The sequence below is a fragment of the Azospirillum palustre genome, from assembly GCF_002573965.1.
In the GTDB taxonomy this organism is placed as follows: Bacteria; Pseudomonadota; Alphaproteobacteria; order Azospirillales; family Azospirillaceae; genus Azospirillum; species Azospirillum palustre.
Window position 1 is genome coordinate 1,338,213 of the sequence record NZ_PDKW01000043.1, and the last position, 54,186, is coordinate 1,392,398.

Sequence of the window (54,186 nt, forward strand, 5' to 3'; positions counted from 1 at the left end):
CGTCCAGGTCGCTCGCCACGGTGGGGAGCAGGCCGACGATCACGAACTCCGTCGTCCCGATCGCATAGGCGCTGATCGCCAGCGCCAGCAGTGCAAGTGGCATTTCCAAGGTCTCCATTCCAAGAATGTCTGTGCTGGGGAGACGATGTGCGCCATAAGGTCAGGAACGGGAATACCAGCCCAGTTCGCATGATTTTGTCATTCAAGGACAAGGTAAGGATGGAGAGACCGGGATGAGCGATCCGCGCGCCTGGGAAATGCGGGTTTTCCTGCGGGTTGCCGCTCAGGGCAGCTTCAGCGCCGCCGGGCGAGATGTCGGCATGACACCGTCATCAACGGCGAAGCTGGTCGGTCGGCTGGAGGACCGGTTGGGTGTGCGGCTGGTCGAACGCTCCACCAGGAAGCTGCGCCTGACCGCCGAGGGAGAGCTTTATCGGGAACGGGCACAGACGCTGCTGGGCGAACTGGACGCGCTGGATGCGGAGATCGCCGGCGGCGCCCGCGCGCCCACCGGCCTGATCCGCGCCAACGCCTCGGTGCCGTTCGGCCAGCATTGCCTGCTGCCGCTGCTGCCTGAGTTCCTGCGTGACCATCCCGGCATCACGATGGACGTGACGATGACAGACGAGGTGGTGGACCTCTATGCTGCCCGTGTCGATGTCGCCTTCCGTGCCGGGCCCTTGAGCGATTCGGCGCTGCTGGCCCAGCGGCTGGGCGTCGTCCGGCGGAGGATCGTCGCCTCCCCCGCTTATCTGGACCGCAAAGGCGTACCGATGACCGCCGCGGATCTGGAGGCCCATGACTGTCTGGGCTTCAATTTCCGCCGTGCCGCCGCAGTCTGGCCGCTGAAGTCCGGCGGACGGCTGGTGGACCGCGAGGTGCCGACCCGCATCCTGGCCAACAATGGCGAGACGGTTCGCCATATGGCGCTGCTGGGGCTGGGCCTGGCGCGGCTCGCCGAATACCACGTCCGCGACGATTTGCGTGAAGGGCGGCTGGTCGCGGTGCTGGACGACACGCTGGTCGATACCGAGGAAATCCACGCCGTCTATACCGGTCGCGACCGTGCGCCACGCCGTGTCCGGGCCTTTCTGGACCATATGGCCCCGCGCCTGCGCACGATGCTGGCGGGTTGACCTGCCGAACTGACTTGCCGGGCACCGAAAAAGAAATCGGCCGGATGACTGGCATCCGGCCGATGGAACGCACCGCTTCGGCGGCTCGCGTCAGAACGGGATCTCGTCGTCGAGATCCTCGTGACGGGGCGGAGCGCCACCGCCACCGCGGTTGCCGCCCGAAGAGCCGCCGCCGCCGTAGTTGCCACCACCACCGCCGCCGCCGCCATAGCCGCCGCTTCCGCCGCCACGCGATTCGTAGCCGCCACCGCCGCCGCCGAAGCTGCCGCCGCCGCCCTCTTCACGGGCACCGCCGGTGAAGTCGATTTCGGCCACACGCACCGACAGGCCGGCGCCGCGGGTGCCGTCACGCTTCTCATACTCGCGCAGGGTCACTTCGCCCGAAACGACGACGCTCTTGCCCTTGGTCAGGTGCTGAGCGAGCGACTCGGCGCGGCGGCCCCAGATCGAGCAATCGACCCATTGAGTCGTCTTGCGCTCGCCAAAGCCGACATCGTTGGCGACGCGGAAACCCAGCACCTTCTCGCCGCTCTGGGTCGTGCGCAATTCGCCGTCCGCGCCCAGGCGTCCCGTAAACGTCCAAACATTCATCGCTTGTTGCTCCTAAGCGCGAGTGTCCCAGCATCCATGCCGACCCGTCAGGATGCCCGGCGGAGGCACCCAGATGCCGAGGGTTCCCATTCGCAGGGCCGGCTGTTCAATGGCGACCATCCCCCCGGTCCCGCGCAACGAAGCACGAGGGACCGACGCCGGTCAACCGCCGTCGGAAATGCCCCGGCGATGTTCGGACCGGCGCACTCGCCCCGCCGCTCCAAACCAGAACACTCCATGAACAAATATAGCAGAGGAACATGCGTGGGAAAACCGAATCCTTCGGTTTGGTGCTGAAAACCCGTCAATCGGCGCGGGGATCAGCGCAGGCGGCGCGCCGCCAGATCCAGAGCGATCTTCAGCTGTGCATGCGAAAAGGGCCTGTGCACCACACCCAACGGATAGGTTTCGGTGATGCGCGCCATGGTGCCATGGTCGCTGTTGCCCGACAGGAAGATGGACCGCAGTCCGTGGTCCAGGTTCAACCGGCGCGCCACCGCGATGCCGTCTCCGCCGCCGAGATGCGCATCGGTCATAGCCAGGTCCGGACGTTCACGCAGTGCCAGATCGACCGCCTCGCACTCTGTCCGGGCAATGCCGCAGACGGTGTGCCCCAGATCCGCCATCGCCACCGACAGGGCGTCGGCAATACCGGGGTCATGCTCCACCAGGAGGACGCGCAACGGCTGCCCTGGCGTACGGGTGCGGTGGGGCAGATGCTGCTTGGCGATGGCGTCGATCCGGAGCATGCGACCGACCTCGGACGTTGCAACTGTTGCGCGGTATGCGGCGAATCTTGGTAAAATTTCATTTACCGATACGCCGTTTGTACTAGAACCTCCCCAAATTTGCAAGCTCAATCGTTCAGAATCTGACCTTTTGCGTCGGGCGCAAAAGGGGGCGGGCGCCGCAAGTCGCAGCGTTTTTGACACCTGCCCAAATCCTGTTTTGCCGATGTCAGCGTCCGGCCGGCCCCAGCCAGTCGATTCCACCCTTGGGTCTTTGGCCAACGCCGGCGGTGGCCCGTGCCGTCGCCGCGCGGGATGGCGGCGGCGGTGGCGCCGGCTCGCCGGCAAGCCATGACGCCTGCCCTTCAGCGGTTCGGGCAGGTGCCGGAGCCGATGATGGATAGGCTGGGCTGGATGGATTTACCGCCGCACCCTGCGACAGGGCCGGTGCCAGCGGGTGGGGAGATGGAGAATCTTGCGAAGCCGGCGGCGCCAGAGCCGGCCGGGACGGCCGGACCGGCAAGTCGGCAGGACGCGGCGGCGCGCTGTCGGCCTGACGCGGGTCGTCGTTCCGCTCCAGCGCCTCGTCACCGCCCCAGCCGTCGGACATGCCGTCATCGTCCGGCGCGCCCCAGGCCATTACGGCAGGCTGCCGCAGGCGGGGAGCGTCGGCGGCTCCCAGCCAGGACGGACGCTCGTCATCCGACAGCGGGCCGGTCTGGGTGTTCAACTGCCGGGCCTGTTCGCGAATTTCCAGCAGGGTGGTTACCGCCAGTTGGAGCAGCGGCGCCAGCACCATGGGATCGGCCATTTCCTCGGCGGTGAGCGCGGCAAAACGGTCGCGCACCGTCTCCACGGCCTGCTCCACGCCATCACGCAGAGCGCCGGCCTCATGGGCCAACCGCTCCAGATCCTCGCGCAATGCGGAGATTTCACATGCTTGCCGCAACTCGTGAAAGCCGATGCCCGCCCCCGGCATGGGGGCGGATCGCCGGTCGCGTGACGAACCAAAATCGTGAGGCATCCTGGCCTTACCCCGGTTCCAAGCCCAGCCCGATGTGGACGTCCAACCCGTCGGAAACGGCGGCGCCCACCCTTATGGCAACCCGCGCAACCGACAGGCGGTTCCAAAAGCCAACGTCATGGGCGCCATTTGCCGGAGCGTCGGCGAAGTTGCCCAGCGTCACGGATGGCTTCCCGATCGGGCAACACTGTTTAGCGCCGTTGATGTCGTTTGGAAACCGTTTGCGCGTGATGGCCGCTTGTACTATTTTTTCGGCCCCAGGGGAATGGATTCCTTGCGATCCAACATCCAGGCGCTTCCCCGTCGCCATTTCATCTTGCCGGAATCCCATACGGTGTCGATCGACCGCTCGGAACTTGAACGGCTCCTTGCCGATCGCCCGGCTGGCAACCGCAGCGCCATGCAGGCGGTGCGCGAAAGCTATGCCGATATCGGGCTGATGCGCGAGCGCGGCCTGTCCTGGGCCGAGATCTCCGATCTGCTGGCCAAGCTGGGGGTGGCTGCCCGCGACAACCAGCCGATCTCGCCCGTTACCCTGCGCTCCGCCTTCTTCCTGGTCGGAAACGAAGGGCGTGGCGAGGCCACCGGCGACCATGGCGCCGCAGCCCTTCCTGCCGAGACCCTGGCAGCCGTCCATGAAGCCGCCCTGTCCGCCGGCCTGAAGGAAGAGGCCGAGGATGCGGATGAGGACGGCCCGGACGAGGACGGCCCCCCTAAGGACGACGAGGAGGACGACGAGAGCGACTCCGTTGTCGAGCCCGAGCCGGAAGCTGCCGGCTCCGATGTGGAACCGCTGACCGAGACGGCCGAGCTTGATGACGAGCCTGATGGCGAGGATGCCCGGGCGAACGCCGTCGCGGAAGAGCCGCTGACGCAAGAGCCTGCGCCCGACCAGGGCGAACCGGCCCCGAAGGCCGTCGAGGAATTTTCACAACCCGCCTCCCCTGCCCTGGATCTGCTCGCACCGGCGACCGCCGTTGCCGAAGACCGGCCGGCAGAGGACGAGACCGGAACCGGGGAGGATGAAACGCCTCCCGAACCCGCAATGACCAGGCCGGAATCGCAGCCGGCTTCCCATCGGACGTCCGCGGCGGTTGCGCGGGGCACCGGCTCTCCTGTATTCCCGCCGATGCCTGCCACGATGACCCAAGACGACTCAACAAACGCATACTGGAAAGGCGATCGCATGCTGGGCACGATCTTCGTCCTCAATGACCGCGGCGGCGTCGGCAAGACGCTGCTGTCCCATCACCTGATGGCGACCGCCATGCTGGAAGGCCTGCAGCTGAAGGTCGTCGAGTACGAGGTGAACGAGCGTCTCGCCCGCCTGTTCGGCCCGGACGTGGTCGAACACCGCCGCATCACCCAGGACTTCATGAACATGATGGGGTCGGGTGACGGCTTCTACGAGTTCTGGGACCTGATCGGGCCGGAATTGCAGCGCGGCGGCCGCCTGTACGATTTCGGCGGCAACATCTCGCAGTGGTTCTTCAACTGGGCCGAGGTGTCGGGCTTCGACTATTACGTCGGCGAAGGCGAACGGCTGACCTTCATGGTCCCGGTGACCGTCGACCTCGCCTCGTTGTCCACCGGCATGACGACGCTGGAGCGGGTGGCGACCATCGCCCCGAAGGCCAAGCGCGTCCTGGTGGAAAACGGCTTCTCCGGCCCGTTCTCCCAGCTGGAGGACAGCCAGTATGCCCGCCGCAAGGCGGAGATGGTGGAGCGCGAGGGCCTGCAGGTCATCTCCATGCAGCCCTGCACCGCCCCGGCCTGGGCGCGCCTGACCGGCCACCGGCTGGATCAGGTGGCGACGATGACCCGCGAGGATCTGGTGAAGCTGGGCATGACCCCGCCGGTCGCCTCCCGTTCGCTGATCATCATCCACGAATGGCTGCGCAACATGCGCCAGTCGCTGTCGCCCTACCTGCACGACGCCTTCCGCCAGACCCCGGCCACCGCCAAGGCGCGCTGAAGCCTGGGAGCAGGGTGAGACCGAGCTTTGCGAAAAGCCCTTCTTCCCTGGCGGAAGAGGGGCTTTTCGATCTCTGCCCGGTGCTTTTCTACGCTGCGCTTTGGGCCGCGCTGGCGTTGTAGAGATCTTCCTTCACCGGCGCCACCGACCGCACCTGATAGCCGGGCCGGGCGCTGAAGCGGCGGTTGGCACGTTCGCCGGCCTCGCGGTCCGACTCCGCCCAAACCAGATACTGGCGCCCCCGTGCCCATTCGACGGCCAGAGGGTGGGCGGCATCGATCTCGCCGATCTGCTGGTTCACCACGGTGACCAGCCATTCCTTGTCGCCGGGATTGCGCCGGTCGGTCAGAATCAAAATCTGCGGACGACGCTTCGCCTGCGCTTCGGTCAGGCGCTGTTGCACCTCCGCCTGCTTCTTGCGCAGCTCCACCATCTCCCGGGTCAGTTCCTCGATCTCGGCATGGAGGGTCTCCTCCTCGCGATGCAGGCGGTGGATGGTGGCATCCAGCTTGTCGAGGTTGTTGCGGACGCCGCGGACGCGCTGGCGCGCCTGCGATACCCGCTGCTCGACGCTCATCAGGATGTTGCCGAGCCAGGCACCGATGGCGACGATGGCCAGGACGATGATGAAGTTGATCATCATGTGGCGGCACCCGCCTTCGCCCGGGCGGTGGCGGGCGGCGTCGGCACACCCTTGCCGGCAGCCTTGCCCCCGGCCCGCGCATCGCCGCGCATGAACGTCTTCTGGAAACCCATTTTGAACGGGAAGGCCACATCGCACATCTGCTTGGCCTCGTCGAAGCTGGACGCCCAGACCTCGGCCACGTTCGTGCAGCGCCAGATGGGGTTGACCTGCGCCCGCTCACCGGCAGCGCGGGCAGCGGCAGACGCCTTCTCCTGCGTCACCGTCGCGACGAATTTCATCAGCCCGGCCTGCGGGTCGCCGACCTCATGCACGAACATCGGCGGCTGGTCCGACAGGTCCCGGACCTGCTTTTCCGCCTTGCGGATATCGCTTTCCAACCGGTTGCGGTCGGAAGACTGGCTGTTCCGGCGCTGGACCAGATGGTTGACCCGGTTTTGAAGCTCCTGCGCCTCGGCATGCAGGACGTAGATGCGGTTCTCGACCTGATCCAGGCCGCTGCTCTTCTCCATGATGTTCGGCAGGAAATCCTTCAGCATCATGGCGACCGGGACGGCAGCCAGCATGATGATGACGATGGCGATCAGGAACAGCGTCGTGTTCGACATCCGCCCGCCCGTCCTCCTACCGCAAATCCAACCCGCAAATCCCGCCGAAGCCCGCATCGCCCGACACGGAAGCTGCACCGGCGCAGTGGAAAAGAGAATCAACGAACAATCCGACCCCGTCAACGAATCGTCACAGGTTGGTTCGAAATTCGTCGGAATGAGTCGGTCAACCGCGGGTCAGGACAGCGCCACCCTTCAGGACATGGCCATCTCGGCCACCCGCTTCACAGCGTCCCGAACCGGCCCCGGCCGCCGTTCGTCGCCCAACGTGGTGAACCAATGGTCCGGCGGGTTGCGGCCGGCGGCGCGGTTCCAGGTCAGGGCACGCAGCACCGCCTCCGCCTCCGCCGTCGGCCGCACGGCGGGATCGATGCCGTTTATCACCGCCCAGATCCCGGCCCAGCAACGCCCGACCGACCAGGGGTTATAGCCGCCGCCTCCGACCACCAGCACCCGCGGCGCCAGGGGAAGCAGCGCCGCCACGGCATCCCACAGCGCGCGGTTGGACAGCTCCAGACGGCTCAACGGATCCTCGGCCAAGGCATCGGCGCCGGTCTGGATCACCATCGCCTGCGGACGGAAGGCACGGGCCAGCGGCAGGACCGCCGCCGCCATCACATGCTCCATCTCGCTGTCGTTGAAGCCCGGCGGGACCGGCAGGTTGCGGGCCATGCCGCCGGCGCGCTCCTCCGCCTTGCCGGTGTAGGGCCAGCGCCCATCCTCGTGGATCGACACGGTCAGCACCCGGTCGTCGTCGGCAAAGGCCTCCTCCACCCCGTCGCCATGATGGGCGTCGAGATCGACATAGAGGACCCGCTCCAGCCCATGGTCCAGCAATTCCAGGATGCCGAGAACCGGCGCGTTGAAATAGCAGAAGCCGCTGGCCCGGTCGCGCCGCGCATGATGCGTCCCGGCGGCCGGCGCATAGACAAGACCGGCCGGCCGGTCGCCGAGAATCCGGGCAGCCTGCAACGCCGATCCGCTGCTGTGGGCCGGCCGCCGGTACATCTCGGCGAAGACGGGATTTTCCAGCTTTCCCAGATTGTGGCGGGTTGCGGTCGCCTCGTCGACGCGCTGCTCGGCCTCCGCCCGCTTCAGCGCGGCGATGTAATCGGACGTGTGGAAGCGCGCCAGCTCGCGTTCGCTCGCCACATGGGTGTCGAGATAGACCTTGTCCGGCAGCCAGCCCATGGCACGGCTGAGGTCGATGGCGGTCGACACGCGCGGAATCGCCAGCGGATGCTTCGGCCCATAGGTGGAGCCGCGGTAGATTTCCCCGCCGATGAACAGCGGTGTGCGGAATGGTGTGGTCAGGACGGGCACTCCTCGATGCCCGTCAGAAACTAGGCGCCGCGGCGGTGCGGTCAAGCCGCCCGCTTCCGCATGCCGGAACCTGCATCCGGCAATGCTTGCGGTCACGGATCGTCCGCGCCTATAGTCGCCGCCTTCACTGGGGGGAGCCGATGGGCGGCTGAGAGGTCCTGTTGCGGGACGACCCCTGGAACCTGATCCGGTTCATGCCGGCGTAGGGATCAGTGATGCGGGATCGCACCCTCTCCATCTCCGCCAGTCCACGATGCATGCCCGCGTGCCTGCGATGACGCCGCTTTCGGTGACCATCTCCCGCGCACGGCTGACCTATGGCGGCACGCTGCTGTTCTCCGACCTGACTCTGGAGCTGCCGGCCGGGCGGACCACCTGCCTGCTGGGGCCGAGCGGCGTCGGCAAGACCACGCTCCTGCGTATCCTCGCCGGTCTGGCCGAGCCGGAGCCGCCGACCGAGGTGGTCACCGGCGACCGGCAGCCGCTGGCCGGCCGGATCGCCTACATGGCGCAGCAGGACCTGCTGCTGCCCTGGCTGACCGTTCTCGACAATGTGCTGCTCGGCGACCGGCTGCGCCACCGCCGTCCCGATCCGGCGCGGGTGGAGCAGGCCCGTGCGCTGCTGGACCGTGTCGGCTTGGCCGGGCGCGAGCGCGACCGTCCCGCCGCCCTGTCCGGCGGGCAGAAGCAGCGCGTGGCGCTGGCCCGTACCCTGATGGAGGACAAGCCGCTAGTCTTGATGGACGAGCCCTTCTCGGCGCTCGACGCCATCACCCGGCTGCGCTTGCAGGAAACGGCGGCGGAGACGCTGGCCGGCCGCACCGTCCTGATGGTCACCCATGACCCGCTGGAGGCGCTGCGCATCGGCGACCGCCTGCATGTGATGACCGGCCGGCCGGCCATTATGGGGCCGGCGCTGGAGCCCTCCGGCCCGGTGCCGCGCCGGGTCGACGATCCGGAACTGCTGGCGCATCAGGCCGAACTGTTGCGGAGGCTGGCGGAATGAAGGCGCTGCTGCGCGGCGCGATCACCCTGCTGGTGCTGGTCGCCGGCTGGCAGGCACTGGTCTGGACCACCGGTCTGCCGCGCTACCTTTTGCCCGGTCCGCTGGCGGTGGCGGACGCCATGCAGCGGCAGGCCCCTCTCTTGTTGAGCCATGGCCTGACCACGCTGGCTGAGATTCTGATCGGACTGGTGGCCGGCGTGGCGCTGGGCGGCGTCAGCGCTTTGCTGCTCGCGCGGTTCCGCACGGCGCGGCGCTGGCTGATGCCGCTGCTTCTGGTCAGCCAGGCCATCCCGGTCTTCGCGCTGGCGCCGCTGCTGGTGTTGTGGCTCGGCTATGGCATGGCGTCCAAGATCGCCATGGCGGTGCTGGTCATCTATTTCCCGGTGACGACCGCGCTGTTCGACGGGCTGCGGCGCACCGATCCCGGCTGGCTCGACCTTGCCCGCACCATGGGCGCCTCACCCGCCGCGATCCTGTGGAGCATCCGCCTGCCGGCCGCCCTGCCCGCCTTCTGGTCCGGCGTGCGGGTGGCCGCCGCGGTGGCGCCCATCGGGGCGGTGATCGGCGAATGGGTGGGGTCGTCCTCCGGTCTCGGCTACCTGATGCTGCACGCCAATGCCCGCATGCAGATCGACCTTCTGTTCGCCGCCGTGCTGGTGCTGGGGATGTTCGCGGTGACGCTGTACGCCGCCGTCGATGTGCTGGCCCGCCGTGCCCTGCCCTGGCAACCCGATACCCAACCTGCCGAAGACGCCAACCCTTGAAGGGGGGAGAGACACCCGATGAAGCATCTTTTCACCGCCGGCCTGATCGCTGCCGGCCTGATGACCTCGCTTCCAGCACTGGCCCAGGACAAGCTGTCCGTGATGCTGGACTGGTTCGTCAACCCGGACCACGCCCCGCTGGTGGTGGCGCAGGAGAAGGGCTTTTTCAAGGATGCCGGGCTTGAGGTCACGCTGACCGCCCCGGCCGACCCCAACGACCCGCCGAAGCTGGTGGCCGCCGGCGGCACCGACATCGCCGTCTCCTACCAGCCGCAGCTGATCCTGCAGGTGGCGGAGGAACTGCCGCTGGTCCGCATCGGCACGCTGGTGTCCACACCGCTGAACTCGGTCGTCGTGCTGCGCGACGGGCCGGTGAAGACGCTAAAGGATCTGAAGGGCCACAAGGTCGGCTACTCCATCGCCGGCTTCGAGGACGCGCTGCTGGGCGCCATGCTGGAGAAGCAGGGGCTGAGCCTGAAGGACGTCGAGCTGGTGAACGTCAACTTCTCCCTCTCGCCGTCGCTGCTGTCGGGCCAGGTCGATGCGGTGGTCGGCGCCTTCCGCAATTTCGAACTGAACCAGATGGAGATCGAGAAGCGCCCCGGCCGCGCCTTCTATCCGGAGGAAGAGGGCGTTCCGCCCTATGACGAGCTGATTCTGGTCGCCCGCAAGGACAAGGCGAACGATCCGCGCTTCAAGCGCTTCCTGGCGGCGGTGGAGCGGGCGACGCTCTACATCCTGAACCATCCGGAGGAGTCGCAGGCCGCCTTCGTCAAGGGCCGGCCCGAACTGAACGACGAGCTGAACCGCCGCGCCTGGGCCGACACGCTGCCGCGCTTCTCCCACAGCCCGGCCGCCCTGGATGCCGAGCGCTACACCCGCTTCGCCGAGTTCCTGAAGGCCCGCGGCCTGATCAAGGCGGTGGCGCCGGTCGAGCAGTATGCGGTGGTGGTGAAGTAACGGTCTCCCACGGTCCCTGCCATCCACCGACATTGCCATCGACCCCGGCGGAGCGTTACCTAGAGGGAAACCGCTCCGCCGGCTGATGGTGGACCGATCATAATGTTGGGAGACGCGAGGGCATGCCGATCAAGACCATCCTGCTGCATATGGCCAACGACGACGCCCACGCCAGCCGTCTGGCGGTGGCCGCAGCCCTGGCCAAGCGCTTCTCCGCCCATATCCAGGCGCTCTACATCGCCACCCCGGTGTCGATGCCGGCGGGCGCCACCGGCCGCGCCGCGTCCTATGGCTTCATGGCGGAGGCGACCGCAATCGCCCACGAGAATGCCGAGCGGATCGAGCAGGAGGTCCGCAAGTCGCTCGACGGGCTGCCCTACGACTGGACGGTCGAAGAGGGCGACCATGTCGATCTTCTGGCCGAGCGCGCCGCCTATGCCGACCTGATCGTCGTCGCGCAATCCGCGGCGGTGCGGGCGGGTGAGCGTGTGTCGCTGCACCATATCCCCGACCGTTTGCCGCTGGAGACCGCCACGCCGGTCCTGGTCCTGCCGCCGAAGCAGCCGGCTGCGGCGCCCATCGGCCGCCATGTGCTGATCGCCTGGAAGAACACGCGCGAATCCACGCGCGCGGTCCGTGCCGCCATGCCCTTCCTGGAGGCGGCGGAGTCCGTCACCGTGCTGACCGTGGAACCGCTCGGGCAACAGAGCAGGGAAGCCGCCACCCTGGTCGATTGGCTGCACCGCCACGGCATCGCCGCCCGTCCGCAGTCGGTCATCGCGTCAGGTGGCGAGGTCGGCGACATGATCCTGTCCTGCTGCACCGACCAGGGCGCCGACCTGCTGGTGATGGGCGCCTACGGCCATTCCCGCCTGCGCGAGCTGGTGCTGGGTGGGGCGACCCGTACGGTGCTGGACGGGCTGGCCTTGCCGGCTCTGCTGGCGCATTGAAGGGGCGCGGGAGGGCCGTCGCCCGCCCTCCTGCACCCGACACGCACTCAGCCAAACAGTTGTCCATGCAGCGCCTGCCAGCTTTCGCGGTCGGGCGCCAGCAGGATGCTGCCGTTCAGCCGTCCCGGCCGGTAGGGCGTCCCGTCGATCAGTGCCGAATAACCGCCGGCCTCGGCATGCAGCAGAACGCCGGCCGCATGGTCCCACGGCATCAACCGGTGATAGAGCGAGTAATGCGCCCGCCCGTCCAGCAGGCGCAGATACTCCTGGGCGGCGCTCGACAGGCACACGCGTTCCGCCAGCCCGACGCTGCGCTCTTCCAGTTGGCGCCCCATCTCAGCACTGCAAAAGCGCGTGGACAGCGCCCCGACCATCTGCGGCAGCGGCACGGCCGGTGCGACATGGACACGCCGACCGTCGAGCCAGGCACCCTGCCCCTTCACCGCCGTCGCCATCCGGCCATCGACCGGATCGTGGATCCAGCCGGCAACCGTCTCGCCCTTGCAGGCAAGCGCGACGATCACCGCGAACATCGGTCGTCCCTGGGCGAAGTTGATCGTGCCGTCCACCGGGTCGATGATCCAGACCGGATCGTCGCCATGGATGCGGTCGAGCACGCGCTCGTCCTCGGAGGCGGCCTCCTCCCCGACAACGCGGCTGCCCGGCAGCAGCGCCGACAGCGCCGGGGTCAAGGCCCGCTCCGCCGCCTCGTCCGCCAGCGTGACGAGATCAGTCGGACCGGTCTTCTGCCGGATGTCGGCGGCGTCGAGCTTCTGGAAATAGGGCATGATCTCCGTCCGGGCGACGGATCGGATCAGATCGGCGACGCGGTCGATGTCGGGAAGCGGGAAACCCGTCATGGTCGGTTGGCCCTTTTTCGGCTTGAGTTCGGAGAGGGTCAGCGCTTCGCCGCCGGCTTGCTGCCGGGCACGCTGTCCAGCTTCAATACGGGATCGCCGCCCTTCGGGTCGGTCAGCAGCACCTTGCCGTCCAGTCCGCTGTCCTTCAGCGCCTTCGACAGCGCATCGAAGGTGGCGCGGTCGGCTGCGGCTGCCGCGGCTTCCTTGGCTGCATCGGGCGGCGGTGGCGATACCGGCCCACCCTGCGCCGGTTGGCGTGGCGCCTTGGGGTCGGGTGGCGGCGGAGGCGCCGCAGCGGTATCCTTCTCAGGCTCCGGCGGCGGCGGTGGAGGCGGCGGGGGCTGCCACAGGCGGAAGCAGTCGGTGAAGGTCTGCTGCTTGCAGTCCTTCAGCAGACCGGCGGCATCGGGGGCGACGACCTGCGGCTCGTCGGGCGCCACCGACAGCGGCTTCGGCGGCGGAGGAAGCGGGTCTTCGGGTGGGGTCTCCGGTTCTTCCACATAGCCGGGCGGCAGCGGCGTTCCCGGTCGCAGCGGCTCCGCCGCCGCCAGCGGCTGGACCAATGCCAGCAACAGCGGCAGCGCCGGCATCAGACGGCCGGCACCGGTCAGGATGGTTCGGGAAGGGGAACGGAGCAATTCGGGACCGCGGCGATGGCGAACGGCTCATTATGACCTGCCATCGCAGGCGCCGTCATCCCTCAAGCATGAGTCAAATCACCGTCATGCCGCCGCGCGTTGATCGTGGCGAGACTCATGGCGGTGCCCACCGGTAAAGCCGCCATAGCCCCAGGCGGTCAGTTCATGGCAGATCGCCGAAATCTTCGCGGCCTCATCGGCGTTCGGTTCCCGCTCGCCGGCGGCCTCGATCAGATGCATCAGGGTGGCACGGCCTTCCGGCGTGCGCGAAAGCTCCTGCAGACGCAGCAGAGCGGCACCCGGCGGCAGATTCTCCTGACGGGCGACGAGGGCTACCTGATCGGCGAGAAATGCCGTAATCGAGAAGCACGACGGATCGGTTTGCAACCGCATTGGCAGTCCTCCTCAAGGGGGAGCACGACCGCTCCTTTCCCATCATCGGACCCCAACGGGGAAATAACCACGCCGCATTCGTCTTAAGACCGGAGTGGGGTGCAACAGGTCATAGGCCTGTCCACACCCCTTTCCGTTTAGCCAGGGCGCCCGGCTGCACCGCCTAAGGTTGCTGCTCAGGCTGACTGTCGGGTTGGAACCGCTTTTCGAACCGGGCGAGATCGACGGGGTCGATGGAGACATGCAGATGCGCATGTTCCTCGTCGTCGCGCCGGTCCAGCACCTCCCCCCTGGCATAGAGCCAGGCGAGCGCCGCACCGTCGCCAAGGTCGACCGAGAGGTCCACGACCTGCCGGTTGACGTTCATCCGCTGGTCCAGCAGGCGGTCGAGGTCGTCGATCCCCTCGCCGGACAGGGCGGAGACCGCCACCGCACGCGGATTGCGGCCAGTCTGGGCCAGGATCGCCGCACGGCTTTCCTCGTCCAGCGCGTCGATCTTGTTCAGCACCTCGATCACCCGGTCGTCCGCTTCCGGGTCGATGCCCATGTCGGACAGCACCTCATGGACATCCGCCTTCTGGGCGTCGCTGTCGATGTGGGCGATGTCGCGGACATGCAGGATGATGTCGGCGGCGTCCACCTCCTCCAGCGTGGCGCGGAAGGCGGCGACGAGGCCGTGCGGCAGGTCGGAGATGAAGCCGACCGTGTCCGACAGGATCACCTTGCGCCCCGACGGCAGGGTCACCTGCCGCATGGTGGGATCGAGCGTGGCGAACAGCAGATCCTGGGCGAAGACGTCGGCATTCGCCAGCCGGTTGAACAGCGTCGATTTGCCGGCGTTGGTGTAGCCGACCAGAGCCACCACCGGATAAGGCACCTTCGCGCGTGCCTTGCGGTGCAGGCCGCGGGTGCGCCGCACCTCCTCCAACTCTTTCTTGATCTTGATGATCCGGTCGCCGATCAGGCGGCGGTCAAGCTCAAGCTGCGATTCACCGGGGCCGCCGAGGAAGCCGAAGCCGCCGCGCTGCCGTTCCAGGTGGGTCCAGGACCGCACCAGCCGGGATTTCTGGTAGGTCAGGGAAGCCAGCTCGACCTGGAGCATGCCTTCGCGCGTCCGGGCGCGGGCGCCGAAGATCTCCAGGATCAGGCCGGTGCGGTCGATCACCTTCGCCTTCAGCGACCGCTCGAGGTTGCGCTGCTGCACCGGCGACAGGGCGTGATCGAGGATGACGAGCGACGCCTCCGCCTCTTCCACCACCTGTGCCAGATGCTCCACCGTGCCGGAGCCGAGCAGGGTCGACGGTTGCGGCCGGTTCACCTTGGCGCATTCGGCATGGACGACGTCCAGCTGAATGGCCTGGGCAAGACCGACCGCCTCCTCAAGCCGCGATTCGGGAGGGCGCATGTCCCCGTCCGCCTCACTGCGGAGGACGGGGTGGACCACGATGGCCCGCGCGGCGCCGTCAGGGGCCGCGCCGTTACCATTGGTCAAGGGATCAGACGCTTTCACCTTCCTTGGGCGGCTCGAAAAGTTGAATGGGATGGGCCGGCATGACCGTCGAGATTGCGTGCTTGTAGACGAGCTGGGAATGCGCGTCGCGCCGCAGAAGTACCGAGAAGTTGTCGAACCAAGTAATGATGCCCTGGAGTTTCACGCCGTTCACGAGAAAGACGGTTACGGGAGTCTTGTTCTTACGGACGTGATTGAGAAACACGTCCTGCACGTTCTGGCTTTTTTCAGACATTTTTCATGCCCCCTTCTTCAATGTTCTTGGGACCCCTTTGCTAGGCGGTCCGCTCCCCGTTTCACGGTGTAGGTGTGGTGCGCGTTGGTACCGTCTCGACAGCCGTTTGCAGGGATATGGTATCACCATTGCCGTCCACCAAGCCATACAGGACGCGGTGAAGCGCCGTACAGTCGGTGTGGCGATGGGCGGGCGGGAAGCGGTCGAAGCCGCTCCCCTCGCCCAGCCCTATTAGCACCGGAACGAGACCGGCGCCATGGGCGCATTCCATATCGATGTCGGCGTCGCCGAGAAACCAGACATTCCCCCCCGGCACGATCCCCGCCGGCTCCAGCGCCATCCGCACCGGGGCGATGTGCGGCTTGTCGAACTCGGCATCCTGCGCGCCGACCAGCTTGCCGAAATATCGGGTCCAGCCCAGCGCGTCGGCCTCCGCCCGCAGGAACTTGCCGTTCTTGTTGGAGACGACGGCCTGATAGACGCCCCGCTCGTGGAAATGGCGCAGCAGCGTCTCTGCACCCGGCAGAGGCGTCAGACCGTCCAGATGGTGGGCAGCGAAATAGGCGTAGAACAGGTCGCGCGCCTCGGTCCAGCGCTCGCCGAAAATGCGCGGGAAGCTGTCGCGCAGCGATGCCTTGATCCGCTCGCGCGCCTCCTCAGGCCCCCAAGGGGCGAGGCCGAAGGACACCAGCGCATGGTTCAGCGCCTCGCGCACCGTGTCCCAGTTGCTGACCAGGGTGTTGTCCCAGTCATAAATGACGGCGCGCGGCAGGATGATGGGGGAGGGCAAGGAGATTTCTCGAATAGATTGTCACTGCAGAAGCCCCCTTCCCCCGCCGAGCAGGAAAAGGGTTTGGGTGGGGCAAAATCTCCCCCACCGATCACTCCAGGAACATCTTCCCCTTCTCGCTGCCATGGACGCCCAGCGACTTCAGCTTGCGGTGAAGGGCGGAGCGTTCCATGCCGACGAAGGACGCGGTGCGGGAGATGTTGCCGCCGAAGCGGGTGACCTGGGCCAGCAGATATTCGCGCTCGAACACTTCGCGGGCTTCGCGCAGCGGCAGCCCCATGATCTCGCCGCCCTTGTCCCATTTCAGGACCGTCGGCGTGATGGCGCCGATTTCCGGCGGCAGGGTGTCGGCGCGGATCGGTTCCTTGGGGTCGCCATGGGCCATGATCAGCAGCCAGTCCACGACGTTGCGCAGCTGGCGCACGTTGCCCGGCCAGTCATAGGCCTGCAAGGCGGCCATGGCGTCCTCGCCGAACTCGCGGGTCGGCAGGCCGGACGCTTCGGCGGACCGCTGCATGAAATGGCGGGCCAGCACCGGGATGTCCTCGCGCCGCTCGGCCAGCGACGGCACGCGGATCGGCACCACCGACAGGCGATAGAACAGATCCTGGCGGAAGCGTCCCTGCTCGATCTCCGCCTGGAGGTCGCGGTTGGAGGTGGCGATGACGCGCACGTCCACCTCGACCCGCTGTCCGCCGCCGACGCGCTCGAACACCTGCTCCTGAAGGGCGCGGACGATCTTGCCCTGGGTCTCCAGCGGCATGTCGGCGACTTCGTCCAGCAGCAGCGTGCCGCCATGGGCCTGCTCGAAGGTGCCGATCTTGCGGCCGGGACCGTCGACGCCGGCCTCGGTGCCGAACAGCTCCATCTCCAGCCGCTCCGGCCGCATGGTGGCGCAGTTCAGCCCGACGAAGGGACCGCCGGCCCGGCGGGAGCGGGCGTGGATCAGCCGGGCGACCACCTCCTTGCCGGCGCCGGGCGGGCCGGAGATCAGGACGCGGCTGCCGGTAGGCGCCACCTTGTCGATGGACTGGCGCACCTGATTGACCGCCGACGACTTGCCGATCAGCTCCGCGTCGCCGCCGGCGCGCAGCTTCAGCTCCTGGTTCTCGCGCTTCAGCCGCGCCGCCTCGATGGCGCGGTCCACCATCAGCAGCAGGCGGTCGGCCTTGAACGGCTTCTCGATGAAGTCGTAGGCGCCGACCTTGATGGCCTGGACCGCGGTTTCGATGTTGCCGTGGCCGGAGATCATGATGACCGGCAGGTTGGCATGATCCCGCATCAGCTGTTCCAGGATTTGCAGGCCGTCCAGCCTGCTGCCCTGGAGCCAGATGTCGAGCACGACGAGGCTCGGCCGGCGCGCCGCCACCTGGGCGAAGGCCTGATCGGCGTCGGCGGCTTCGCGCGTCTTGATGCCTTCGTCGTTCAGGATGCCGGCAATCAGCATCCGGATATCGGCTTCGTCATCGACGATCAGAATGTCATGCGCCATGGGCTTCGTGCCTCATCTCTCCGCCGGTCTCCGCCGGCCTGTCGTCACGGCCGCCCGCGTCGTTCGCGACCGTAACCGGGTGTGGAATGACCAGGGTCACGCGCGCCCCGGGTCCGCCTTCGCGGTCCTCGAGGGTCAGCACGCCGCCATGGTCCTCCATGATCTTCTTGACGATGGCGAGCCCCAGCCCGGTGCCCTTGGCCCGCGTCGTCACATAGGGTTCGGTCAGCCGGTCGCGCTGTTCGCCGCCGGGCAGGCCCTTGCCGTTGTCCTGAACGGTGACGACGACCTTCTCGCCGTCGTCCTCCACCGCAATCGCCACCTCTCCGGGCGGCAGCTCCGCGCCGTCGGCCGGCGGCGTGCGCCCCTCGATGGCGTCGGCCGCGTTCTGGAGCAGGTTGGTCAGCGCCTGGGAGATCTGCCGGCTGTCGCAGGCCACCGTCAACGGCCCGGACGGCAACCGTGTGTCGAACCGGATCCTGCCTGAATGGGCGCTCGATTGGAGGAAAACCGCCTGCCGGACCAGATCGTTGATGTTGACCGGCTTCATCACCGGCTGCGGCATCCGCGCGAAGGCGGAAAATTCGTCCACCATGCGGCGGATGTCGTCGACCTGCCGGACGATGGTGTCGGTGCACATGGTGAAGACCTCCGTGTCGCTGGAGATCTCCTTCAGATATTTGCGGCGCAGCCGTTCGGCCGAGAGCTGGATCGGCGTCAGCGGGTTCTTGATCTCATGCGCGATGCGGCGCGCCACGTCGGCCCAGGCCGCCTTGCGCTGCGCCGACACCAGTTCGGTGATGTCGTCGAAGGTGACGACATAGCCGCGCACGGTGCCGTCGCGCACCTCCGCCGCGATGCGGACCAGCAGGGTCAGCGTCGTCTTGCCCGGACGCCGGATCTGGATCTGGTCCTGCACCACGCGGCCGGGCTTCTTCGGCGCGTTTTCCAGCAGGTCGCCGATGTCCGGCAGCAGCTCGACCAGCGACATGCCGACCAGCCGGTCCAGATCCTCCTCGCCCAGCAGGCGGGCGGCGGACAGGTTCGGCAGGTTGATGACGCCGTCGGCATCGACACCCAGCACACCGGCCGACACGCCGGACAGCACCGTCTCGGTGAAGCGGCGGCGCTCGTCGAGCAGCCGGTTGGTCGACAGCAGCTCCCGCCGCTGCCCCTCGATCTCGGTGGTCATCCGGTTGAAGGCACGCGACAGCAGGACGAACTCGTCCTCGCCCGGCGGTTCCGACACGCGGACGGTCAGGTCGCCGGCGCGCACCCGCTCGGCGGCGCCGATCAGGGCGCTGATCGGGCGGACCAGCCGGGTCGCGAAGTTCAGCCCGGCCCACACCGCCGCCAGCAGCAGCAGCATCGCCACCACCAGGAAGATCAGCGTGAAGGTGACCTGCAGGCTGCCGCGCTGGTTCTCCAGCGCCGTGTATTCCTTCACCGCCCCCTCGGCCGAGGCCATGTGCTGGAGCACCCGCGGCTCCACCATGCGGCCGACATAGAGGAAGGTATCGGACACCCGGTCCAGGCTGACCAGGGCGCGGACGCGGTCGTCGGATTCCTTGACGATCAGCGCGACCTCGCCGGTGCGGGCCTGCTGGATCTTGTCTTCGGGGATCGGCTCGAATTCCAGGGTGAAGGTATAGCCGGCCCGCGCGACGATGGCGCCGGTGGTGCCGTTGAAGACGATGGCCTCCGACAGCGCGCGCAGCATCGCCTGGGTGGCGACGACCTGCTCGAACCGCTCGGGGTCGCTGGAGAAGCGCGCCTCCTGCGACAGATCGTTGGCCATCGCCAGCGCGTCGGCGCGGATGTTCTGCTGGTGCTCGTGCAGGTAGGCGCTGGCGACGACCAGGGATTCGTTCACCGCCGTGCGGACACGGTCGCTGAACCAGCTCTGCACCCCGACATAGAAGAACAGGGTGGAAAAGACGGTCATGATGATGGCCGGCGCCACCGCCAGCACGCTGAAGACCAGAACCAGGCGGGTGTGCAGCCGTGACCCCGCCAGCCCGCGCCGCCGCCCGATCAGGATGGCGACGATGCGCCGGGCGATCAGCACGCCCAGCGTCAGCAGGATCGCAAGGTCGAGCGTCAGCAGAAGCGTGACGGTTCGCGGGTTGGCCTGTCCGAACGGCGCGCTTTCCGTCATCGCCGCGTAGGTGGCGAACCCGGCGGCCAAGGCCGCCAGCGACAGGGCAAAGGCCAGCCGCTTGCCCAGGCCGACCCGCCTGGACCATTGGAGAATCTTCTGCCAGACCGGTCTTTGGCCGGCTGCTGCGATGTCGGAATTTGGTGGCATGGTCCGGCGCTAATCTGTTGCCGGAAAGATACACCTCTGTTGCGGCCCTGCCAAGCCTCAACGAATCTGCCTTTCGGACAGCACAGTCTACGCCGGAAGGCGTCAGACGAGGTGCAGAAGGCGTTAAGTGGCCAATGGGCGGCGGTTTGGCCGCCGCCCCTGACCGGGCTGTGTCACAATTTTGGCACGGATCGGCCGCTGTGGCGGGCCTTCCGCACGCACTGCCGGATGCGGCTTATTTGATGCCGCGCATCACCTGGATATCGAGGTCGCGGATCTTCTTGCGCAACGTGTTGCGGTTCAGGCCGAGCAGTTGTGCCGCCTTGATCTGGTTGCCACGGGTCGCCGACAGGCTGAGCGAGATCAGCGGCCGTTCGATTTCACGCAGCACCCGGTCATACAGGCCGTTGGACGGCATGCCGTCCTTGTGGGCGGCGAAATAGTCCTTCAGGTGGCGCTCGACGGCCGAGGACAGGCCCTCGCTCTGCGGTTCCTCGACCGGCTGGGCGGCCGGGGTGGCGTCGGCAAGCTCCGCCTCCACCACATCCAGCCCGATGACCTCCTGCGAATAGAGCGCGGCCAGACGGCGGACGAGGTTTTCCAGTTCACGGACGTTGCCGGGCCAGCGATAGCGCTTCAGCCGATCCATCGCCGCCTGGTCGATGCTCTTGGCCGGAAGTCCCTGGCTGATCCCGAGATTCAGGAAATGGCGGACCAGCAGCGGGATGTCTTCCGTCCGCTCGCGCAGCGGCGGCAGACGGATCGGCACCACGCAGAGGCGATAGAACAGATCCTCGCGGAACAGCCCCTGGCGGATCAGGGTGCGCAGGTCGCGGTGGGTCGCCGCGATGATCCGCACGTCGGTCTTGATCGCGGTGCGCCCGCCGACGGTGGTGTATTCGCCCTCCTGCAACACGCGCAGCAGCCGGGTCTGGGCGTCGAGCGGCATGTCGCCGATCTCGTCCAGGAACAGCGTTCCGCCCTGCGCCTGCTCGAACCGTCCGGTCGACCGGTTGGTGGCCCCGGTGAAAGCGCCCTTCTCGTGGCCGAACAGTTCGGATTCGATCAGTTCGCGCGGGATGGCGGCCATGTTGATGGCGACGAAGGCGCCGTTGCGCCGCTTGCCGTAATCGTGCAGCGCGCGGGCCACCAGCTCCTTGCCGGTCCCGGACTCCCCGGTGATCATCACCGTCAGGTCGGTGCCCATCAGACGGGCCAGCACCCGGTAGATTTCCTGCATGGCGGGCGAGCGGCCGATCAGCGGCAGTTGTTCCTCGCCCTCCACGTCGCCGCCCGGCATGGCGGCCGGCGGGGTATTGGTGTTCAGCGCCCGTTCGACGACGGAAACCAGTTCCTTCAGGTCGAAGGGCTTGGGCAGATATTCGAAGGCCCCACGCTCCGCCGCCTTCACCGCGGTGATCAGCGTGTTCTGCGCGCTCATCACGATGACGCGCATTTCTGGCCGCAGCTTCTTGATGCGCGGGATCAGGTCCAGGCCGTTTTCGTCCGGCATCACCACGTCGGTGATGACCAGATCCCCCTGCCCGTCCGCCACCCAGCGCCACAGCGTCGCGGCGTTGCCGGTGGTGCGGACCTCGTGCCCCAGCCGGGCCAGGGCCTGCGTCAGGACGGTGCGGATGGCGCGGTCGTCATCCGCGATGAGAATGGTCGCTGCGCTCATCAACGAGTCCCCCGGCCGCCCTTGGACTGCAAGCCAGCGTCAGAAATCTTCGAGTCCCCGGAAAGCTTCGGTTCATCGTATTTCGAATCATCGTACATCGGCAGCGACACCTTGAAGACGGTCCGGCGAGGCTGGCTGTCGAACTCAATGGTTCCGCCATGGTCGCCTATCAGTTTCGCCACCAATGCAAGACCGAGGCCAGTCCCGTTCACTTTGCTGGTCACGAACGGATCGAACAGGTTGGACTGCAGGTCTTCCGGAATGCCGTCGCCGTTATCCTGAACCGTCACCAGCAGGGGCAGGTGCCGGCGCACGTCCCCGCCGGGCAGCGCCATGCGCACACCATGCTGGTAGGAGGTCGTCAGCGTGATCTCGCCGCCCGATTCCGGTGCAGCCTCTGCCGCATTTTTAACCAGATTCAGGAAAACCTGCACAAGTTGGTCGCGATTGCCGTAAACAGGAGGCAATGACGGGTCATACCGCTCAACAAAGCGTATTTTTCGGGCAAAGCCGCTCTGGGCCACTTTCCGCACATGTTCCAAAACGGTGTGGATGTTCACCGCGGCGCGTTCCAGCGGCCGTTCGTCGGAGAACACCTCCATCCGGTTGACCAGCGCCACGATGCGGTCGGCCTCGTCGCAGATCAGGCGGGTCAGCACCCTGTCCTGGTCGCTGGCGTTCTCCTCCAGCAGCTGGGCGGCGCCGCGGATGCCGGACAGCGGGTTCTTCACCTCGTGCGCCAGCATTGCCGCCATGGCGGTGACGGAGCGCGCGGCATGACGGTGGGTCAGCGAATGGTCGATCTTGCGGGCGAGCGACCGCTCATGGATGGTCAGCACCACATGGTCGGGCGGGTCGCCCATGGTCGCCACCTGCACCGTCACGTGGTGCGGGCCGATGCGGGGCGTGTCGATGATGACACCATCCTGCGACACCCGGCGGCTGCCCCGGCGCACCTGTTCGATCAGGCCCATCACCGGGCTGTCCGGCGGCAGCAGTTCCGGCAGCGGCATGCCTTCCATGGCGTTGGCGGACAGGTCGAAGAACTCCTGCCCTTCCAGATTGACGAAGCGGATGTCGCCGTTGCCGTCCACCACCAGCACCGGATCGGGCAGGCTGTTCAGCACCACCAGCGAGTCCAGCCGCGGCGCCCGGGCGGCACCCGACCGGTTGCGGCCACGCTGGCCCGGAGCGGTCATCGGTACGGGATCCATCAGGCGGCCATCCTTTCGATTGCCGGTTCATAGAAGGCACGGATGCGGTCGCGCACCGCGTTCGGGTCGCTCAGCTGGTTGACCTCCTGCCGGAACTCGTTGGATCCGCGCAGGCCGGTCGAGTACCAGGAGACATGCTTGCGGGCGACCTTGATGCCGCCGTCCGTGCCGTAATGGCTCAGCATGCTGTCGAAATGCTCCAGCAGCGTGTCCATCTGCGCGGGCAGCGGCGGGTCGGGCAGCGTCTCGCCGGTGCGCAGATACTGCATGACCTGCGACGGAAACCAGGGACGCCCATAGCTGCCGCGCCCGATCATCACGCCGTCGGCGCCGGATTCGGCGAGCGCACGGTCCACCGCCTCGAAGCTGGCGATGTCGCCGTTGACGACGATGGGGATCTTCACCGCCTCCTTCACGTGGCGGACATAGGTCCAGTCGGCGGTGCCGGTGTAGAACTGCATGCGGGTGCGGCCGTGGACCGTCACCATCCTGATGCCGCACTGCTCGGCAATGCGGGCGAGGTTGGGAGCGTTCCGGTTGGTCTCGTCCCAGCCCAGCCGCATCTTCAGCGTCACCGGAATACTGACGGCCTTCACCACCGCCTCCAGGATGCGGCCGGCCAGTGCCTCGTCCCGCATCAGGGAAGAGCCGGCATGGCCGTTCACCACCTTCTTGACCGGGCAGCCGAAATTGATGTCGACGACCGCGGCGCCGCGGTCCTGGTTCAGCTTCGCCGCCTCTGCCATCACCTCGGGCTCGCAGCCGGCGAGCTGGACCGCCATCGGAAACTCTTCCGGCTCGGTTTCCACCATGCGCAGGGTCTGGCGGTTCTCGCGGATCATCGCCTGGCTGGCGATCATCTCAGACACGACGAGGCCGCAGCCCGCGCGCTTCACCAGACGGCGGAACGGCAGGTCGGAGACACCCGACATGGGCGCCAGGATCACCGGTCCGGCGAGCGTGATGGGTCCGATTTGTATGGTCATTCTCACCTGCCCGATTGATGGGCAAATCAACAAAGTGCCGTCAATTTGAGCAAGTTATCACGTGGCGACAGTCATGTGCAAGGGCGAAGCCCGGCCGCCGCGTTCAGGCCCTGCCCTAAACCCATGATCTTGCACCGGCTTGCGCCGATTTCCGGCTCAGCTCCAGCTCCACTGCCCGATCAGCACGTTCGAGACGAACTTGACGCCGGGATAGGCAAGCGTCGCCAGCAGGTAGACGATCAGCATGGTTCGCGCCGCCGTCCGTCCGCGCACCCCGGTCCGGTATTCGGCAAGCAGCAGGATGCCGATCACGATGAAGGTCGCGAGCGACAGCAGGCTCTTGTGGTCGGTGCGGAACAGCAGACCCTGCTCGAAATAGAGCACGGCCATGCCGGTGGCGAGACCGGCACCCAGCACCACTTCGGACGCGATCAGCAGGCGCAGTTGGAGCCGCTCGCTTTCCGCCACCGGCGGCAGGAAGCGGCTGAGCGGGGTTGGCCGCTTGGATTTCAGCGCCCGGGTCTGGATCACCGCGGCGAAGGACGACACGGCGCTGAGCGTCAGCAGGGCATAGGTGAAGACCGACACGGCGATGTGCAGGTCGATCCACACGCCCGGCGCATTGCCGCGCAAGATCGGCGCCGGCGCATCCTCGGTCAGGGTCGCCAGCAGGCAGACCACCAGCAGATAGGGCAGCAGCAGCGGCGCCAGCCTCCAGGCGGTGGCATGGAACAGGCTCAGACCGATGAACAGCGCCATGCAGGCGGCCGTCGTCACCCACAGCGCCGTCGAGAAGCCGGTCTGCCACTGGCCGGCAACCTGGAGGATCGCCCACATGCCGGGCCCGGCGGCGGCGAGCAACAACGCGCCCCAGAAAGCCCAGCCGCGTCCCTCCACGCCCTGCCCAGCGATGCGCCGATAGGGGTAGAGGGCGGCAGGCACCAGGGCCACCAGCGCCGTCAGGCTCAAAAGAATGTTCTGCGACATGGACCCGAATGCACTCCCGTCTTCCCGCCATCATGCTGCCGGAGCGTGCCGGCCGGCTCCCTGACATTGTCCGGAGCGTCTCGGCGGCAAGGCTCGGCACTTGGCGGAACCACGGCGACAGGCTAGGCTCCGCGACGTTCCCGTCAAGTGGCTATCATATCTTACGGTTTGCCTTATGCCCACCTGCATCGCCCCCACCTGTATTGCTTTGATCGTGGCCGGAGGGTCCGGACAGCGGTTCGGGGCCGAGCGGCCGAAGCAGTATCTCGACCTCGCCGGCAAGCCGGTACTGCGCCGGACGGTGGAGGCTTTCCTGGGCCATCCGCAGGTCACCGGCGTGCGCGTGGTCATCGACCCGACTTGGCGCGACGCCTATGACGCCGCCCTGTTCGGGCTTGCCCTGCCCGACCCGGTTGCCGGCGGCGCCAGCCGTCAGGACTCGGTCCGCAATGGGCTGGAGGCCTTGGCCGCCGACGGCGCGCCCGACCTCGTCCTGATCCATGACGCCGCCCGCCCCCTGATCGATGCGGACACCATCGCTGCGGTGATCGCGGCACTGGACGGCACGCCGGGCGCCATCGCGGCGGTGCCGGTGGCCGATACGCTGAAACGCGGCAGCGGTGACGCCATCGCCGGCACGGTTGACCGCGACGGGCTGTGGCGGGCGCAGACACCGCAGGGCTTCCGCTTCCCGGCCATTCTCGAAGCCCACCGGGCTGCCGCCGGTCTGTCGCTGACCGACGATGCCGCGGTGGCGGAGCGTGCCGGGCTGAGCGTGGCGCTGGTGCCGTCCAAGGAGGACAATTTCAAGGTGACCACCCCCGACGACCTGACCCGCGCCACCCGCGCGATCGTGAGCAGCCTGTGGGACGTGCGGACCGGCAGCGGTTTCGATGTCCACCGCTTCACCGACGGCGATTTCGTAACGCTCTGCGGCCTGCGCGTCCCCCACAGCCATGGGCTGGAAGGCCACTCCGACGCGGATGTCGGATTGCATGCCTTGACCGACGCCATTCTTGGCGCGCTGGCAGCCGGCGACATCGGCAGCCACTTTCCGCCGACCGATCCGCGTTGGCGCGGGGCCGACAGCGCCAAGTTCCTGCGCCATGCCGCCGATCTGGTGGCGGAGCGCGGCGGCGTCATCGCCCATGCCGACGTGACCATCATCTGCGAGCGGCCGAAGGTCGGCCCCCACCGCGCCGCCATGGCGGACCGCATTGCCCAGATTCTGGGCATCGAGGTCGGGCGGGTCAGCGTGAAGGCGACCACCACCGAGCAGTTGGGCTTCACCGGCCGGCGCGAGGGTATTGCGGCACAGGCTGTGGCGACCGTCCGACTTCCGGGCTAACATCCCGACCGACGATACGAACCGGGAGAGGCCGTCATGTTTCCCGAGATCATCCGCGACCTTGCCGCCCAGACGCTTGCCGAATACGGCCTCGCCGGATTCATGCTGGCGACGGCCGAATCCTGCACCGGCGGCCTGATCGCCGGCGCCCTGACTGACATTGCCGGCTCGTCCAAGGTGGTTGACCGCGGTTTCGTCACCTACACCAACATCGCCAAGACCGAGGTGCTGGCCGTGCCCGCCAGCCTTCTGCATGCACATGGTGCCGTCAGCCCGGAGGTGGCGGTCGCCATGGCGGTCGGCGCGCTGGCAAAATCGCGGGCTGACGTGACGGTGGCGGTGACAGGAATCGCCGGCCCCGGCGGGGCCACGGAAACCAAGCCGGTCGGCAGGGTTTATGTCGCGACGGCCGTGCGCGGCGGATCTGCCAAGGCCAAGGAATATACCTTCCCCGGCGACCGTGACGCCGTGCGGATGGCCACGGTCCAGGCGGCGTTGGAGCGGCTTCGGCTCGCCCGGCCGACCGGAAGCCTGCGCTGAAGAATCGCCGACAAGCTCTTTACCAATAAGGAAAAAGACCCGATGCCGACCATCAACATCCAGCTGTTCGAAGGACGCACCGTCGAACAGAAGCGCGAATACGCCAAGGCGTTGACCGAGGCGACCGTGAAGGTCCTCGGCTGCTCGCCCTCCGCGGTGGACATCATCTTTCAGGACGTGAAGAAGAGCGATTGGGCGAGCGGCGGGGAGCTGTGGTCGGACAAGAGCTGACCGACCACCCGCCCCAATCGTCCGCGGCCGGCGTCAGGCCGGCTGCGTCGCACGGCCCGGCCCGTAAAGCTGGGCCGCGCGCGTTTCGAAGGCCTGCACCATGCGGCGGACAGCCTCGTTGAACAGCAGGCCCATGATCTTCTGCAGCATCTTCGAACGGAACTCGAAATCGACGAAGAAGTCGACACAGCAACCGCCGGGATGCTCGCTGAATATCCAATGATTGTTCAGGTACTGGAAAGGCCCGTCGGTGTACTGCACGTTGATCCGGCAGTCGGGCTCGTGCAACTCCACCCGTGAGGTGAAGCGTTCGCGGACCATCTTGAAACCGATGATCAGGTCCGCGAACATCACATTGTCTTCGCGCTTGCGGATGCGGGCCGCCAGGCACCAGGGCAGAAACTCGGGATACTTCTCCACGTCCGCGACCAGGTCGTACATCTGCTGGGGCGTGTAGGGAAGAACCTTCTTCTCCGCGTGCGTCGGCATGCCCGTACCGTGTCCTTTCTTATTGAACCGCCTGGATCAGACGGTGGCGATCCCCAGCTTGCGCAGCCGGGCTTCGCGCAGCTTCTCGAAATCCGCACCCGCATGGTAGGACGAGCGCGTCAGCGGCGACGAGGCCACCAGCAGGAAGCCCTTGCCGCGGCCAACAGTGGAATAACCGTCGAACTCCTCGGGAGTCACGAAACGATCCACCGCCGCATGCTTGGGCGTGGGCTGGAGATACTGCCCAATCGTCAGAAAGTCCACATCGGCGGAGCGAAGATCGTCCATCACCTGCCCGATCTCCTCCTTCGTCTCGCCCAGGCCGACCATCAGGCCGGACTTGGTGAAGATCGTCGGATCCAGCTCCTTCACCCGCGCCAGCAGTTGCAGCGAGGCGAAGTAGCGCGCGCCGGGACGGATCGTCGGGTAGAGGCGCGGCGCGGTTTCCAGATTGTGGTTGAAGACGTCGGGCTTGGCCTCCACCACCACCTCGACCGCACCCTTCTTCTTCTGGAAGTCGGGGGTGAGGATCTCGATGGTCGTCTCCGGCGAGGCGACACGGATGGCGCGGATGGTGCGGGCGAAATGCTCGGCACCGCCGTCGGCCAGATCGTCGCGGTCGACCGAGGTGATGACGACGTGGGAAAGCTTCAGCTGACCGACGGCCTCCGCGACTTTCTCCGGCTCATGCGGGTCGAGCAGATCCGGACGCCCGGTCTCCACGTTGCAGAAGGCGCAGCCGCGCGTGCAGATGGACCCCAGGATCATGAAGGTGGCGTGCTTCTGCTTCCAGCACTCCCCGATGTTCGGGCAGGCGGCCTCTTCGCACACGGTGTTCAGCTTCAGACCGCGCATCAACTGGCGGGTCTCGTTGTATTCCTGGCTCATCGGCGCCTTGACCCGGATCCAGGCCGGTTTGCGCTGGATGGGGTTGTCGGGCTTATGGGCCTTTTCGGGGTGGCGCAGCTTCTCGGTCTGGTCGACGAGGGTCATGGTCTAAAGCTCCCGATGGCCGACGCGATGCCCCGGCCCCGACAATAGGTGCGATGAGGGTGTCAAACCCGCCATTCCGGCGGAAACAGTTCGGCCGGATAGGCCGGATCGAGCGCCTGGTCAAGCGTGAAAGGCGGCTCGACCGGGAAATGGCCGTCAGGGGTATCCGCCTCGACGGCTGCCCGCAGGCGGGCATCCGCGTATACATCGGCGAAAACGCCGGCGATGTAGGGCCGAAGGCTGGGGCTGTCCTTGACCTCGCGGATCAGCTTCTTGCGCTGCTCCCGGACGGTCAGGCGCCAGCCACGCTCGCGCCGTTCCCGCAGGTCAGGGCAGAACATCCATTTCAGCAAATGGACCAGCAGAACGCCAAGGCGATGATCGATCTCGGACTTCTGGCTGCGGCCCATGCATTCGATCTCCTCGGCGACGTTCTCCCAGTCGACCGGTGCATTGTTCCGCTCGGCGCCGGCACGGCGAAGCTCCTGCGCCTGGGCTTGGGTCCAGGCGTAGAAATCCTCGTCATACGCGGCGCTGCTGCGGTCCATGGCCCCATCCGGCTGGGAAGAACGTCACCTCGGAAACATTAGTTAAAAGTGGATCGCCCGGCCATAGGCATCAAGGACCGACTCATGCATCATTTCCGACAGGGTCGGGTGCGGGAACACCGTGTGCATCAGCTCGGCCTCGGTCAGCTCCGACGACTTGGCGATGCCGTAGCCCTGGATCAGCTCGGTCACTTCCGCGCCGATCATGTGGGCGCCGAGCATCTCGCCGGTCTTGGCGTCGAAGATGGTCTTGATCAGGCCTTCCGGCTCGCCGAGCGCGATGGCCTTGCCGTTGCCGACGAACGGGAAGCGGCCGACCTTGATCTCGTAGCCGGCTTCTTTCGCCTTCTTCTCCGTCAGGCCGACCGACGCGATCTGCGGGTGCGAATAGGTGCAGCCCGGGATGTTGCGGACGTTCAGCGCATGCGGATGCTTGCCGGCGATGTGCTCGGCCACGATCACACCCTCATGGCTGGCCTTGTGGGCAAGCCAGGGGGCGCCGGTCACGTCGCCGATGGCGTACACGCCCGGCTCGTCGGTCTCGCACATGCCGTTGGCCTGGATGTGGCCGCGGTCGGTCTTGACCTTAGTGTTCTCCAGCCCGAGGTTCTCGGTGTTCGGGCTGATGCCGACGGCGACGATGACGCGGTCGACCGTGATGTCCTCGGTCTTGCCGCCGGCCTCGACGGCCACGGTCACGCTGTCGGCGGCCTTGCGCAGGTTGCCGGCCTTGCCGCCGGTGATGATGCGCATGCCCTGCTTTTCGAAGGCTTTCCGGGCCAAGCCCGAGATTTCCTCATCCTCCACCGGAAGGATGCGATCCATCACCTCGACCACGGTGACCTTGGCGCCCAGCGCATTGTAGAAGCTGGCGAACTCGATGCCGATGGCGCCGGAGCCGATGACCAGCAGCGACTTCGGCATGGTATCCGGGGTCATCGCCTTGCGGTAGGTCCAGACCAGCTTGCCGTCATCCTCCAGGCCCGGCAGCGTGCGGGCACGCGCACCGGTGGCGATGATGATGTGCTTGGCGCCGAAGGTGCCGACCGGGGGTTCGCCCTTGGAAACCGCCACCTGCCCCTTGCCGAGCAGCTTGGCGGAGCCTTCGATCACCGCGACCTTGTTCTTCTTCAGCAGGTGCTTGACGCCGCCGTTGAGCTGGCCTGCGACCTTGCGCGAACGGGCGACGACCTTGTCGAGGTCGAAGGACGGGTTCTGGATGACCAGACCATAGTCGGACGCGTGCTTGGCGAGATGCAGCACCTCGGCCGAGCGCAGCAGCGCCTTGGTCGGGATGCAGCCCCAGTTCAGGCAGATGCCGCCCAGGTTTTCACGCTCGATGACCGCAGTGTGCAGGCCCAGCTGAGCGGCGCGGATCGCCGCCACGTAACCGCCCGGTCCGCCGCCGATGACGATGACGTCGTAATTGATGTCGGCCAAGGGTGTTCTCCCCATTCAGGAGCGAGGCGCATCCTCGCGGCCGGCGGCAAAGATGCCTTCCTCGACCCGGCACGCCTCGTCGATGATCGTCTGGTACAGGGTGGCCATGAAGTCCGGATCCAGGCCGTACGCCAAACCCGCCTCGGCCGCCCGCCGTTTGACCGCTTCGACGCGGTCGGGCAGGACGGCCGGCAGGTTCTCCGCCATCTTCACCGCTGCGACGCGGTGGACGACGGACAGGCGCTTGCCCAGCAACGCGACGATCTCGTCGTCGATGGCGTCGATCTCGGCGCGGAGCGGGGCAAGGCTTTTCGACATGGATCCGGTCCTTCAATCCGTCAGAGCAGCATCGAGAGCGGATCTTCGAGCAGCTTCTTCACCGCTCCAAGGAATTCCGCACCGACGGCGCCATCGGCCACGCGGTGATCGAAGGTACCGGTCAGGCTCATCACCGTGGCGATGGCCAGAGCGCCGTCCTTGACCACCGGGCGCTGCTCGCTGGCGCCGACCGCCAGGATGCAGGCCTGCGGCGGGTTGATGATCGCCTGGAACTGCTTGATCCCCATCATGCCAAGGTTGGAGATGGAGATCGTGCCGCCCTGATACTCTTCCGGCTTCAGCGCGTTGTCGCGCGCCTTCTTGGCCAGCACCTTCATCTCGTTGGAGATGTCGGCCAGACCCTTGGTCTCCGCCTTCTTGACGATCGGGGTGATCAGCCCGGTCGGGGTGGCGACGGCGACCGAGATGTCGGCGTGGCTGTACTGCAGCATCGCCTCGTCGGTCCAGGCGGCGTTCAGCGCTGGGACCTTCTTCAACGCCAGCGCCACGGCGCGGATGATGAAGTCGTTCACCGACAGCTTGTAGGCGTCGGACCGGCCGTTCAGCTCGGCGCGGACCTTCATCAGCGCATCGATCTCGACATCCACCGTCAGGAAGTAGTCGGGGACCGTGCGCTTCACCTCGCCCAGACGCTTGGCGATGGTCTTGCGCATGCCGCTGTTCGGCACGGCGGTGTAGGCCATGCCCAGCTTGTCGGCGAGCGCCTTGGCATCGACACCCTCGGCCTTCGCCGGGGCCGGTGCAGCGGCGGGAGCCGGAGCGGCGGCCGGAGCCGGGGCAGCAGTCGGAGCGGCGGCGGCCTTGGCCGGGCCGGCGGCCTTGGCGGCCTCGACGTCGGCCTTGACGATGCGGCCGTGCGGGCCGGTGCCCTTGACGGTCTTCAGGTCGACGCCAACCTGCTCGGCGATGCGGCGGGCCAGCGGGCTGGCGAACACGCGCTCGCCAGCTGCCGCCGGAGCGGCAGCGGCCGGAGCAGGAGCAGCGGCGGCAGCCGGAGCTGCTGTGGGTGCCGGGGCGGCGGCCGGAGCAGCCGCCACCGGGGCCGGAGCGGAACCGGCCGACGCCAGCGCGCTCTCGTCCTCGCCCTCTTCCAGCAGGATGGCGATGGGGGTGTTCACCGCCACGCCCTGGCTGCCGGCCGGGATCAGGATCTTGCCGATGCGGCCTTCATCGACCGCTTCGACTTCCATGGTGGCCTTGTCGGTTTCGATCTCGGCGAGCACGTCGCCGGACTTCACCGTGTCGCCTTCCTTCTTCAACCACTTGGCGAGGTTGCCCTCGGTCATCGTGGGCGAGAGGGCGGGCATCAGAATCTGAACGGTCATCCTATCAGCCCTCCTCTCAGCGGTAGCAGGCTTGCTTGGCGGCCTTGACGATGTGATCGACCTGCGGCAGCGCCAGCTTTTCCAGGTTGGCGGCGTAGGGCATCGGCACATCCAGGCCGGCCACGCGGGCCACCGGCGCGTCGAGATAATCGAACGCCTGCTCCATCATCAGCGCGCACATTTCCGAACCGATGCCGGCGAAGGGCCAGCCCTCCTCGACGGAGACGAGGCGGTTGGTCTTCTTGACGCTGTTGACGATAGTCTCGGTGTCCAGCGGACGGATCGTGCGCAGGTTGATGACCTCCGCGTCGATGCCTTCCTTGGCCAGGATCTCGGCGGCGGCCAGGGCATGGCCGACCATGATCGAGAAGGCGGTGATCGTCACGTCCTTGCCGGCGCGCTCGATCTTGGCCTTGCCGATCGGCAGGACGAAGTCCTCGTCCTCCGGAACCTCGAAGCTCTGGCCGTAGAGGATCTCGTTCTCGAGGAAGACCACCGGGTTCGCGTCGCGGATCGCCGCCTTCAGCAGGCCCTTGGCGTCGGCCGCCGACCAGGGCGACACGACCTTCAGGCCTGGGCAATGGGCGTACCAAGAGGCGTAGCACTGCGAGTGCTGGGCGCCGACGCGGGCAGCGGCGCCGTTGGGGCCGCGGAACACGATCGAGTTGCTCATCTGACCGCCCGACATGTACAGCGTCTTGGCGGCCGAGTTGATGATGTGGTCGATCGCCTGCATGGCGAAGTTGAAGGTCATGAACTCGACGACCGGCTTCAGGCCCTTGAAGGCGGCGCCGACGCCAAGACCGGCGAAACCGATCTCGGTGATCGGCGTGTCGATGACGCGACGCTCGCCGAACTCCTGCAGCAGGCCCTGGGTCACCTTGTAGGCGCCCTGGTACTGCGCGACCTCCTCACCCATGACGAAGACCTTGTCGTCACGGCGCATTTCCTCGGCCATCGCATCGCGCAGCGCTTCGCGGACCGTCTTCTTGACGGTCTTGGCCATGAACCTGTCCTCGTCCGACGCGGGCGCCGCGACCGGAGCCGCCGGCACCGTGGGCGCCGGAGCCGGAGCGGCTTCCGCCACCGGGGCGGGAGCGGGGGCGGCCGGAGCGGCGGCGGTCGGGGCATTGCCGCCCTTGCTCAGCGCGCTCTCGTCCTCGCCTTCTTCCAGCAGGACGGCGATGGGGGTGTTCACGGCGACGTTGTCGGTGCCCTCGGCGATCAGGATTTTGCCGACGCGGCCCTCATCGACCGCCTCGACCTCCATGGTCGCCTTGTCGGTTTCGATCTCGGCGAGCACGTCGCCGGACTTCACCGGGTCACCTTCCTTCTTCAGCCATTTCGCCAGTTTGCCCTCTGTCATCGTGGGCGACAGGGCCGGCATCAGCACTTCGATCGGCATTCCTCAACCTCCGGCGGCGCGGGGAGTCCGGTTTCCCGTCCCACAAGGCGCCGCTCCCGCTTATCGTTGACGTCAGGATCAGACGAGAATGTCGGTCCACAGCTCCGACGGATCGGGCTCCGGGCTCTGCTGGGCGAACTCGGCCGATTCGGTGACGATCGCCTTCACCTCGCGGTCGATCTCCTTCAGCTTGTCCTCGTCGGCGTGGTTGCCGGACAGGATCTTCGCCTTCAGCTGATCGATGGGATCGGATTCCGACCGCATCTTCTCGACCTCTTCCTTCGTCCGGTACTTGGCCGGGTCGGACATCGAGTGGCCGCGGTAGCGGTAGGTCTTCATCTCGAGGATGACGGGGCCGTTGCCCCCGCGGATGTGGGGCACCCACTGGTCCGCCGCGGCCTTGACCTCCAGCACGTCCATGCCGTTGACCTGATAGCCGGGGATGCCGTAGGCCGCGCCGCGCTGGTGCAGCTCGCCGGCAGAGGCGCGCTCCTGCGAGGTGCCCATGGCGTATTTGTTGTTCTCGATGATGAAGAGCACAGGCAGCTTCCACAGCGCCGCCATGTTGAAGCTCTCGTAGACCTGGCCCTGGTTGATCGCGCCGTCACCGCAATACACGGCGGCCACGCCACCGTCGTTGCTGTACTTGTGCGCGAAGGCCAGACCGGTGCCGAGCGGGACCTGCCCGCCGACGATGCCATGGCCGCCGAAGAAGTTCTTCTCCTGGCTGAACATGTGCATCGAGCCGCCCTTGCCCTTGGAGTAGCCTCCAATGCGGCCGGTCAGCTCGGCCATCACGCCCTTGGCTTCCATGCCGCAGGCCAGCATGTGGCCATGGTCGCGGTAGCTGGTGATGACGCTGTCGCCATCCTTCAGGGCGGCCTGCACGCCGACCACAACGGCTTCCTGGCCGATGTAGAGGTGGCAGAAGCCGCCGATCAGACCCATGCCGTACAGCTGGCCCGCCTTCTCTTCGAAGCGGCGGATCAGCAGCATCTCGCGATAATAGTGAAGAAGCTCTTCGGAAGAGACGGCTTGAGCGGGCGCGGTGTCGGTCAGCGCCTTGGTGGAACGGCGTCGGGACGCGGCCATGATTCCTCCCCAGGGTTCAAGCGGCAAAGGTCATTGACAGAACCTTTTGCCGCCGCGCGTTGCGGGCATGCGAGAGCCCGCACCGGAAGCGAATATGGCGCGCACAGTACACGAGCTTCAGGGGGCGCGCAAACGTCTGTTTTTGCAGCGCTATTTCAGATTAACCGCGAAACGGTTAATCGGCTGAAATCCCCTTACTTCTGCTGGCCGGACCCTTCCTGTTCCGCCAGTTTCGGCAGCTTTACGATGACGTCGCGCGGGCTCGCGAAGTTCAGCATCAGGCGCGCCCGCTCCTCCAGCATGTCGCGGTCGAGGCCGTCGCCGCGCAGCAGCTGCGCACGGCGCTCCATATCCTCCCGCTCGGTGCGGAGCTGGTTGAGGACCCCTTCGGCCTGGGCGATCTCTCCCTGGATCTGCTTCATCGCCACCAGCCCGCGGTCGCCGTGGACCGCGTAGTAGGCGAAATAGGCGACCACGCAGGCGCACAGCGCCGGCATGATTGCTTGGCGGATCGCGCTTTTGGCGGCGCGGGCGAGCGTGTCGGTGAGGTCGGCGATCATCGTCATGGTGGCATGATGGAATCACAGCCACTTTCCGCCGGTCAAACGAAAAAGATGGAAAAGCCAAGTCGCAAAAGGTTCGTGTTCTTTGCGCAACCCAGTAATGGGTATCTGTCACACGCAGCCCACAAATCGCGACGATGTTCCCGTAAAGTTCTCATCTTCCGCAGCAAGAATCCGGCGGACGGAAACGTTCATCTGAACAGGCACCCACCCGGCATAGCACCAAGGTGGATGGAATGAAACCGGCAGTGGCGTGTTTGGACGCATACGGTGCCGCCGGGCCCCTGCCGAGTCCGCTTCATACCCGCAAGGCAGGTTCCGTCGATGGCGCCGCCCACTGGCTGAGGAGCAACACTCATGCGCAGCAAGTTTTTGATCGTGGCCCTGCCCGCCCTGCTTCTGGGGCTGGCCGCCTGCGATGACCACAACGCCCAGAATTCAAACGCGGCCAACCAGACCAGCCCGGCCACCAGCAGCGGGTCGAGCAGCGGATCCACCACCGTTCCGCCGCCGTCGACCGGTGTGCCGGTGCAGGGCGGCACCTCCGGCAACTCGATGAACGAGACCACCGGCGCCACCCAAACCGTGCCGGGCGGATCAACCGCCGGCGGGTCGGCCGGCGGCGGCGCCAGCACCGGCGGGTCCGCCACCCCCTCGGGTGGGCAGTAAAGACGGCTGGCAGTAAAGATGGCGGTATGCGGCCCCTCCGCCCTTCAAGGGTGAGGGGCCGCTCCCTACACGTCCACCACGCGCCCGTGCCGGTCCGAGACCGCACCGCCGCTATGCGGTTCGAAGGCGACGCCCTTGACCAGCGCCACCACCTCGCGGCCGGGCATCAGTCCCAACTCGCGCACCGCCGCGCGGGTGATGCGCGCGATCAGAAAGGAACCGCCCACCGCCAGCCGCACGTCGGCGGAGGATGGTCCGGCCTCCGCCAACTCGATCACCGTCGCGGTCAGCGCGTTGCGCAGACTGACGCCGGCCAGCGGCTGCAACGCGACGATCACGTCGCGGGCATGGATGTGCAGCCGGACGGCGGAACCGGGCGGACGGTCGATCTGCGGCACGGTCAGCCGTCCGCCGTCGAAGGCCAGCACCGACAGGCCGTCCTCCGGGATATGGGTCTCGACCGTCAGGTCCAGCACGGCGCCGGCATCCTGCGCGCCGGTCACCGCCGACAGGTCCAGCCGGCCCATCACCGTTCCGACCGGTCCGGACCCACGCACCCTGCCCTCCGCGATCAGCACCATGGTGGTGGCGAGCCGCACCACCTCGTCCAGCGCGTGGCTGACCATGACGATGGGAATGTTCATCTCGTCACGCAGCCGCTCGATATAGGGCATGATCTCCGCCTTGCGGGCAGCGTCGAGCGAGGCCATCGGCTCGTCCATCAGCAGAAGGCGCGGCTGAGCCAGCAGAGCGCGGCCGAAGGCGATGCGCTGCCTCTCGCCGCCGGACAGGCCGCGCGGCCGGCGGTCCAGCAGATGGCCGAGCCCCAGCAGATCCACCACCGGGCCGAAGGCGATGCGCCGCTCCGCGGCCGGCACACGGCGCAGGCCGTATTCAAGGTTGCTGCGGACGGTCATGTGCGGAAACAGCCGCGAATCCTGGAAGACATAGCCGATGCGCCGCTTCTCCACCGGCACGTCGACGTGCCGGGCGCTGTCGAAGAACACGGTGTCGCCGACGCGGATATGCCCCTCGTCCGGCCGGGTCAGCCCGGCAATCGCATTGATGACCGAGGTCTTGCCGGACCCGGACCGGCCGAACAGCGCCGTCACGCCGCGTTCCTCGGCGGTGAATGCGATGTCGAGGGTGAATGCGCCCAGACTCTGGCGGATTTGCAGGTCGAGCATGATCAGACCTGCCCGATCAGGCGGCGAACCCGGTTCGCCAGGAATTCAGACAGCATCAGCGCCAGCAATGCCACGGTGAAGGAGATTGCCGCCAGCCTTGCCGCCACCGCATCGCCGCCGGGTTCCTGCGTCGCGGCATAGATCGCCAGCGGCAGGGTCTGCGTCTTGCCGGGGATGTTGGACACGAAGGTGATCACCGCTCCGAACTCGCCCATCGCCGCGGCGAAGGCCACGATGGCGCCGGACAGCAGTCCGGGCGCCATCAGCGGCAGCAGAATGGTGAAGAAGCGGTCGACCGGCCCGGCGCCCAGCGTGCGCGCCGCCGCCTCCAGCCCGCCGTCGATGGCCTCCACCGACAGGCGGATCGCCCGCACCATCAGCGGGAAGGAGGTCACCGCCACCGCCAGTGAGGCGCCTTCCGCGGTGAAGATCAGCTTGATCCCGAAGGTCTGGTACAGCCAGCCGCCGACCACTCCCTTCGTCCCCATGGTCACCAGCAGGATATAGCCGGTGACCACCGGCGGCAGGACCAGCGGGAGATGGACCAACCCGTCGAACAGCGTCTTGCCCGGAAAGGAATAGCGGCCGAGCACCCAGGCGGCGAGCACGGCGAGCGGCAATCCCAACGCGATGGCGACGCCCGCGACACGCAGGCTGAGCAGCAACGCGGTGGTCTCCATCGGCGTCAGGATTTCCATGCCGCTGAGCTTACGGTGCCTTGGGTGCCGGGACGAAGCCGAATTCCTTCCAGACCGCCATGCCGTCCGGCGACTTCATGTAGTCGAGGAACGACGCGGCAGCCGCAGTCTTCGAGGACGCAACCAGCGCCGCCGGATAGGTGATCGGCGGATAGCTGTCGGGCGGGAAGGCCGCGGCGACCTCCACCCCCGGATCGATGGCGGCGTCGGTGCGATAAACGATGCCGACCGGCACCTCGCCGCGGCTGACCAGAACCAGGGCCGCGCGCACGCTGTCGGCCCGCGCCAGCTTCGGTTCGACCGCCGCCCACTGGTCAAGCTTCTCCAGCGCGGCCTTGGCGTACTTCCCGACCGGAACGTTCGACGGATCGCCGGTGGCGAGCCGTCCGTCGCCCAACTGCTCCGCCAGCTTGCCGCCCTTGGACAGGTCGGGCTTCAGCGTCGATCCCTTCGGCACCACGACCACCAGCTCGTTGCCGAGCAGGTTCACCCGGCTGTCGGTCTTGATCAGGTTGCGCTGCTGGAGATAGTCCATCCAGTCGAGATCGGCCGAGATGAAGATGTCGGCCGGAGCCCCATTCTCGATCTGCTTGGCAAGCGCCGACGACGCGGCGAAAGAGGAGGTCACGGTGGCCCCGGTCTTCGCCTTGAACTGTGTCGCCAGCTTTTCCACCGCATTCTTGGTGGAGGCCGCCGCCAGCACCAGCACATCCTGCGCCATCGCCGCCGGTGCCGCGAGCGTCAGCCCGACACCGAGAATAACCGCCGACATCGCCGACCTGAACCGGCCGCGCCCCAGAGCCCCATGCAACCCAACCATCGCCACCTCCTGCCGGATTTGACATTTCATCTATATTCAAACGGATACAACGCTTCGCAATTGCGGTAAAGCCCAAACGGCCCGGCCGACGCTGGATCCGGAATCTCAGGTGCCGAAGCTGGATGCGCATATCGGGCGTTCACATCATGTCATGACTTGCCTTGCTACACCGTGATAGGAAGTTCGGCTGATCGGACCCGGTCCAAGCCACCTCCCGCACCAGGAAAGCCCCATGCGCGCCGTCAAGATTTCCCCCTCGATTCTCTCCGCCGACTTCGCCCGGCTGGGCGAGGAGGTCCGCGCGGTCGATGCCGCCGGCGCCGACTACATCCACATCGACGTGATGGACGGCCATTTCGTGCCGAACCTGACCATCGGGCCGGGCGTGGTGAAGGCGTTGCGTCCCCATACCGCCAAGGTCTTCGACGTCCACCTGATGATCTCGCCGGTGGATCTCTTCGTTCCGGAATTCGCCAAGGCCGGCGCCGACATCATCACCGTCCATCCGGAAGCCGGTCCGCACCTGCACCGCACCATCCAGCTGATCAAGTCACTGGGCAAGAAGGCCGGCGTATCGCTGAACCCGGCCACGCCGGTGGACGCCATCCAGCATGTGCTGGAGGACATCGACCTCGTCCTGGTGATGACGGTGAATCCCGGCTTCGGCGGCCAGAGCTTCATCAAGAGCCAGCTTCCGAAGATCCGCGACCTGCGCGCCCGCATCGACGCGCTCGGCAAGCAGATCGACCTTGAGGTGGACGGCGGCATCAACCCGGAAACCGCGCGTCTGGCCATCGAGGCCGGCGCCGACGTGCTGGTGGCCGGCACCGCCACCTTCACCGGCGGACCGGAGCAGTACGCCGCCAACATCGGCGCGCTGCGCTGACCCCCGGCCTGAAGGAACGCGGCCGGGAGGATACGGCGTAGGGCCGGGAGGCTCCGCCCTACCGAAAGAGTACCAGTCCAAAAGATCCACCGGCGCTGAGAACCAAATCCCTCCTTGCCCGTTATTGGGCATGGGAAGACGGTCCCGCAACGGAAGGGAAATCACCATGGGCATTCTCTGGACGATCATCATCGGCTTTCTCGCCGGCATCGTCGCCAAGTTCCTGATGCCGGGTCGCGATCCGGGCGGCTTCATCATCACCACCCTGCTGGGCATCGCCGGCGCCTTCGTCGCCACCTATCTGGGTGCCGCCGTCGGTTGGTACCGGCCGGGTGAAGGCGCGGGCTTCATCGGTGCCATCGTCGGCGCCATCGTCATCCTGGCCATCTACCGCATGATCGCCGGCCGCCGCACGACGGTGTAAGGACAGTTCAGAGAAATTGCCGGCCTGCCAGCAGGCCGGACATGAAAAAGGGATCGCCGGTCGTCCGGCGGTCCCTTTTTCAATGCGGTCCCTTTTTCATCGCGTGACGGGCATCAGGCCAGCGCCACCGGCTGCGGCATGAAGATGGCGCGGGAGATGGCAGCCTGGATGCCGGCGTTGGTGAAAGGCTTGCGCACGATCTGCCCCAGATGGCGTGCGTCGCGGGCCAGGATGTCATCGTCGAACGCAGTGACGAAGATGGTGCGCAGGTCGCGCACGCGTTTCAGCCGCCGGGCGATCTCGATCCCGCTGCCGCCATCGGCCAGCCGGACGTCCAGCAGGGCCAATGTCGGCTTTTCGGCATCCAGCAGGGCCAGCGCCTCCGGCTCGTTGCCGGCGGTGCCACAGACGACATGGCCCATTTCCGCGACCAGCGCCCCCAGCTCCATCGCCAGCAGGGCATTGTCCTCGACCACCATGACCCGCTGCACCATGGTGCTGCGCACCCGCGCGCGGGCGGCCTTCAGCCGCGGGATCGCCTCCCCCGTCCTCAATTGCAGGACCTTTGCCGCCTGCGGCAGGGACAGACCCTCCAGTGCGGTCAGCAGATACAGGCGACGGTCGGCCTCCGGCAGTTCAGCCAAAGCGCGCTCGATGGGATGGGGAGAGGGCAACGGGCGGCCGGGCGGCCCGAACTCCTCCGGGGAGCGGTCGAACAGCAGGTTCAGCAGGGCGTACATCGACAGGCGGGCGCCGCCGCCGCCGCGGTCCAGCCCGAAACGGGTGGGCGCCATCACCGCAGCCTCGACACAGCGGGTCACCAGCGCGTCGCCACGGTCGGTTGCGCCGGTCAATGCGCGCGCATAGCGGCGCAGCACCGGAACCACCTCGAAAAGTTCGCATTCGTAAACGAGCATACCCGTGACTCCGCTCCCCAGTGGGAGTTGCCGCTCTGGAATCGCGCCGGCCCTGTCCAATCGGGCCACAGAACCTGCTTGATGTTCGTCCGTCGTCTTTCCCGGATCCTACCACGACAGGCGGAGGGGTCGACTGGGAAATGGGGGTGTGGGCGGTCATCGCCCGGTCCCATGGCTTCCGGTCACTTGGCGCACAGCTTCACTTGGCGTTCTGGCGAATCTGCCTGCTGCGCCACTGCCAGGGCTTTTCCACCTGCCCGGCCCACAGCCCCAGCCGCTTGCTCTGGGCATAGGCCTCGCCCTTCTGATAGGCGGGCGACAGGCTGGCATATTGAAAGGCCCAGCCGCGCGCCACCATCGCAGCACCCAGATCGACGCCGCGCACGCGGCATTCACCCTTCTTCTCGCCGGTGCGGTCCTGTTCGGTAACGGTGCAGGTCACCTCCTCGCCCTTCACCATGTTGGCGAGCACCGCGGTGGCGACCTTGAAGCAGTCCAGTTCGTGGCCGTAGCGGTTCTTGCACTTCTGCCCCGGATCCGGCGCATCGATGCCCATCAGCCGCACCGCCGTCCCGTTGACGGTCAGCAGGTCGCCCTCCACCGCCATGGCGGAGCCCTTGATCGTCTGGTCCGGCGTGTTGGCGATGGGGCCGCGGCTCTTGGCCGACTGGTTGGTCTGCGCCGCGGCGGAGCCGGCCAGAAAAAGCGCCGCAACGACCGTTGCAACCCTGATGGCCGCGGCCAACGGCGTCGCCTCAGAACAGGCTCGGCTGGTCATCGCCCCGCTTGTCCTTCGCTTTCGCCGGCACGGTCTCCTGCGGCGGGTCGAGGCAGGAGCAGTCGTCGTTGCGGACGTTGTTGACCTTCGGCCCCACCGGCACGACGTCCAGCCACTCCTCCGGGGCGGAGCGGATCAGCCCCTCCAGCACCGGCAGCGGGGTGGCCGGGTCCAGCCAGGCGTCCCAATCGGCGGGATCAAGCACCACCGGCATGCGGTCATGCAGGAAGGACAGCGTGGCATTGGTGGCCGTCGTCACCACCGTCGCGGTCTCCAGCGGCAGATCGAGCGGAGCGGCGCCCTTCGGTCCGCGCCAGCGCTCCCACAAGCCGGCGAGCGCGAACAGGCCGCGGTCGCGGCGGCGGATGACGTGGCCCTGCTTGCGCGGCTTCGCCCCCTCCCCCACGCTGGTCCATTCATAGAATCCGTCCAGCGGGACCAGGCAGCGACGCTTGCGGAAGGCATCACGGAAGGCCGGCTTGTCGGCCACCGATTCGCCGCGCGCGTTGATCATGCGGCCGCCGATGGCGGCATCGTCGGCCCAGGGCGGCACCAGCCCCCAGCGGACCATCGCCAGATGGCGGCCGTCCTCCTCCCGCCGGATGACGGGGATGTCCTGGGTCGGGGCGATATTCCACCGCTGCATCAGGTTCGGCCGCTCCGGCACGCCGAACACACGCTCGATCTCGTCGATCGGGGTGGTGAGAAGCATTCGTCCACACATGCCCTGGAATATGGCCCCGGAAGGTCCCGTGCGCCAGCCGCATTCCCCCAACCTCGCTACGTGTCACCGACAATCATTGCAGCGGACAACCGTCACCCATGCCGGCGGCCGGGGTTTCCCTGGCGCTCAAGCCGGCCTATCTTCGCGGGGCACACCAATCGCATCGCACCGGAAGGCGGGAGTTCACCCATGAAGTTCGGCATCGGACAGGCGGTTCCGCGCACCGAAGACGCCCGGTTGCTGACCGGCGGCGGCCGCTATACCGACGACGTGTCTCTTCCCGGACAGGCCTATGCGGCCTTCGTCCGCTCGCCCCATGCCTTCGCCGCCATCGGCGCGGTCGATGCGTCGGAAGCGCTGGCGCAGCCCGGCGTGCTGGCGGTCTACACCGTCGCCGATCTCGATGCCGAGAAGATCGGCATGATCCCCTGCCAGGCGGCGCTGAAGCAGCGCGACGGGTCGGACTATGTCCAGACGCCGCGCCCGGCGCTGGCCCGCGGCTTCGCCCGCCATGTCGGCGATCCGGTCGCCATGGTCGTCGCGGAAACGCTGGAGGCCGCGCGCGAGGCCGCCGAGCTGGTGATGGTCGATTACGAGGACCGCCAGCCCGTCACCGGCACGCTGGAGGCACTGGAGCCCGGCCGCCCCCTGGTGTGGGACGAGGCGCCGAACAACCTCTGTTTCGACTGGGACACCGGCGACGAAGCGGCTGTGGAGGCCGCACTGGCCGGCGCTCACCGCGTGATCGAGCTGGAACTGGTCAACAACCGCGTCGTCGCCAATCCGATGGAGGGCCGCGCCTGTGTCGCCGGTGTCGAATCCGGGGCGGACGGTGCGCCCGGCCGGCTGCTGATCTATGTCACCAGCCAGGGTGTGCATGGCCTGCAGAAGCAGTTCGCCAAAATCCTGAACGAACCGGAACAGCGCATCCGCGTGCTGACCACCGATGTCGGCGGCGGGTTCGGCATGAAGCTGTTCAACTACCCCGAATATGTCGCCTGCCTGTTCGCCGCCCGCCGTCTGAACCGCGCGGTGAAGTGGGCGGCCGACCGGATCGAGGGCTTCATCAGCGACGACCATGGCCGCGATCATGTCAGCAAGGCGCGCCTCGCGGTCGATGCCGACGGGCATTTCCTCGGCCTGCGGGTCGATACCGTCGCCAACCTCGGCGCGTACCTGTCGAACTATGGCCCCTTCATTCCGACCGATGCCGGTTCGGCGATGCTGGTCGGCTCCTACAAGACGCCTGCCGTCTATGTCCGGGTGAAGGGCGTCTTCACCAACACCCAGCCGGTGGACGCCTATCGCGGCGCCGGGCGGCCGGAAGCGGCCTATCTGCTGGAGCGGCTGATCGACCATGCCGGCCGCGTCACCGGCCTCGGTCCGGCGGAAATCCGGCGGCGCAACTTCATTCCGGCCAGCGCCATGCCCTATGCCACGCCGATGGGGCAGGTCTACGACACCGGCGAATTCATCCAAAATCTGGAAGACGGGCTGATCCTCGCCGACATGGCAGGCCTGCCCGCCCGCAAGGCGGAGGCGAAGGCCCGCGGCAAGCTGCGCGGCGCCGGCCTGTCCACCTACATCGAGGCCTGCTCGGGCGGCGGGCCGGAACAGGCGACCGTCCAGGTCAACGGTGACGGCAAGGTGGTGCTGATGATCGGCACCCAGACCAACGGCCAGGGCCACGAAACCGCCTACAAGCAGATCCTCGCCGACCGGCTCGGCGTCCTGCCGGAGGATGTGGAGGTGGTGCAGGGCGACACCGACCGCGTCAGCTGGGGGTCCGGCACCGGCGGCTCCCGCTCGGTCCCGGTCGGCGGCTCGGCGCTGGCGGAGGGGGCGGCCAAGGTGGTGAAGGCTGCCACCCCCATCGCCGCCGACCTGCTGGAAACCGCGGAGGTCGATGTCGAGTTCGCCGACGGCCGCTTCACCATCGTCGGCACCGACCGCTCGGTCTCCCTGAAGGAGGTGGCGGCCAAGGCTGCCGAGAGCGGTGGCAATGGACACAGCGGCATCGCCTTTTCCGAGATGGCGCGCTGGACCCCGCCGGCCAGCACCTTCCCCAACGGCTGCCACATCGCGGAGGTGGAGGTCGATCCCGCCACCGGCATCGTCGAGGTTCTGCGCTACAGCGTCGTCGATGATTTCGGCACGGTCATCAACCCGATGCTGGTGATCGGCCAGATCCATGGCGGCGTCGCCCAGGGGCTGGGCCAGGCGTTGCAGGAGCGCGTGGTGTTCGATCCCGACAGCGGCCAGCTGCTGTCCGGCTCCTTCATGGACTACCAGATGCCGCGCGCGGTCGACATGCCGCCGATCGAGGTGAAGCTGAACAGCGTGCCCAGCACCACCAACATGCTGGGAATGAAAGGCGCCGGCGAGGCCGGGGCCATCGGCGCGCCGCCGGCCATCATCAACGCGGTGGTCGATGCGCTGTCCGACCTCGGCATCACCCACATCGACATGCCGGCGACGCCGGAAACGGTGTGGGCGGCGATCCGCCGCGCCGAAACCCGGATGGCCGCGGAGTAGGCCGTTTAACGAGCCTTGCCGGAACGGTAAGGGAAAGTCCTAGTCGGAAGGTGCGGCACTTGCCACACCTCCGTCAGATGAAATCCATGGCATTGTTCCTTACCTAAAGGTGGCAATCTATTGACTGACAGGGGTAAGGCGATGGCGTTTGGCGACGGCGGGTGTGGCGGACAATGTGCTGACCGTCTCGATCTGGACTTCACGATGGCGTTCCAGCCCATCGTCGACGTTGCCAATGGCGGTGTCTGGGCGCATGAGGCGCTGGTGCGCGGCCTTGAGGGTCAGGGTGCCGGCTGGGTCCTGGGACAGGTGACCGATGCCACCCGCTACGCCTTCGACCAGTCCTGCCGCATCAAGGCCATCGAACTGGCATCGAGCCTGCCGATGAACGGCGCCCGCCTGTCGATCAATTTCCTGCCGAACGCCGTCTACAAGGCGGAGACCTGCATCCGGGCGACGCTCGCCGCCGCCCGCCGCACCGGCTTCCCCACCGACCGCATCATCTTCGAGGTGACGGAAAACGAACGGGTGGTCGACCACGACCACCTGAAAAGCATCTTCACCGAATACAGGCGCCAGGGCTTCCTGACCGCCATCGACGATTTCGGCTCCGGCTATTCCGGCCTGAACCTGCTGGCCGAGTTCCAGCCCGACATCATCAAGCTGGACATGGAGTTGACCCGCAACATCGACACCGAGCGGGCGCGGCGCAGCATCGTCAAGGCCATCCTGTCGGTGTGCGAGGATCTCGCCATCACGCCCATCGCCGAGGGCATCGAGACCGCCGACGAAGCCAAGGCGTTGCGCGATCTGGGCGTCACCCTGATGCAGGGCTACCTGTTCGCCAAGCCGGCCTTCCAGGCCGTGGTGACCGAGCCGGACATGGCGATGCTGGCCGCCTGAGCTTCACTCCTGCACCAGAACCGGCGCCGTCATGTAGCTCATCCCCCCGCCATAGCTGGCCAGCTTGGCCTCCAGCGCCGGTCCGCCCTCCGCATAGGGCATGAAGCCGACCCGGTCCCAATAGCTCCGCGCGCCCGGCGTGGAGGTCAGCGCCAGCCATCGCCAGCCCTCCCGCCCCGCCAGCCCGTGCGCATAGTCCAGCACCGCCGCCCCCAGCCCGGTGCCGCGCGATTCCGGCAGCAGCGCAATGTCGTGAAGATACAGGCAATCCGCATCGGCCGGCAGGCTGCCGAGCGGCGTGTCGAGGGGCGGCGGCACACCGAGCCTGCCGGGATGCATGACGCCGTAGCCGATGGCCTCTCCGTCGCGCTCGGCCACACGGCAGCCGGCGGGGTAGAGCGCCAGCCGTTCCTCGAACACGCCGCGCTCCTCCGGATAGGCCGGATGCACGATGTCCGCGATGGCGAGAATCCGATCCAGATCGGCCGCGGTCATAGCACGCCATAGGGCCGATGCGCCGCGGCGTTCTCCCCGCTCACCGTCCGATTGTAACCCGGCCGTCATCCGCCTTCTCCGTTCCACACCCGTTCAAGAGCTTCCGGCCCGCCATCGGGCACGGTATGCTGACTCTTCATACCATAGGGAGTTCACCCCATGCCCGATGCCGCTGTGGCGCGCCTGCTGCCGACGGTCCGCACCATCGCTCACGAGGCCGGTCAGGTCATCCTGCGCTTCTACAACGACGGCATCGACGTCGCCACCAAGGTCGACGGCAGCCCTGTCACGCAGGCCGACCATGCGGCGGAGGCGGTGATCGTTCCGGCGCTGCACCACCTGCTGCCCGGCGTCCCGGTTGTCGCGGAAGAGGCGATGGCCGCCGGCCACAAGCCCGACATCTCCGGCGGCCGGTTCTGGCTGGTCGATCCGCTCGACGGCACCAAGGAGTTCATCTCCCGCAACGGCGAGTTCACCGTGAACATCGCCCTGATCGAGAATGGCGCCCCGGTGCTGGGCGTCGTCTATGCACCCGCCACCGGCGACCTCTATGCCGCGGCCGGCCCCGGCACCGCCGTCCATTGCGCGGAAGGCCGCCACGACCATGCGATCTCCGTCCGTAACCCGCCGGCCGACGGGCTGACCGTCGTCGCCAGCCGGTCCCACGGCAGCGGGTCGGTGCTGGACGAGTTCCTCGGCAAATACACGGTGAAGGACCGGGTGTCCTGCGGCAGCTCGCTGAAGTTCTGCACCGTGGCGAGCGGCAAGGCCGACCTCTACCCGCGCTTCGGACCGACCAGCGAATGGGACACCGCCGCCGGCCACGCCGTGCTGATCGGCGCCGGCGGCCGGGTGGAACAGCCGGATGGCTCGCCGCTGGTCTATGGCAAGGACGACATCCTGAATCCGAACTTCGTCGCCTACGGCTGGAAATGACCGCTTCCGTATCGTGCCTGGGTGAAGCGGCGACCGGGGTTCTGACCACCGCGGCGCCGCTGGAGAAAGTGCGCCTGACCCGCCTTCACGCCGCCGCATGGCGCGACAATCTGCTGTCGCCCGACGTGCCGGCGCCGCCGCCCGACCGCCCTGCCCGTCCCGACCGGCCGGAGCTGAAGCTCCCCCGCGACATGCCCAAGCGCGGGCGCGGCGGCAGTGCCCAGAACCGCATCGCCCTGCTGCATGCGCTGGCCCACATCGAACTGAACGCCATCGATCTCGCCTGGGACATCGTCGCCCGATTCGCGCCTCTCGGCCTGCCGAAGGGCTTCACCGACGACTGGATCCAGGTGGCCGACGACGAGGCGCGGCATTTCCAGATGCTGGAAACCCGGCTGAACGCGCTCGGGGCCTCCTACGGCGACCTGCCGGCCCATGACGGGTTGTGGCAGGCGGCGACCGAGACCGCCCACGACCTCGCCGCCCGGTTGGCGGTGGTGCCGATGGTGCTGGAGGCGCGGGGACTCGACGTGACGCCGGAGACCGTGCGCCGCCTGCGCGATTTCGGCGACATGGAGAGCGCCGACCTGCTCCAGACCATCCATGACGAGGAGATCGGCCACGTCGCTGCCGGCCGACGCTGGTTCGTCCATCTCTGCGCCGACCGCGGGGCGGAGCCGGTCGCCCTGTGGCAGGAACTGGTCGGCCGCCATTTCCGTGGCGGGCTGAAGCGCCCGTTCAACACCGCCAGCCGCCAATTGGCCGGCTTCGGTCCGGAATATTACGAGCCGATCACTCCCGAAATTGACCGCAAGCCGGAAACCCGGTAAGGCGCTGCACATCATGGCCGTATACACCGAAGTCACCGACGAGGATCTCAGCACCTTCGCTGCCCAGTACGATCTGGGCGCGGTGCTGTCGTGCAAGGGCATCGCGGAGGGGGTGGAGAATTCCAACTTCCTGCTGGTGACCGAGAGCGGACCCTACATCCTGACGCTCTATGAAAAGCGCACGCGGAAGGAGGATTTGCCCTTCTTCCTCGGCCTGATGGAGCATCTGGCGGACAAGGGCATCGCCTGCCCGCTGCCGGTGGCGGCGCGCGACGGCGTGGCTCTGCGCGAGCTGTGCGGCCGCCCGGCGGTGATCGTCACCTTCCTGGCCGGCATGTGGCCGCGCCGGATCACGCCGCAGCATTGCGCCCAGCTGGGCGAGGCGCTGGCGCGGCTGCATCTGGCGGTCGGCGATTTCCGCATGGAGCGGCCGAACGCGCTGGCCCTGCCCGGCTGGAAGGATCTGTTCGCCAAGTCGGCCGAGCGGGCCGACGAGGTCGCCCCCGGCCTTCGCGCAACTTTGGAAGCGGAACTGGCGGCGCTGGAGGCGAACTGGCCGGTCGGCCTGCCTTCGGGCGTCATCCACGCCGACCTGTTCCCGGACAACGTCTTCTTCCGCGGCGACAGCCTGTCCGGCCTGATCGACTTCTATTTCGCCTGCAACGACTTCCTCGTCTATGACGTGGCGATCTGCATCAACGCTTGGTGCTTCGAGATCGACGGCTCGTTCAATGCCACCAAGGCCCGGCTGCTGCTGTCCAACTACCGCAAGGTCCGGCCGCTGTCCCGCGGGGAGCTGGACGCCCTGCCCTGGCTCTGCCGCGGCAGCGCCGTACGCTTCCTGCTGACCCGTCTTTATGACTGGCTGAACCACCCGCCGGGCGCCTTCGTGCGGCCGAAGGACCCGCTCGAATATCTGCGCAAGCTGCGCTTCCACCAGTCGGTCCGCGGTCTGGGCGACTATTTCCTCGACGACTCGGACGCAGGCAGGACCTGACGGCATGACGGACAACATCAACTCGCCCGAAGCCGGCGGTAAGACCGTCGACATTTTCACCGACGGCGCCTGCAGTGGCAATCCCGGCCCCGGCGGCTGGGGCGCCATCCTGCGCTATGGCGAGGTGGAGAAGGAGCTTTACGGCGGGGAGCCGGCGACCACCAACAACCGCATGGAACTGATGGCCGCCATCATGGCGCTGGAGGCCCTCAAGAAGCCGGTAACGGTGCGCCTCTTCACCGACAGCGAATATGTGAAGAACGGCATCACCAAGTGGATCCATGGCTGGAAGGCCAAGGGCTGGATGACCGCCGACAGGAAGCCGGTGAAGAACGTCGATCTGTGGCAGCGCCTGGAAGAGGCGAAGCGGCAGCACGAGATCGAGTTCCACTGGGTGCGCGGACACGCCGGCCATCCCGAAAACGAGCGCGCCGACGAACTGGCGCGCCGGGGCGTGGCCGACGTGCGGGCACGAAGCTGACCCAAGCGCCCTCTCCCCGAAAATTCCCGGAGAGAGGGCGCTTGCGCGATCAGACCGCCTCAAGCACCGCTTCGGCCGACGACACTTCGAACTTGCCGGGGGCCTCGACGGCGACATGGGTGACCTTGCCGTCCTCGGCCACCAGGGCGAAGCGCTGGCCGCGGGTGCCCAGGCCATAGCCGGAGCCGTCCATGGTCAGGCCGAGAGCGGTGGTGAAGGTGGCGTTGCCGTCCGGCAGCATCTTGACCTTGTCGCCGACGCTGCCCTTTTCACCCCAGGCGCGCATCACGAACGGATCGTTGACGGCGAGGCAGATGATGCTGTCCACGCCCTTGGCCTTCAGCGCGTCGGCCTGCTGGACGAAGCCCGGCAGGTGCTTGGCGGAGCAGGTCGGGGTAAAGGCGCCGGGAACGGAGAACAGGACGACCTTCTTGCCCTTGAACAGCTCGTCCGTGGTGACTTCCTGCATGCCGTTGTCGGTCAGCCACTTCAGCGTGACGGACGGGATGGTATCGCCAACCTGGATGCTCATCGTCTCTAACCCTTCCGGTTTTTCGGCTTGGCCCGATTTTGGGTTCGGCCCGTTTTCGGGTCCGGCCGGCCTCCCGTTTGCGGAGCCCGACCCTGCATCCCTTCTATCCCCCGCGGCGAATGGCCGCAAGGCGTGGTTGGCTCCCCAATCCAGTTAGGACCGACAGCCAGGGTCACGCCTTCTTCACGAACTCCGACTTCAGATTCATCGCGCCGATGCCGTCGATCTTGCAGGCGATGTTGTGGCCGTCGGCCCCGTCCACCAGACGGATGTTCTTCACCTTGGTCCCGCCCTTGACCACAAGCGACGATCCCTTGACCTTCAGGTCCTTGATGACGGTGACGCTGTCGCCGTCAACCAACGCATTGCCGTTGGCATCGCGCACGCCCTGCCCGGCTTCGGCATCTACGGCCGCGGCGGCCGTGTCGGGGTTCCACTCATGCCCGCAGTCGGGGCAGTTCCACAGGCTGCCGTCATTGTAGGCGTTTTCGGAGCTGCACTGCGGGCAGTTGATCTGATCGTCCATCATCGTCCTCTTAGCGCGGGAGGCTCTCCCGGAGCCGCCCTGTTACCGCAGAATAGCCGCAACAGCCATAGGCCTTTTCCGGACCCTGCTCAGACCCCCTTGCCTGCTGGCTTACCCGCCGCCTTGCTCAATGCCTCCAGCACCGCGCCCTCGCTCAGCAATTCGGGCAATGCTAGGCCGTCCGGTGCGCCGGGGCCGTAGACGATGTTGAAGGGAATGCCGTAGCGGCCATGGTCGGACAGGAACTTCGCGATCGCCGCGTCCGGGCGGGTCCAGTCGGCGCGCATCGCCACGACGGTCGGATCGTCCATCCGCTGGGCGACTTCGCCGCGATTCAGCACCAGCTTCTTGTTGGCTTGGCAGGTGATGCACCAGTCGGCGGTCACGTCGACGAACACCGTGCGTCCGGCAGCGACATGCTCGCGGATGGTCGCTTCGGCAAAGGGCACCCAGCGCGCCTTGGACTCGGCAAGCACCGGCGCCGCCCCGGCCGACGGACCGACCGCGGCCGGCATGGCGAAGGCAGCGACCGCCAGCACGCCCGCCAACGCCGGCCCGGCGGTCCGCGCGGTACCCCGCGCGCTCCGCCCGACCCACAGCGCCAGCACCAGCGCCGCCATCATCAGCCCGACCGTGGCCGCGGCCACCTCGCCGATCTGCGCGGTCAGCACCGACAGCAGCCAGAGCGCCGTCAGCATCATCGCGAAGCCCAGCACAATCTTCAGCGTCGCCATCCAGCGCCCCGGACGCGGCAGCCAGCCCGCCACCCGCGGCCATGCCGCAACCGCCAGATAGGGCAGAGCCAAGCCGACCCCCAGCGTCGCGAAGATCGCGTAGATTTCCACCGGCCCCTTCGACAGGGCAAATCCCACCGCCGTGCCCAGGAAGGGTGCCGAACAGGGGGTCGCCAGCAGGGTCGCGAACATGCCGGTGGCGAACGGCCCGGCCAGCCCGTCGCCGCCCAGCCGGTCGGCCAGGGCGCGCGGCAGCGGCACCTCGAACAGGCCCCACAAATTGGCTGAGAACAACGTGACCAGCACGACCATGAAGACGAGGAACAGCGGCTGCTGGAACTGGATGCCCCAGCCGACCGCCCCGCCCGCCGCCTTGACGCCGACCAGCACCGAGGCCATCAGCAGGAACGAGGTCAGGATACCGGCGGCACTCGCCAGGAAGCCGGCACGCACCGCGGCAGGCGCCTGCCCGCCATGCTTGACCACCGACATCAGCTTCAGCGACAGCACCGGCAGCACGCAGGGCATCAGGTTCAGGATCAGGCCGCCCAGCAGGGCCACCCCCAGCATCCCCAGCAGCCCGACACCGCCGGGCACCGATGCGGCAGCACCGGCCGACGCGGTTGTCGGTGCTTCGACCGCCTTGTCGCCATCGACCAGGGTCAGCGTCATCGCGCGCCCGGCCAGATCGAGGCCCTGCTGCGGATCTGTCACCGTCAGGGTCAGGCGGACATGGCGGTCATTGTCGGAAAACACTGTCTTCGGCGCGGAGAAGGTCAGCGGCGGATCCGTCTCCACGAACAGATCGGGGGACACGAAGCCATCGGCGGCGGTCGCCTCGACTTCCAGGGCGGCTCCCTTGCCCTGCACGGAGTCGACGCGCAGCAAACCGTTCGGCCCCTTCGGCACCAGCGCCTGTGCGCGCGCCACCTCGTTGGCGGCGTCGCTGGGCTCGGCCGGCCCGGCCGGAAGGGCAAGCGCGAGCTCCAGCGTCTGCGGCACGCAAATTTCCGAGCAGACCAGCAGTTCGGCGGTCAGCGCCAGATCGACCGGCTTGCCGGGCGTCGCCGGCTTGCCCCGGATCGGGAAAAGAACCGCCGTGTCATAGCCCGCCGTTTCGAATCCCAGAACCGAGAAGCGGTGCGGCGCTGGATAGGACAGCGTCGCCTCCGTCAGATTGCCGGAGCGGCTCCAGTCCAGGCGCGGCGCGAATCCGGCATCGCCGGGGGAGCGCCAATAGGTCTTCCACCCCGACTCCAGCCGCAGTTCCAATCCCAAGGGCAGCGCCGCCAGATCGCCGGTGCCGCGCACCGCCGACACCAACCGCGCCTCCACCGGTCCCGCCTTGGTCCAGGCCCCGACCGCATCCTGCGCAAAAACGGGGGCGCCGCCACCGGCCAGCGCGGCCAGACAAAGCAGAAGGGCGAAGGCATGTCTTTTCATCGCGCGCACTGTTCTCTTCCCTGGAAGGGGCGCATCCGCGGCCCCGACACCCTATATGATAGCCCATATAATGGTGACAAAGCTCGGCCGGTGCTGTCACACTCCGGTGAAAGCGTCGCCAGAGCGCCAACCACAACCGCACGTGGGTACGGACGCGGTTTCCCGCACCGGACCGACGACAAGGATAATCGCCCATGCCGCGCCTGACCAAGTCTCCGGACTCCAAGACCACGGAATCGCTGACCGGCCAGCTGCTGATCGCCATGCCCGGAATGGAGGACCCGCGTTTCCAGCGTACGGTCATCTATGTCTGCGCCCATAATGAAGACGGCGCAATGGGGCTGGTGGTCAACCGGCTGTTCGGGTCGATCACGTTCGAGGATCTGCTGGAACAGTTGGACATGGACATCTCGCAGCCGGTTAACAACCTGCCGGTGCATTATGGCGGCCCCGTCGAGTCGGGCCGCGGCTTCGTCCTGCATTCGACCGACTATGTCCGCGACGGCACCCTGGTGGTGAACGACGACGTGGCCCTGACCGCCACCATCGACATCCTGCGCGCCATCTCCGAAGACCGCGGCCCGCGCCGCAACCTGCTGCTGCTCGGCTATGCCGGCTGGGGTCCGGGGCAGCTCGATGCCGAATTCCAGGCCAATGGCTGGCTGAACGTGCCGTGCGACGAGAAGCTGCTGTTCGATACCGACCTGGATGCCAAGTGGGAACGTGCCATCGGCAAGCTGGGCGTCAGCGTCTCCATGCTGTCGGGCGAAGCCGGGCACGCCTGAGGCGTCGATACTTGAGACGATCATAATACGGCGAACAAGAACGACACGGATGTCACGGATTACACGGTTTTTTGATCTCGGCTGCCCCCGCTTTTCGGAGAGGCGATCACAAGCAAATCGATATCCGTGAAATCCGTGTTTAAATCCGTGACATCCGTGTAAATGTTGCCGGCAACGCCATAGCCTCCCGCACAAGAAGGCAATCTGGTTCTACTCCACCCACCGCGCCGCCGCAGCGTTGTCGCTGTCCTTGGCCTCGACCCAGCGCTCACCCTCCGGCGTCGCTTCCAGCTTCCAGAAGGGCGCCTTGGTCTTCAGCCAATCCATCAGGAAACGGCAGGACTCGAAGGCGGCGTCCCGGTGGGCCGACGCGGTGGCGACCATCACGATGCGGTCGCCCGGCTCCAGCCGGCCATGGCGGTGGATCACCAGCACGTCGTCCAGCGGCCAGCGGCGGCGCGCCTCCTCCTCGATAGCCTCCAGCTGCTTCTCGGTCATGCCGGGGTAATGCTCCAGCGTCATGGCGCTGACGGCGGCACCGCCGGCGATGTCGCGCACCAGCCCGACGAACATCGCCACCCCGCCGACGCTGGTGCGGTCGGCGGTGAAGGCGGCATATTCGGCACCGACGTCGAAATCCCCGGCCTGGACGCGGATCGCCATGCCGTCAGCCCCCCGTCACCGGCGGGAACAGCGCCACCTCGTCGGTCGACGAGATCGGGTGATCGTAGGGCACATGCTCCTGGTTCACCGCCACTTTGACCACCTTGC

The 54,186-nt window shown here is 67.1% G+C and carries 59 protein-coding genes and 1 riboswitch (2 of these 60 running past the window's edge); of the genes, 19 read left to right on the forward strand and 40 right to left on the reverse strand.

Features of this window, described 5'->3' with window-relative positions; translation table 11 throughout:
- Positions 1 to 103: the 5' portion of an MFS transporter gene (locus tag CRT60_RS28610; RefSeq protein WP_098739855.1), read on the reverse strand. The gene continues 1,091 nt to the left of window position 1, outside the view; 103 of the gene's 1,194 nt are visible here — the first part of the coding sequence; its start codon is at positions 101 to 103; its stop codon lies off the left edge, out of view.
- A gap of 130 nt (positions 104 to 233) precedes the next feature.
- Here CRT60_RS28610 and CRT60_RS28615 point away from each other — a divergent pair, with 130 nt between their 5' ends.
- Positions 234 to 1,136 carry a LysR family transcriptional regulator gene (locus tag CRT60_RS28615; protein ID WP_098739856.1) on the forward strand — a complete coding sequence of 301 codons (903 nt, stop codon included), beginning with the start codon at positions 234 to 236 and terminating at the stop codon, positions 1,134 to 1,136.
- 90 nt (positions 1,137 to 1,226) lie between these two features.
- Here the strand turns inward: CRT60_RS28615 and CRT60_RS28620 are convergent, their stop codons facing one another.
- From CRT60_RS28620 to CRT60_RS28630, 3 genes are all read right to left on the reverse strand, one after another.
- On the reverse strand, positions 1,227 to 1,727 hold the full coding sequence (locus CRT60_RS28620; protein WP_098739857.1) for a single-stranded DNA-binding protein: 501 nt from the start codon (positions 1,725 to 1,727) through the stop codon (positions 1,227 to 1,229).
- A 320-nt stretch (positions 1,728 to 2,047) separates the two neighbouring features.
- Positions 2,048 to 2,476, reverse strand: coding sequence for a response regulator (locus tag CRT60_RS28625; protein ID WP_098739858.1), 429 nt, complete (start codon positions 2,474 to 2,476; stop codon positions 2,048 to 2,050).
- Between the two features lie 208 nt (positions 2,477 to 2,684).
- On the reverse strand, positions 2,685 to 3,479 hold the full coding sequence (locus tag CRT60_RS28630) for a hypothetical protein (RefSeq protein WP_098739859.1): 795 nt from the start codon (positions 3,477 to 3,479) through the stop codon (positions 2,685 to 2,687).
- A 334-nt stretch (positions 3,480 to 3,813) separates the two neighbouring features.
- Here CRT60_RS28630 and CRT60_RS28635 point away from each other — a divergent pair, with 334 nt between their 5' ends.
- On the forward strand, positions 3,814 to 5,454 hold the full coding sequence (locus CRT60_RS28635; protein WP_098741076.1) for a hypothetical protein: 1,641 nt from the start codon (positions 3,814 to 3,816) through the stop codon (positions 5,452 to 5,454).
- An 88-nt stretch (positions 5,455 to 5,542) separates the two neighbouring features.
- Here the strand turns inward: CRT60_RS28635 and CRT60_RS28640 are convergent, their stop codons facing one another.
- The 3 genes from CRT60_RS28640 to CRT60_RS28650 all read right to left on the reverse strand — a co-directional run bounded on the left by CRT60_RS28640 (position 5,543) and on the right by CRT60_RS28650 (position 8,028).
- On the reverse strand, positions 5,543 to 6,097 hold the full coding sequence (locus CRT60_RS28640; protein WP_098739860.1) for a hypothetical protein: 555 nt from the start codon (positions 6,095 to 6,097) through the stop codon (positions 5,543 to 5,545).
- Positions 6,094 to 6,705 (reverse strand): hypothetical protein, encoded by a 612-nt coding sequence (locus tag CRT60_RS28645; protein WP_098739861.1) that lies wholly within the window; start codon positions 6,703 to 6,705, stop codon positions 6,094 to 6,096. The genes CRT60_RS28640 and CRT60_RS28645 overlap by 4 nt, the downstream gene beginning before the upstream one ends.
- Positions 6,706 to 6,900: 195 nt before the next feature.
- Positions 6,901 to 8,028: an acetoin utilization protein AcuC gene (locus tag CRT60_RS28650; RefSeq protein ID WP_167421831.1), complete on the reverse strand. Its 1,128-nt coding sequence runs from the start codon at positions 8,026 to 8,028 to the stop codon at positions 6,901 to 6,903.
- A gap of 120 nt (positions 8,029 to 8,148) precedes the next feature.
- Positions 8,149 to 8,255: riboswitch (TPP riboswitch) on the forward strand.
- A gap of 47 nt (positions 8,256 to 8,302) precedes the next feature.
- Between CRT60_RS28650 and CRT60_RS28655 the strand changes: the two genes are divergently transcribed.
- The 4 genes from CRT60_RS28655 to CRT60_RS28670 all read left to right on the forward strand — a co-directional run bounded on the left by CRT60_RS28655 (position 8,303) and on the right by CRT60_RS28670 (position 11,708).
- Positions 8,303 to 9,034 (forward strand): ABC transporter ATP-binding protein, encoded by a 732-nt coding sequence (locus tag CRT60_RS28655; RefSeq protein WP_244592821.1) that lies wholly within the window; start codon positions 8,303 to 8,305, stop codon positions 9,032 to 9,034.
- Positions 9,031 to 9,798, forward strand: coding sequence for an ABC transporter permease (locus tag CRT60_RS28660; protein ID WP_098739864.1), 768 nt, complete (start codon positions 9,031 to 9,033; stop codon positions 9,796 to 9,798). Before CRT60_RS28655 ends, CRT60_RS28660 begins: the two co-directional genes overlap by 4 nt.
- 18 nt (positions 9,799 to 9,816) lie before the next feature.
- Complete coding sequence (locus CRT60_RS28665) at positions 9,817 to 10,758, forward strand: ABC transporter substrate-binding protein (protein ID WP_098739865.1); 942 nt, start codon at positions 9,817 to 9,819, stop codon at positions 10,756 to 10,758.
- A 122-nt stretch (positions 10,759 to 10,880) separates the two neighbouring features.
- Positions 10,881 to 11,708, forward strand: coding sequence for a universal stress protein (locus CRT60_RS28670; RefSeq protein ID WP_098739866.1), 828 nt, complete (start codon positions 10,881 to 10,883; stop codon positions 11,706 to 11,708).
- A gap of 47 nt (positions 11,709 to 11,755) precedes the next feature.
- Here the strand turns inward: CRT60_RS28670 and CRT60_RS28675 are convergent, their stop codons facing one another.
- The 12 genes from CRT60_RS28675 to CRT60_RS28730 form a co-directional block, all read right to left on the reverse strand.
- Positions 11,756 to 12,568 carry an inositol monophosphatase family protein gene (locus CRT60_RS28675; protein WP_098739867.1) on the reverse strand — a complete coding sequence of 271 codons (813 nt, stop codon included), beginning with the start codon at positions 12,566 to 12,568 and terminating at the stop codon, positions 11,756 to 11,758.
- Positions 12,569 to 12,606: 38 nt separating this feature from the next.
- Positions 12,607 to 13,206 carry a hypothetical protein gene (locus tag CRT60_RS28680; protein WP_098739868.1) on the reverse strand — a complete coding sequence of 200 codons (600 nt, stop codon included), beginning with the start codon at positions 13,204 to 13,206 and terminating at the stop codon, positions 12,607 to 12,609.
- An 84-nt stretch (positions 13,207 to 13,290) separates the two neighbouring features.
- Positions 13,291 to 13,599: a hypothetical protein gene (locus CRT60_RS28685; RefSeq protein WP_098739869.1), complete on the reverse strand. Its 309-nt coding sequence runs from the start codon at positions 13,597 to 13,599 to the stop codon at positions 13,291 to 13,293.
- Between the two features lie 163 nt (positions 13,600 to 13,762).
- A complete protein-coding gene (hflX, locus tag CRT60_RS28690; protein ID WP_098741077.1) occupies positions 13,763 to 15,043 on the reverse strand; it encodes a GTPase HflX in 1,281 nt (426 codons plus the stop codon).
- 52 nt (positions 15,044 to 15,095) lie between these two features.
- Entirely contained in the window at positions 15,096 to 15,344 is a 249-nt protein-coding gene (gene hfq, locus CRT60_RS28695) for an RNA chaperone Hfq (protein WP_012974114.1), read from the reverse strand.
- 61 nt (positions 15,345 to 15,405) lie between these two features.
- Complete coding sequence (locus tag CRT60_RS28700; RefSeq protein WP_098739870.1) at positions 15,406 to 16,134, reverse strand: HAD family hydrolase; 729 nt, start codon at positions 16,132 to 16,134, stop codon at positions 15,406 to 15,408.
- 91 nt (positions 16,135 to 16,225) lie between these two features.
- Entirely contained in the window at positions 16,226 to 17,626 is a 1,401-nt protein-coding gene (gene ntrX, locus CRT60_RS28705; protein WP_098739871.1) for a nitrogen assimilation response regulator NtrX, read from the reverse strand.
- The gene (locus CRT60_RS28710) at positions 17,616 to 19,934 is read right to left on the reverse strand and encodes a sensor histidine kinase NtrY-like (protein ID WP_098739872.1); all 2,319 of its coding nucleotides are present in this window, start codon (positions 19,932 to 19,934) and stop codon (positions 17,616 to 17,618) included. The genes ntrX and CRT60_RS28710 overlap by 11 nt, the downstream gene beginning before the upstream one ends.
- A gap of 235 nt (positions 19,935 to 20,169) precedes the next feature.
- Positions 20,170 to 21,615, reverse strand: coding sequence for a nitrogen regulation protein NR(I) (gene ntrC, locus CRT60_RS28715; RefSeq protein ID WP_098739873.1), 1,446 nt, complete (start codon positions 21,613 to 21,615; stop codon positions 20,170 to 20,172).
- Entirely contained in the window at positions 21,615 to 22,829 is a 1,215-nt protein-coding gene (locus tag CRT60_RS28720; protein WP_244592823.1) for a two-component system sensor histidine kinase NtrB, read from the reverse strand. The genes ntrC and CRT60_RS28720 overlap by 1 nt, the downstream gene beginning before the upstream one ends.
- A complete protein-coding gene (gene dusB, locus CRT60_RS28725; RefSeq protein ID WP_098739874.1) occupies positions 22,829 to 23,815 on the reverse strand; it encodes a tRNA dihydrouridine synthase DusB in 987 nt (328 codons plus the stop codon). The genes CRT60_RS28720 and dusB overlap by 1 nt, the downstream gene beginning before the upstream one ends.
- 156 nt (positions 23,816 to 23,971) lie before the next feature.
- Positions 23,972 to 24,802 carry a cytochrome C assembly family protein gene (locus CRT60_RS28730; RefSeq protein WP_098739875.1) on the reverse strand — a complete coding sequence of 277 codons (831 nt, stop codon included), beginning with the start codon at positions 24,800 to 24,802 and terminating at the stop codon, positions 23,972 to 23,974.
- A gap of 175 nt (positions 24,803 to 24,977) precedes the next feature.
- Between CRT60_RS28730 and CRT60_RS28735 the strand changes: the two genes are divergently transcribed.
- The 3 genes from CRT60_RS28735 to CRT60_RS28745 are packed head-to-tail and all read left to right on the forward strand — an operon-like array spanning position 24,978 to position 26,921.
- Positions 24,978 to 26,150: a bifunctional 2-C-methyl-D-erythritol 4-phosphate cytidylyltransferase/2-C-methyl-D-erythritol 2,4-cyclodiphosphate synthase gene (locus tag CRT60_RS28735; RefSeq protein WP_098739876.1), complete on the forward strand. Its 1,173-nt coding sequence runs from the start codon at positions 24,978 to 24,980 to the stop codon at positions 26,148 to 26,150.
- Between the two features lie 36 nt (positions 26,151 to 26,186).
- Positions 26,187 to 26,690: a CinA family protein gene (locus tag CRT60_RS28740; RefSeq protein WP_098739877.1), complete on the forward strand. Its 504-nt coding sequence runs from the start codon at positions 26,187 to 26,189 to the stop codon at positions 26,688 to 26,690.
- A 3-nt stretch (positions 26,691 to 26,693) separates the two neighbouring features.
- Positions 26,694 to 26,921 carry a 4-oxalocrotonate tautomerase gene (locus CRT60_RS28745; protein ID WP_342210697.1) on the forward strand — a complete coding sequence of 76 codons (228 nt, stop codon included), beginning with the start codon at positions 26,694 to 26,696 and terminating at the stop codon, positions 26,919 to 26,921.
- A gap of 33 nt (positions 26,922 to 26,954) precedes the next feature.
- Here the strand turns inward: CRT60_RS28745 and CRT60_RS28750 are convergent, their stop codons facing one another.
- From CRT60_RS28750 to CRT60_RS28790, 9 genes are all read right to left on the reverse strand, one after another.
- Complete coding sequence (locus CRT60_RS28750; RefSeq protein ID WP_098739879.1) at positions 26,955 to 27,410, reverse strand: type II toxin-antitoxin system RatA family toxin; 456 nt, start codon at positions 27,408 to 27,410, stop codon at positions 26,955 to 26,957.
- 36 nt (positions 27,411 to 27,446) lie between these two features.
- Positions 27,447 to 28,403, reverse strand: a complete 957-nt coding sequence (gene lipA, locus CRT60_RS28755) for a lipoyl synthase (RefSeq protein WP_098739880.1) — start codon at positions 28,401 to 28,403, stop codon at positions 27,447 to 27,449.
- 62 nt (positions 28,404 to 28,465) lie between these two features.
- Positions 28,466 to 28,951: a DUF29 domain-containing protein gene (locus CRT60_RS28760; protein WP_098739881.1), complete on the reverse strand. Its 486-nt coding sequence runs from the start codon at positions 28,949 to 28,951 to the stop codon at positions 28,466 to 28,468.
- Between the two features lie 42 nt (positions 28,952 to 28,993).
- Positions 28,994 to 30,391, reverse strand: a complete 1,398-nt coding sequence (gene lpdA / locus CRT60_RS28765) for a dihydrolipoyl dehydrogenase (protein WP_098739882.1) — start codon at positions 30,389 to 30,391, stop codon at positions 28,994 to 28,996.
- A 15-nt stretch (positions 30,392 to 30,406) separates the two neighbouring features.
- Positions 30,407 to 30,709, reverse strand: coding sequence for a chorismate mutase (locus CRT60_RS28770; RefSeq protein WP_063634466.1), 303 nt, complete (start codon positions 30,707 to 30,709; stop codon positions 30,407 to 30,409).
- Between the two features lie 20 nt (positions 30,710 to 30,729).
- Positions 30,730 to 32,055 (reverse strand): pyruvate dehydrogenase complex dihydrolipoamide acetyltransferase, encoded by a 1,326-nt coding sequence (locus tag CRT60_RS28775; RefSeq protein WP_098739883.1) that lies wholly within the window; start codon positions 32,053 to 32,055, stop codon positions 30,730 to 30,732.
- A 16-nt stretch (positions 32,056 to 32,071) separates the two neighbouring features.
- Positions 32,072 to 33,460 carry a pyruvate dehydrogenase complex E1 component subunit beta gene (locus CRT60_RS28780; RefSeq protein WP_098739884.1) on the reverse strand — a complete coding sequence of 463 codons (1,389 nt, stop codon included), beginning with the start codon at positions 33,458 to 33,460 and terminating at the stop codon, positions 32,072 to 32,074.
- A 78-nt stretch (positions 33,461 to 33,538) separates the two neighbouring features.
- On the reverse strand, positions 33,539 to 34,552 hold the full coding sequence (gene pdhA, locus CRT60_RS28785) for a pyruvate dehydrogenase (acetyl-transferring) E1 component subunit alpha (protein ID WP_193548464.1): 1,014 nt from the start codon (positions 34,550 to 34,552) through the stop codon (positions 33,539 to 33,541).
- Positions 34,553 to 34,746: 194 nt separating this feature from the next.
- Entirely contained in the window at positions 34,747 to 35,118 is a 372-nt protein-coding gene (locus CRT60_RS28790; protein WP_193548465.1) for an FtsB family cell division protein, read from the reverse strand.
- Between the two features lie 354 nt (positions 35,119 to 35,472).
- Here CRT60_RS28790 and CRT60_RS28795 point away from each other — a divergent pair, with 354 nt between their 5' ends.
- The gene (locus tag CRT60_RS28795) at positions 35,473 to 35,784 is read left to right on the forward strand and encodes a hypothetical protein (protein ID WP_098739885.1); all 312 of its coding nucleotides are present in this window, start codon (positions 35,473 to 35,475) and stop codon (positions 35,782 to 35,784) included.
- 65 nt (positions 35,785 to 35,849) lie between these two features.
- Here the strand turns inward: CRT60_RS28795 and modC are convergent, their stop codons facing one another.
- From modC to modA, 3 genes are read right to left on the reverse strand one after another with little or no spacing between them, the layout of a single operon-like run.
- Entirely contained in the window at positions 35,850 to 36,971 is a 1,122-nt protein-coding gene (gene modC / locus CRT60_RS28800; protein ID WP_098739886.1) for a molybdenum ABC transporter ATP-binding protein, read from the reverse strand.
- Positions 36,972 to 36,973: 2 nt separating this feature from the next.
- On the reverse strand, positions 36,974 to 37,669 hold the full coding sequence (modB, locus tag CRT60_RS28805; RefSeq protein WP_098739887.1) for a molybdate ABC transporter permease subunit: 696 nt from the start codon (positions 37,667 to 37,669) through the stop codon (positions 36,974 to 36,976).
- Positions 37,670 to 37,679: 10 nt separating this feature from the next.
- Positions 37,680 to 38,441, reverse strand: coding sequence for a molybdate ABC transporter substrate-binding protein (gene modA, locus CRT60_RS28810; RefSeq protein ID WP_244592824.1), 762 nt, complete (start codon positions 38,439 to 38,441; stop codon positions 37,680 to 37,682).
- Positions 38,442 to 38,721: 280 nt separating this feature from the next.
- Between modA and rpe the strand changes: the two genes are divergently transcribed.
- A complete protein-coding gene (gene rpe, locus CRT60_RS28815) occupies positions 38,722 to 39,375 on the forward strand; it encodes a ribulose-phosphate 3-epimerase (protein ID WP_098739888.1) in 654 nt (217 codons plus the stop codon).
- A 166-nt stretch (positions 39,376 to 39,541) separates the two neighbouring features.
- Positions 39,542 to 39,799, forward strand: a complete 258-nt coding sequence (locus CRT60_RS28820; protein ID WP_098739889.1) for a GlsB/YeaQ/YmgE family stress response membrane protein — start codon at positions 39,542 to 39,544, stop codon at positions 39,797 to 39,799.
- 113 nt (positions 39,800 to 39,912) lie between these two features.
- Here CRT60_RS28820 and CRT60_RS28825 read toward each other — a convergent pair whose 3' ends face one another.
- From CRT60_RS28825 to CRT60_RS28835, 3 genes are all read right to left on the reverse strand, one after another.
- Positions 39,913 to 40,716 (reverse strand): response regulator, encoded by an 804-nt coding sequence (locus tag CRT60_RS28825; protein ID WP_098739890.1) that lies wholly within the window; start codon positions 40,714 to 40,716, stop codon positions 39,913 to 39,915.
- Positions 40,717 to 40,915: 199 nt separating this feature from the next.
- Positions 40,916 to 41,494 (reverse strand): thermonuclease family protein, encoded by a 579-nt coding sequence (locus CRT60_RS28830; protein ID WP_098739891.1) that lies wholly within the window; start codon positions 41,492 to 41,494, stop codon positions 40,916 to 40,918.
- Positions 41,472 to 42,206: an SOS response-associated peptidase gene (locus CRT60_RS28835; RefSeq protein ID WP_098739892.1), complete on the reverse strand. Its 735-nt coding sequence runs from the start codon at positions 42,204 to 42,206 to the stop codon at positions 41,472 to 41,474. The genes CRT60_RS28830 and CRT60_RS28835 overlap by 23 nt, the downstream gene beginning before the upstream one ends.
- Positions 42,207 to 42,407: 201 nt before the next feature.
- Here CRT60_RS28835 and CRT60_RS28840 point away from each other — a divergent pair, with 201 nt between their 5' ends.
- Both CRT60_RS28840 and CRT60_RS28845 read left to right on the forward strand, forming a co-directional pair.
- A complete protein-coding gene (locus tag CRT60_RS28840; protein ID WP_098739893.1) occupies positions 42,408 to 44,753 on the forward strand; it encodes a xanthine dehydrogenase family protein molybdopterin-binding subunit in 2,346 nt (781 codons plus the stop codon).
- Between the two features lie 204 nt (positions 44,754 to 44,957).
- Positions 44,958 to 45,656 (forward strand): EAL domain-containing protein, encoded by a 699-nt coding sequence (locus tag CRT60_RS28845; RefSeq protein ID WP_244592825.1) that lies wholly within the window; start codon positions 44,958 to 44,960, stop codon positions 45,654 to 45,656.
- A 3-nt stretch (positions 45,657 to 45,659) separates the two neighbouring features.
- Here the strand turns inward: CRT60_RS28845 and CRT60_RS28850 are convergent, their stop codons facing one another.
- On the reverse strand, positions 45,660 to 46,151 hold the full coding sequence (locus CRT60_RS28850) for a GNAT family N-acetyltransferase (RefSeq protein WP_244592826.1): 492 nt from the start codon (positions 46,149 to 46,151) through the stop codon (positions 45,660 to 45,662).
- Positions 46,152 to 46,310: 159 nt separating this feature from the next.
- Between CRT60_RS28850 and cysQ the strand changes: the two genes are divergently transcribed.
- From cysQ to rnhA, 4 genes are read left to right on the forward strand one after another with little or no spacing between them, the layout of a single operon-like run.
- A complete protein-coding gene (gene cysQ, locus CRT60_RS28855; protein ID WP_098739896.1) occupies positions 46,311 to 47,087 on the forward strand; it encodes a 3'(2'),5'-bisphosphate nucleotidase CysQ in 777 nt (258 codons plus the stop codon).
- Positions 47,084 to 47,917, forward strand: a complete 834-nt coding sequence (locus CRT60_RS28860) for a ferritin-like domain-containing protein (protein WP_098739897.1) — start codon at positions 47,084 to 47,086, stop codon at positions 47,915 to 47,917. The genes cysQ and CRT60_RS28860 overlap by 4 nt, the downstream gene beginning before the upstream one ends.
- 13 nt (positions 47,918 to 47,930) lie before the next feature.
- A complete protein-coding gene (locus CRT60_RS28865; protein WP_098739898.1) occupies positions 47,931 to 48,914 on the forward strand; it encodes a homoserine kinase in 984 nt (327 codons plus the stop codon).
- Positions 48,915 to 48,918: 4 nt separating this feature from the next.
- A complete protein-coding gene (rnhA, locus tag CRT60_RS28870) occupies positions 48,919 to 49,395 on the forward strand; it encodes a ribonuclease HI (protein ID WP_098739899.1) in 477 nt (158 codons plus the stop codon).
- A 49-nt stretch (positions 49,396 to 49,444) separates the two neighbouring features.
- On the opposite strand, the gene CRT60_RS28875 is transcribed toward rnhA, so the two are convergent.
- The 3 genes from CRT60_RS28875 to CRT60_RS28885 all read right to left on the reverse strand — a co-directional run bounded on the left by CRT60_RS28875 (position 49,445) and on the right by CRT60_RS28885 (position 52,630).
- On the reverse strand, positions 49,445 to 49,927 hold the full coding sequence (locus CRT60_RS28875) for a peroxiredoxin (protein ID WP_098739900.1): 483 nt from the start codon (positions 49,925 to 49,927) through the stop codon (positions 49,445 to 49,447).
- 172 nt (positions 49,928 to 50,099) lie between these two features.
- The gene (locus CRT60_RS28880) at positions 50,100 to 50,453 is read right to left on the reverse strand and encodes a zinc ribbon domain-containing protein YjdM (protein WP_098741082.1); all 354 of its coding nucleotides are present in this window, start codon (positions 50,451 to 50,453) and stop codon (positions 50,100 to 50,102) included.
- 89 nt (positions 50,454 to 50,542) lie between these two features.
- Positions 50,543 to 52,630 carry a protein-disulfide reductase DsbD family protein gene (locus CRT60_RS28885; RefSeq protein WP_098739901.1) on the reverse strand — a complete coding sequence of 696 codons (2,088 nt, stop codon included), beginning with the start codon at positions 52,628 to 52,630 and terminating at the stop codon, positions 50,543 to 50,545.
- A gap of 194 nt (positions 52,631 to 52,824) precedes the next feature.
- Between CRT60_RS28885 and CRT60_RS28890 the strand changes: the two genes are divergently transcribed.
- Positions 52,825 to 53,415: a YqgE/AlgH family protein gene (locus CRT60_RS28890; protein WP_098739902.1), complete on the forward strand. Its 591-nt coding sequence runs from the start codon at positions 52,825 to 52,827 to the stop codon at positions 53,413 to 53,415.
- A 210-nt stretch (positions 53,416 to 53,625) separates the two neighbouring features.
- Here the strand turns inward: CRT60_RS28890 and moaE are convergent, their stop codons facing one another.
- Both moaE and moaD read right to left on the reverse strand, forming a co-directional pair.
- Positions 53,626 to 54,078 (reverse strand): molybdopterin synthase catalytic subunit MoaE, encoded by a 453-nt coding sequence (gene moaE / locus CRT60_RS28895; protein WP_098739903.1) that lies wholly within the window; start codon positions 54,076 to 54,078, stop codon positions 53,626 to 53,628.
- Positions 54,079 to 54,082: 4 nt separating this feature from the next.
- A protein-coding gene (gene moaD / locus CRT60_RS28900; RefSeq protein ID WP_098739904.1) for a molybdopterin converting factor subunit 1 crosses the window boundary here: on the reverse strand, positions 54,083 to 54,186 show its final stretch. It continues 148 nt past the right edge of the window; only the last 104 of its 252 coding nucleotides appear in the window; its start codon lies off the right edge, out of view; the stop codon is at positions 54,083 to 54,085.

Excerpts from the sequence above, each read along its gene's own strand:
- CRT60_RS28835 (WP_098739892.1), bottom strand. The coding sequence starts at position 42,206 with ATGCTTCTCACCACCCCGATCGACGAGATCGAGCGTGTGTTCGGCGTG.
- CRT60_RS28885 (WP_098739901.1), bottom strand. The coding sequence starts at position 52,630 with ATGAAAAGACATGCCTTCGCCCTTCTGCTTTGTCTGGCCGCGCTGGCC.
- dusB (WP_098739874.1), bottom strand. The coding sequence starts at position 23,815 with ATGACCATACAAATCGGACCCATCACGCTCGCCGGACCGGTGATCCTG.
- CRT60_RS28890 (WP_098739902.1), top strand. The coding sequence starts at position 52,825 with ATGCCGCGCCTGACCAAGTCTCCGGACTCCAAGACCACGGAATCGCTG.
- CRT60_RS28780 (WP_098739884.1), bottom strand. The coding sequence starts at position 33,460 with ATGCCGATCGAAGTGCTGATGCCGGCCCTGTCGCCCACGATGACAGAG.
- CRT60_RS28730 (WP_098739875.1), bottom strand. The coding sequence starts at position 24,802 with ATGTCGCAGAACATTCTTTTGAGCCTGACGGCGCTGGTGGCCCTGGTG.
- CRT60_RS28770 (WP_063634466.1), bottom strand. The coding sequence starts at position 30,709 with ATGTCGAAAAGCCTTGCCCCGCTCCGCGCCGAGATCGACGCCATCGAC.
- CRT60_RS28840 (WP_098739893.1), top strand. The coding sequence starts at position 42,408 with ATGAAGTTCGGCATCGGACAGGCGGTTCCGCGCACCGAAGACGCCCGG.
- CRT60_RS28860 (WP_098739897.1), top strand. The coding sequence starts at position 47,084 with ATGACCGCTTCCGTATCGTGCCTGGGTGAAGCGGCGACCGGGGTTCTG.
- CRT60_RS28655 (WP_244592821.1), top strand. The coding sequence starts at position 8,303 with ATGACGCCGCTTTCGGTGACCATCTCCCGCGCACGGCTGACCTATGGC.
- moaE (WP_098739903.1), bottom strand. The coding sequence starts at position 54,078 with ATGGCGATCCGCGTCCAGGCCGGGGATTTCGACGTCGGTGCCGAATAT.
- CRT60_RS28850 (WP_244592826.1), bottom strand. The coding sequence starts at position 46,151 with ATGACCGCGGCCGATCTGGATCGGATTCTCGCCATCGCGGACATCGTG.
- CRT60_RS28630 (WP_098739859.1), bottom strand. The coding sequence starts at position 3,479 with ATGCCTCACGATTTTGGTTCGTCACGCGACCGGCGATCCGCCCCCATG.
- CRT60_RS28875 (WP_098739900.1), bottom strand. The coding sequence starts at position 49,927 with ATGAGCATCCAGGTTGGCGATACCATCCCGTCCGTCACGCTGAAGTGG.
- CRT60_RS28685 (WP_098739869.1), bottom strand. The coding sequence starts at position 13,599 with ATGCGGTTGCAAACCGATCCGTCGTGCTTCTCGATTACGGCATTTCTC.
- CRT60_RS28750 (WP_098739879.1), bottom strand. The coding sequence starts at position 27,410 with ATGCCGACGCACGCGGAGAAGAAGGTTCTTCCCTACACGCCCCAGCAG.
- CRT60_RS28735 (WP_098739876.1), top strand. The coding sequence starts at position 24,978 with ATGCCCACCTGCATCGCCCCCACCTGTATTGCTTTGATCGTGGCCGGA.
- cysQ (WP_098739896.1), top strand. The coding sequence starts at position 46,311 with ATGCCCGATGCCGCTGTGGCGCGCCTGCTGCCGACGGTCCGCACCATC.
- CRT60_RS28880 (WP_098741082.1), bottom strand. The coding sequence starts at position 50,453 with ATGGACGATCAGATCAACTGCCCGCAGTGCAGCTCCGAAAACGCCTAC.
- CRT60_RS28670 (WP_098739866.1), top strand. The coding sequence starts at position 10,881 with ATGCCGATCAAGACCATCCTGCTGCATATGGCCAACGACGACGCCCAC.
- CRT60_RS28820 (WP_098739889.1), top strand. The coding sequence starts at position 39,542 with ATGGGCATTCTCTGGACGATCATCATCGGCTTTCTCGCCGGCATCGTC.
- CRT60_RS28825 (WP_098739890.1), bottom strand. The coding sequence starts at position 40,716 with ATGCTCGTTTACGAATGCGAACTTTTCGAGGTGGTTCCGGTGCTGCGC.
- CRT60_RS28660 (WP_098739864.1), top strand. The coding sequence starts at position 9,031 with ATGAAGGCGCTGCTGCGCGGCGCGATCACCCTGCTGGTGCTGGTCGCC.
- CRT60_RS28675 (WP_098739867.1), bottom strand. The coding sequence starts at position 12,568 with ATGACGGGTTTCCCGCTTCCCGACATCGACCGCGTCGCCGATCTGATC.
- pdhA (WP_193548464.1), bottom strand. The coding sequence starts at position 34,552 with ATGGCCGCGTCCCGACGCCGTTCCACCAAGGCGCTGACCGACACCGCG.
- CRT60_RS28790 (WP_193548465.1), bottom strand. The coding sequence starts at position 35,118 with ATGACGATGATCGCCGACCTCACCGACACGCTCGCCCGCGCCGCCAAA.
- CRT60_RS28830 (WP_098739891.1), bottom strand. The coding sequence starts at position 41,494 with ATGACCAGCCGAGCCTGTTCTGAGGCGACGCCGTTGGCCGCGGCCATC.
- CRT60_RS28620 (WP_098739857.1), bottom strand. The coding sequence starts at position 1,727 with ATGAATGTTTGGACGTTTACGGGACGCCTGGGCGCGGACGGCGAATTG.
- CRT60_RS28795 (WP_098739885.1), top strand. The coding sequence starts at position 35,473 with ATGCGCAGCAAGTTTTTGATCGTGGCCCTGCCCGCCCTGCTTCTGGGG.
- CRT60_RS28665 (WP_098739865.1), top strand. The coding sequence starts at position 9,817 with ATGAAGCATCTTTTCACCGCCGGCCTGATCGCTGCCGGCCTGATGACC.
- ntrX (WP_098739871.1), bottom strand. The coding sequence starts at position 17,626 with ATGGCGCATGACATTCTGATCGTCGATGACGAAGCCGATATCCGGATG.
- CRT60_RS28720 (WP_244592823.1), bottom strand. The coding sequence starts at position 22,829 with ATGGATCCCGTACCGATGACCGCTCCGGGCCAGCGTGGCCGCAACCGG.
- CRT60_RS28775 (WP_098739883.1), bottom strand. The coding sequence starts at position 32,055 with ATGACCGTTCAGATTCTGATGCCCGCCCTCTCGCCCACGATGACCGAG.
- CRT60_RS28760 (WP_098739881.1), bottom strand. The coding sequence starts at position 28,951 with ATGGACCGCAGCAGCGCCGCGTATGACGAGGATTTCTACGCCTGGACC.
- modC (WP_098739886.1), bottom strand. The coding sequence starts at position 36,971 with ATGCTCGACCTGCAAATCCGCCAGAGTCTGGGCGCATTCACCCTCGAC.
- lipA (WP_098739880.1), bottom strand. The coding sequence starts at position 28,403 with ATGACCCTCGTCGACCAGACCGAGAAGCTGCGCCACCCCGAAAAGGCC.
- rnhA (WP_098739899.1), top strand. The coding sequence starts at position 48,919 with ATGACGGACAACATCAACTCGCCCGAAGCCGGCGGTAAGACCGTCGAC.
- modB (WP_098739887.1), bottom strand. The coding sequence starts at position 37,669 with ATGGAAATCCTGACGCCGATGGAGACCACCGCGTTGCTGCTCAGCCTG.
- CRT60_RS28645 (WP_098739861.1), bottom strand. The coding sequence starts at position 6,705 with ATGTCGAACACGACGCTGTTCCTGATCGCCATCGTCATCATCATGCTG.
- CRT60_RS28640 (WP_098739860.1), bottom strand. The coding sequence starts at position 6,097 with ATGATGATCAACTTCATCATCGTCCTGGCCATCGTCGCCATCGGTGCC.
- ntrC (WP_098739873.1), bottom strand. The coding sequence starts at position 21,615 with ATGAGCGCAGCGACCATTCTCATCGCGGATGACGACCGCGCCATCCGC.
- rpe (WP_098739888.1), top strand. The coding sequence starts at position 38,722 with ATGCGCGCCGTCAAGATTTCCCCCTCGATTCTCTCCGCCGACTTCGCC.
- modA (WP_244592824.1), bottom strand. The coding sequence starts at position 38,441 with ATGTCGGCGGTTATTCTCGGTGTCGGGCTGACGCTCGCGGCACCGGCG.
- CRT60_RS28710 (WP_098739872.1), bottom strand. The coding sequence starts at position 19,934 with ATGCCACCAAATTCCGACATCGCAGCAGCCGGCCAAAGACCGGTCTGG.
- hfq (WP_012974114.1), bottom strand. The coding sequence starts at position 15,344 with ATGTCTGAAAAAAGCCAGAACGTGCAGGACGTGTTTCTCAATCACGTC.
- CRT60_RS28615 (WP_098739856.1), top strand. The coding sequence starts at position 234 with ATGAGCGATCCGCGCGCCTGGGAAATGCGGGTTTTCCTGCGGGTTGCC.
- CRT60_RS28625 (WP_098739858.1), bottom strand. The coding sequence starts at position 2,476 with ATGCTCCGGATCGACGCCATCGCCAAGCAGCATCTGCCCCACCGCACC.
- CRT60_RS28845 (WP_244592825.1), top strand. The coding sequence starts at position 44,958 with ATGGCGTTCCAGCCCATCGTCGACGTTGCCAATGGCGGTGTCTGGGCG.
- CRT60_RS28740 (WP_098739877.1), top strand. The coding sequence starts at position 26,187 with ATGTTTCCCGAGATCATCCGCGACCTTGCCGCCCAGACGCTTGCCGAA.
- CRT60_RS28865 (WP_098739898.1), top strand. The coding sequence starts at position 47,931 with ATGGCCGTATACACCGAAGTCACCGACGAGGATCTCAGCACCTTCGCT.